Source organism: Micromonospora sp. NPDC003241, from assembly GCF_053589795.1.
The window spans coordinates 1-57,402 of the sequence record NZ_JBSFSO010000006.1 but is presented as its reverse complement, the minus strand read 5'-3'; the positions used below and the strand labels follow the sequence as shown (position 1 = coordinate 57,402).

Below are 57,402 nucleotides of genomic sequence, written 5' to 3'. Positions count from 1 at the left end.
GGTACCGATCAGCCGTCCCCGGCGGGGTCCCGCTCGCGACGTCGGCGGGTTTGCCGGGCGGGCGGTGCGGAGAAGGTTCCCGGGCATGTCTGACAGGTGGTACTCGGAGGCGGTCGTGTACTGCCTCGACATCGACACGTACGCGGACTCCGACGCCGACGGGGTCGGTGACATCCGGGGTCTGATCGGCCGGCTGGACTACCTGGCCCGGCTGGGCGTGACCTGCCTCTGGCTGCACCCCATCCACCCGTCGCCCAACGGTGACGACGGGTACGACGTGACCGACTTCTACAACGTCGACCCGCGCTTCGGCACCCTCGGCGACTTCGCCGAGTTGCTGCACCAGGCCGGCAACCGGGGCATCCGCGTGATCATCGACCTGGTGGTGAACCACACCTCGGACCAGCACCCGTGGTTCGTCTCCGCCCGCTCGTCGCCGGACTCGCCGTACCGCGACTGGTACGTCTGGTCCGACGAGGAGCCCGCGGACCGGCACCAGGGCATGGTCTTCCCCGGCGAGCAGCACGAGACCTGGACCTACGACCGGACCGCGAAGTCCTGGTACTACCACCGCTTCTACAAGTTCCAGCCGGACCTCAACACCACGAATCCCCAGGTACGCGCCGAGATCAAGAAGATCATGTCGTTCTGGCTCCAGCTCGGGGTGGCCGGGTTCCGGATGGACGCGGTGCCGTTCATCATCGAGCGCACCGAGCCCGGCGACCCGAACCCGGAGCTGGACTTCGAGTTCCTCACCGAGCTGCGCCAGCACGTGCAGTGGCGTCGGGGCGACGCGGTGCTGCTCGCCGAGGCGAACGTCGAGCCGGACCAGCTGCCCGCCTTCTTCGGCGACAGCGGCGGCTCGGCCAACCGGGTGCACATGCTCTTCGACTTCATGCTGAACGGGCGGCTGATGCTGGCCATGGCCCGGCAGGACCCGGAGCCGGTGATCGAGGCGCTGCGGGACACCCCGGCCCTGCCGGAGGGCGGCCAGTGGGCCACCTTCCTGCGTAACCACGACGAGATCGACCTGTCCCGGCTCACCGCCGAACAACGCAACCAGGTGTACGCGCAGTTCGGCCCGGACGAGGACATGCGGCTCTACGACCGGGGCATCCGTCGTCGGCTCGCGCCGATGCTCGGCAACGACCGGCGGCGCATCGAGTTGGCGTACTCGCTCCAGTTCTCGCTGCGCGGCACGCCGGTGCTGCGCTACGGCGAGGAGATCGGCATGGGCGAGGACCTGGCGCTGCCGGGGCGGGAGGCGATCCGTACCCCCATGCAGTGGTCCTACGAGGCCAATGCCGGCTTCTCCCGGGCGGAGTCGGAGAAGCTGGTGCGCCCGGTCATCGACAAGGGTGAGTTCGGGTACGAGAAGGTCAACGTCACCCTGCAACGACGGGACCGCAACTCGTTGCTCGGCTGGTTCGAGCGGATGATCCGTACGCTGCGCGAGGCCCCGGAGATCGGGTCCGGCTCGACCACCCACATCGACGTACCGATGCCTGCGGGGGTGTTGGCGCACCGGGCCGACGGGCCGACCGGCACGATGGTCTTCCTGCACAACCTGGGCACCGACGACGCCGAGGTCGACCTGAGCCTGCTGGAGTCGGAGGCGGAGCTGCCGATCGACGTGCTGGCCGACCGCAACTACGACGACGTGGGCAAGCTGGACAAGCTCAAGATCGCCGGCCACGGGTACCGGTGGATCCGGCTCTGTCGATCCTGGTCCTCCTAGCTTCCACGCAGGCGCGTCCCCGGCCGTCGCAGACCGGCCGGGGACTGCGGTGGGCCGGAGGCGGGCGGGAGGTGGGTTAGGCTCCTGCCGTCGAGCGAGGTTACCGGGAGGTAGGCATGTCGGAGGGGCAGCGGGTCGCGATCGTGACCGGGGCGGCGCGCGGGATCGGCGCGGCCACCGCCAGGCGGTTGGCCGCCGACGGGCTGGCCGTCGCGGTGGTCGACATCGAGGAGTCGGCGACCGCCGAGACGGTCGAGGCGATCACGTCGGCCGGTGGCCGGGCGCTCGGCGTCGGCGCGGACGTGTCGGACCGGGCGCAGGTGGAGGCCGCCGTCGAACGGGTCGCCACCGAGCTGGGCGCACCGACCGTGCTGGTCAACAATGCCGGGGTGCTGCGGGACAACCTGCTGTTCAAGATGACCGACGCCGACTGGGACACCGTCCTGGGCGTACACCTGCGGGGTGCGTTCCTGGTCAGCCAGGCGGCGCAGAAGCACATGGTCGAGGCCAAGTGGGGTCGGATCGTCAACCTCTCCAGCACGTCCGCGCTCGGTAACCGGGGGCAGGCCAACTACGCCGCCGCGAAGGCCGGGATGCAGGGGTTCACCAAGACCCTCGCCATCGAGCTGGGGCCGTTCGGGGTGACCGTCAACGCGGTGGCGCCGGGCTTCATCGTCACCGACATGACCGCCGCGACCGCCGCCCGGATGAAAATCGACTTCGAGGCCATGCAGAAGCACGCCGAGGGGGAGATCCCGGTACGCCGGGTCGGGCGGCCCGAGGACGTGGCGCACACCATCTCGTTCCTGGCCAGCGAGGGGGCGTCCTTCGTCTCCGGTCAGGTGATCTACGTCGCGGGTGGTCCGCGCGACTGACCCGCTCCTGTCGGTGGTGGGTGTTGGGTGGTGGGTGTTGGGTGTTAGCAGGGGTCCCCTCCTATGCACGAGGCGTTAGTAGGGGACCCTTCCTTACACCCGGGGGCGGGTGAACCAGAGCCAGGCCAGGCCGAGGACGGGCAGCACCAGCGGGATGTAGCCGTACCCGCTGCCGAAGCCGGACCAGACCGTCTCGTCCGGGAACAGGTCGGGGCGGGCCAGGCTGAACGCGCCCACCCCGACCACACCGACCAGCTCGACGAGGCAGCAGGCCAGGGCCAGCCGGCGGCCCGCGTGCCCGGCTCGGGCCAGCCCCACCGCCGCCACGATGTAGACCAGCGCGGCCAGCGCCGAGAGCAGGTACGCCAGCGGCGCCTCGTCGAACCGGGTGATGATCTGGAGGCCGGCTCGGCTGGTGGCGGCGATCGCGAAGAGCAGGTACACCGCGATCAGCAGGCGGCCGGGGCCGGCATTGGTCCGGGTCGTCCCGGCGGTCCGCGACTCAGCCACCGAGCACCTCCCAGGTCTGTTGGAGCCGCACCACGACCACCGGCGTCACCAGGCAGACCGCGCAGACGATCGCCGAACCCCAGCGGGTCGGCTCCATCCGGGCCAGCACCGCGGCCAGCGGCGGCAGGCAGACCAGCGTCACCAGGTAGCCGAAGAACGCCCCCGGCTCGCCGGGCTGCTCGCCACCGGCGAGGGCCACCCCGGCCAGCACCGCCAGCCCGAGCAACGCCAGCTCCAGCACGGCCAGGCCGATCATCTGCACCCGGTCCGGCGCCCGGTGGCGCAGCGTGGCCACCAGCGCCCACACGGCGACCAGCAGCGACAGCACGATGGCGACGGTCGCCGGGACGCCGTCGACCGGGGACCCGGCGGCGGGCGCGGCGGTCACCGGGTCCGTCCGGTGCTCGTTCCGATCACCGGCCCACTCTACTAACCCCCGTAGTACAGGCGGCGGGGCGGCGGGCCGGACCCGCCGGGGGACTAGCGTGGACCGTGCCGCGGGTCGGCCGTGGCGATCAACGACGGGGAGGTACCGGTTATGCGGTTCGGGTTGTTCGGCACCGGCCACTGGGCGGCACAGACGCATGCGGCGGCGCTGGACGCGCACCCGAGAGCGGAACTGGTCGGCGTCTGGGGACGCAACCCGGATCGCGCCGCCGCGCTGGCCACCCGATACGGCGTACCGGCCTTCACCGAGGTCGAGGCGCTGATCGAGGCGTGCGAGGCAGTAGCCGTGGCGCTGCCTCCGGACGTGCAGGCCGACATCGCCGTCCGGGCCGCCACCGCCGGCCGTCACCTGCTGCTGGACAAGCCGCTGGCGTTGACCGTCGCCGACGCCGACCGGGTGGTCGAGGCCGCCACCGCCTCCGGCGTGGCCTCGGTGGTCTTCTTCACCGGCCGCTACCAGCCGGAGGTCGCCGGTTTCATCACGGCCGTCGCGGCGGCCGGTGGCTGGCACACCGCGAGCGTGGTCCGGTTCGCGTCGATCTTCCAGCCCAGCAGCCCGTACGCCCAGTCGCCCTGGCGGCGCGAGCGCGGCGCGCTCTGGGACATCGGCCCGCACGCGCTGTCCGTCCTGCTGCCGGTGCTGGGCCGGGTGAACCGGGTGACGGCCGTGGACGGCCCCGGTGATCTGGTGCACCTGCTGCTCACCCACGACGGCGGGGCCACCAGCACGGTGTCGCTGACGTTGGACGCCCCGCCCGAGGCGGTGGCGGCGGAGTTCACCCTCTATGGCGAGAACGGCGTCGAGCGGCTGCCGAACCCGGACGGTTCCTCGGCGACCGCCTTCGCCGTGGCGATCGACCAGTTGCTGGCCGAAGTGGACGGCGGCACCCGGGACCACCGCTGCGACGTGCGCTTCGGCCGCGAGGTGGTCGCCGTACTGGCCGCCGCCGAGACCGCCCGGACCCGCTCCGCCACCGTCGACCTGCCCGCCTGACCCGCGTCCGACGTGGGTCGGCTGCGTCCGTGCCCGGTAATTCGATGGCCGGGTCAGGGCGCGCTGCGGTCGGCGACCCTGATGACCCAGTGGGAGTACGCCCGTCGCCGCGCCGGTGACTACGGCAGGTGGACCCGACTGACGGTGCTGACCTGGCCGGAGTTCGAGTGGCGGCTCGCCGGCCGGGTGCCGCGTGCCGCGTTCCGTCCGGTGCCCCGGGTCGACGCGGGGATCCTGCGGGTGGACCGTCGGGCACGTCCGTTGCTGGCCCCGCAGACGCTGCCCGCGTACCGGCGGATGGTGGAGCTGGGCTTCGGCGGTGCCGGCGGCTCGGTCGCGGCCTCGCTGGCCCGGCAGTACCTGCGGGCCCGCCTGGCCGCGGCGCTGCGCGCCGGGCGGCTCGCGCCGGACACCCCGGTCGGGCACGTCTGGCCGGAGCAGTGGTTGGCCCTGCACCGGCTCCTGCACGCGCGCTGACCTCGGATCAGGTCGCCGCGCGCAGCGCCTCACCGAGCTCGGCCGGGGAGCCGAAGTGCTCCACCGGCAGCGCCCGGACCGCCTCCAACTGCTCGGTGCTGGCGCCGTTCTCCTGGCACCAGCGGATCAGGTCCTCGCGGGAGACGGGAAAGTCCAGCCCCGCGATCTGGTCCGGCAGGAAGGCACCGCTGTCGGTCATGGTGTCCGATCTACCCGCCCGAGGCGCCCGGCACACCCCCGGGTTTGCTCCCAGGGGTGCCGGGTAGCCGCAGGCATGCTGGTACAGCGGCTCGGCGCGCCGAGCGACCTCGACCCGTTGCTGGAGCGAGTCCGGGACGTCCGGGTGGTGATGATCGGCGAGGCGACGCACGGTACCCACGACTACTACCGCATCCGGGAACAGCTCACCCGGCGGTTGATCGCCGAGTGCGGGTTCAGTTTCGTCGCGGTGGAGGGTGACTGGCCGGACTGCGACCGGGTGAACCGTTCGGTGACCGCTGCGGCGGGTGGTGCGACGGAGCCGCAGACCGCGCTGGAGCGTTTCGAGCGCTGGCCGACCTGGATGTGGTCCAACGCCGAGGTGGCCCGGTTCTGCCGCTGGCTGCGGGCGTGGAACCTGGAACGACCCGAGTCGTCCCGGGCCGGGTTCCACGGTCTGGACGTGTACAGCCTGTGGGAGTCGATGCAGGCCATCTTCGACTACCTCGGCGAGGAGGACCCGGCGTCGCTGGAGGCCGCCCAGGACGCGTACCGGTGCTTCGAGCCGTACGGCAAGCAGGTGGAGGAGTACGGCCTGGCCAGCCGCTTCGTCTCCGCCCGCTGCGAGGAGGAGGTGGTACGGCTGCTGGCGCGTACCCGCGAACACGCCGCCACGGCCGGACCGGGCGCCTTCTCGGCCTGGCAGAACGCGGAGGTGGTGGCCGGCGCGGAGCGGTACTACCGGGAGATGGTGGCCGGTGGGCCGGGATCGTGGAACATCCGCGACGGCCACATGGCCGACACCCTGGACCGGTTGCTGGACCACTACGGGCCGGGCTCCCGGGGTGTGGTCTGGGCGCACAACACGCACGTCGGTGACGCGCGGGCCACCGACATGGCCGCCGACGGCATGCTCAACATCGGCCAGCTCGCCCGGGACCGCTACGGGCCGGACGGGGTGGCCCTGATCGGCTTCGGCAGCTATCGCGGCACGGTGACGGCAGCACCGCGCTGGGGCTCCCCGGCCGAGGCGATGGTGGTGCCGCCGGCCCGCCCCGGCTCACTGGAGCACCGGCTGCACGAGCTGATGCCGGACCGGGCGGTGCTGGTCTTCGGCGGCCCGGACCAGCCGGGCTGGGTCACCGACACACTCGACCACCGGGCGGTCGGCGTGGTCTACGACCCGTCGTTCGAGTCGTGGGGCAACTACGTGCCGACCCGGCTCGGGGACCGGTACGACGCCTTCGTCTGGTGCGACGAGACCACCGCCCTGCACCCACTGCCCGCGCTGACCACACCGGGCGAGATGGAAACCTATCCCGCAGGCGTCTGAACGCGCGCTTGCGGTGTGGTGCGTGCGCTCGTCGCGGGCGGGCGCTGATGTTAGGAAGGGTCCCCTGCTATGCACGAGGCGTTAGCAGGGGACCCCTCCTTACACGCAACCCGTCAGGTGCCGGCGTGCACCTTGTCGTCGAGCTTGGCGCGTAGCTTCTCGCCCTCGATGTCGACGTTGGGCAGGAACCGGTCCAGCCAGCGCGGCAGCCACCACGCCGCCTTGCCGAGCAGCGACATCACCGCCGGGACGATGGTCATCCGGACCACGAAGGCGTCGATGGCGACACCGACCGCCAGCGCGAAGCCCATCGACTTGATGACCGGGTCGTCGAGGAAGACGAACCCGCCGAAGACCGAGGTCATGATGAGCGCGGCGGCGGTGACCACCCGGGCACCGTGCCCCATCCCGTTGATCGTGGCCTGCTGGGCGGTGTCGCCGTGGACGAAGTCCTCCCGCATCCGGGAGACCAGGAAGACCTCGTAGTCCATGGCCAGGCCGAACAGGATGCCGATCAGCAGGATCGGCAGGAAGCTGATCAGCGGGCCCGGGGTGTCCAGGCCGAACAGGTCCGCCAGGTGACCCTGCTGGAACACCGCGACCGTGAGACCGAAGGTGGCCGCCACGGTGAGCAGGAAGCCCAGCGCCGCCTTGATCGGCACCAGCACCGACCGGAACACCAGCATCAGCAGCAGGATCGACAGGCCGACCACCAGGCCCAGATAGACCGGCATCGCGTCGGAGAGCTTCTCCGAGATGTCGATGCCGATCGCGGTCACGCCGGTCAGCAGCACGTCGGCGCCCTGGACGCCGTCGACCGCCGTACGGATGTCGTGCACCATCGTCTCGGTGGCCGGGTCGGTCGGGCCGGTCAGCGGGATCACGCCGAGCAGCGCGGTCCGGCCGTCCGGGCTGAGCTGCGGCGGGGCCACCGCCAGCACGTTCTCGGTGTTCTGCACCAGGTTGGCCACCTGCGGCACGGCGGCGGCGGTGGCCTGCGCGTCGTCGCCGGCCACGACCACCGCGAGTCGGCCGGTGAAGCCCGGCCCGAAGCCCTCGGTGATCAGGTCGTTGGCGACCCGGGGAGCCGAGCCGGCCGGCGCGGTGCCGGCGTCGGGCAGGGCCAGACGCATGTCCGGGGCGGGTAGCGCGAGCAGGCCGAGACCGATCACTCCGGCCAGGATCACCGGGATCCGGAAGCGGGTGAGGAATCCCGCCCAGCGGAACCCGAACGTGGACCGGTCCTCGCCGGTGATGGTGGCCGCGTCGGGGCCGACGCCGCTCTCGGTCGTCTCCGGCGTGCCCTGGTCGCCGTCGGCGGCCTGCGGTGCGGCCGTACGCAGCTTGCGGGGCAGCACCCGGCGGCCGGCGAAACCGAGCAGGGCCGGTTGCAGGGTGATCGCCACCAGCACCGCCACGGTCACCGTGCCGGCTGCGGCCAGACCCATCACGGTCAGGAACGGGATGTTCACCACCGACAGCCCGGCGAGGGCGATGACCACGGTGGCTCCGGCGAAGACCACCGCCGATCCGGCGGTGCCCACCGCTCGACCGATCGCCTCGTCGGCGGGCAGCCCTTCGAGGAGGTTCTGCCGGTAGCGGGAGGTGATGAACAGCGAATAGTCGATGCCGACGGCGAGGCCGAGCATCAGCGCGAGGATCGGCGCGGTGCTGGTCAGCTCGACCACGCTGCTGAGCGCGAACAGGCCGGCCATGCCGACGCCGACACCGATCAGCGCGTTGAGCATGGTCATCCCGGCCGCCACCAGCGAACCGAAGGTGATCACCAGGACGATCAGGGCGACCGCGACACCGATCGCCTCGGTCGAGCCCACCTCGGGCTCGGCGTTGAGCACCTCACCGCCGGGGGCGACCTGCCAGCCCTGGGCTGCGGCCTGGGTGCCGACCTCCTCGTACGCCTCCCGCTGCTCCTCGGTGATCGCGTCGGAGCCACCGCCGAACTGCACCTGGATCAGGGCGTACCGGCCGTCCGGCGACACGGCGCCGACCTGGAACGGGTCGACGGCGGCGAGTACGCCGGGGACCGCCGTGGCCTCCTGGGTGATCGACTGGACCACCGCCTGGCCTTCGGGTGTGCCGAGTTGTCCCTCGGCGGGCGCCTTGACGGCGATCGTGCCGGTCGCGCCGGACGCCGCCGGGAACTGCTCGGCGAGCAGGTCGAGAGCGCGCTGCGACTCGGTCCCGGGCATGGTGAAGTTGCTGGCCGTCGGGCCGCGCAGGGTCGCTGCGGCCAGGCCGAGCCCGACGAGTACGACGAGCCAGATCGCGGCCACGAGCCGCCGTCGGCGCATCGAACCCCGGCCAAGCCGGTAGAGCAGGGTCGCCATGAGGTCCTTTCCCTCGGTCAGTGAATGGTGGAACGGGTCAGTGAACGGGCTCCAACGCCCGTCGCAGCAGGGCGAGCAGGGCGGCCCGCAGGTCCTCGTCGGACACCTCGGCGAACTGTCCGCAGGTCTCGGCGATGCCGGCGAGCAGCACCAGTGCGCAGATCCGGGCCGAGTCGCGGGACGACCGTCCGGCCAGGGCGGCGATGAGCCGCTCGGAGATCTCGTGGATGTGCGCGAAGTCGGGTTGTTGCAGCAGTTCCGGGAACTCGCCACGGAGCAGGGCGATCTCGCCGCGGAACCGGACCGCCAGGTCGACGAAGCCCTCGGTGGCGACCTGCTGGGCGCGGGCCGGGTCGTCCTGCGCCGCGATCCGGTCGTCCAGCGCCTGCAACACCTCGACCGCGGGCGCCATCAACTCGGTGAGGATCGCCTCCTTGTTGGCGAAGTGGTAGAGCACCGCCGCCTTGGAGCAGCCGACCTCGCGCGCGATGTCCTGCAACGAGGTGCCCCGGTAGCCGGTGGCGGCGAACCGCCGGGTGGCGGCGGCCAGGATCTCGTCGTGGGTCTGCTGGGTCGGGCGGGCCATGGCAGCCAGCATGCCTGACCGATCGGTCAGAGGCTGACCGATCGGTCAGATCAGTGGTCTTCGCCACAACCACCCGGGTTCGATTGGCTCTCGGGCCCCGCCCGTCCGATGCCCAGAATCGCGGTATGACCTCTACTGTGATCGATCGGGCGAATGCGCTGCGCGCGCTGCATCGCCCCGGTGACCCACTCGTCCTGCCCAACACCTGGGACGCCGGCTCGGCCCGAGCCGTGGCCGACGCCGGCTTCCCCGCCGTCGCCACCGGCAGCGCCGCCGTCGCGGAGTCGCTCGGCTACGCCGACGGCGAGCGCACCCCACCGGCCGAGATGTTCGCGGCGGTGGCCAGGATCGCCCGTGCGGTCACCGTGCCGGTCACCGCCGACCTGGAGCGGGGGTACGGCCTGCCTCCGGCGGAGCTGGTCGAGCGCCTGCTCGACGCCGGAGCGGTCGGGCTCAACCTGGAGGACTCCGAACCCGGCGGCGGCGCGATGGTGGACACCGAGAAGCAGGCCGACCTGCTGGCCGAGGTCCGGGCGGTGGCCGACGCGGCCGGCGTACCCGTGGTGCTCAACGCCCGGGTGGACGTCTTCCTCCAGCAGGCCGGCGACCCGGAACGGCGACTCGCCGAAGCCATCCGCCGGGCCCACAGCTATGTGGCGGCCGGCGCGGACTGCGTCTATCCGATCGTGCTCGCCGACGCCGCCGACCTGCGGACCTTCGTGGCGGAGGTGCCCGGCCCGGTGAACGTGCTGGCCCGCTCGGCGGCCCCGACGCTCGCCGACCTCGCCACGCTCGGCGTCGCCCGGGTCAGCTACGGCTCCGGCGTGTACGCGGCGACCCGCGCGCACACCGCCCGCCTGCTCGCCGCGATCGCCGCCGGCGAACGGCTGGGCTGAGCGGGTGCCCTGGGCTGTTCGGGTGCCCTGGGCCGAGCAGGTGAGCTGGGCTGAGGGGTTGCGCCGGGGCCGAGCGGGTGCGCCGGGTCGACTGCCGTGCGGAGGCGGCAGTGCCGAGCGTCACCTGCCGGTGGCGGAGCCGGGTGCCGCGTCACGGCGAGTGAGTCGAGCCGACCGTCCATGCCCCAGCACGCCTGTCGAGCTGATGGCGTGGACGGATCGGCGCGGCTCCGTCACCCTCCAGCGCGCCCTGTCGAGCTGAGAGCGGGGACGGATCGGCGTGGTTCCGCGCGGTCGAGGGCGCCGGAGGTGGTTCCAGCCGGTGGCTTCGAGGTCGACCCGCTCCGGCATGCCTGTCGAGCTGACGGCGTGGACGGATCGGGGCGGCTCCGCCACCCCCCAGCGCGCCCTGTCGAGCTGATGGCGTGGACGGATCGGGGTCGTTCCGTCCCCGCTCCGGCACGCCGGTCGAGCTGACGGCGTGGACGCCATCGGCGCGTTCCGGTTGACCGCGTGTCGCGGCGGCGGGATGGTGAGCGGATGAGTCGGGCGGACGAGACCCGGGACGGCGTGGCGCTGACCAACCTCGATCAGGCGCTCTTCGACGGGTCCGGAGCGATCAAGCGGGACCTGGTCGACTACCTGGACGCGGTCGCCGACCGGCTCGTCCCGCACCTGCGCGGCCGACCGTTGTCGGTGGTCCGGGTACGCCCCGGCCAGCCGCCGTTCATGCAGAAGAACCTTCCCCGCTACACCCCCGAGTGGGTACGCCGGGTGCCGGTCTGGGCCGAGGCGTCCCACCGGGAGATCGCGTACGCGCTCTGCGACGACCGCCGTACCCTGCTGTGGTTCGCCAACCAGCGCGCGGTGGAGTACCACCCGACGCTGGCGGTGGCCGACGACCTGAGCCGGCCCACCCACCTGGTGCTCGACCTCGATCCGCCGTCGGACGGCGGTTTCGGTGCCGGGGTGGCCGCCGCGCTGCTGGTCCGACAGGCCCTCGCCGATGCCGGGCTGGCCGGCGGGGTGAAGACCAGCGGGGCCAAGGGGGTGCACGTCTTCGTACCGATCGCGGCCGGTCCGGACGCCGAGGAACTGGCCGCCGCCACCCGGGCTCTCGCGGCCCGCGCGGAACGGCTCGACCCGGCGCTGGCCACCACCGCGTTCATCCGGGAGGACCGGGCGGGCAAGGTCTTCGTGGACCCGACCCGGTCCGGCGGGGCCACCGTCGTGTCCGTCTACAGCCCCCGGCTGCGCCCCGGTGTGCCGGTCTCCTTCCCGGTGCCCTGGGCCGACCTGGAGTCGGTGAGCCCGGCCGACTTCACCATCCGGACGGTGCCCGGCCTGCTGGCGGACCGGGACCCGTGGGCCGAGGAGATGCCGCCGCCGCAGCGACTCCCGGCCGACCTGGTCGAGGAGGGCCGGACCATCCCGATCCCCCGGGTGCAGGCCATGCACGAGGGTCGCCGCCGGGCCCGCGCCCGGCGCGCCGAGGGCGGCTGAGGAACGGGCCCGTCAGCCCTTGATGGTCCAGCGCTGCTTGGTGACCCATTCGGCGCCCGGTGCCACGGCCAGTTCGCGCCACTCGATGACCAGGAAGTCGGCGCCCGGCATCCGCACCGGTTGGGCCAGCTCCAGGACGGCGAAGTGGTTCGGCTGGTTGTGCTCCAGCTCGTGCTGGCTGACCCCGGTGCTGCCGCAGCCGGAGACGATCAGCGGGCGGGGCGTGACGCTGGAGTCGTTCTGCGGGATCCGCACCAGCGTCTCGCGCAACTGCGGCTTGTGCTTGTGCCCGTGCAGCAGCAGTGAGAAGCCGAGCCGTTCCAGGCGCTGCTCGACCAACCCGGCGTCGCGGACAGTGGACAGGTCGAGCACGACCGCGTCACCCCGTCGCGGCTCCAGCGGTTCGGGGAAGGGGTGCAGGTGGTGGTGCATCACCGCGACCCGTACGTTCTCCGGTGGCTCCTGCTCCAGCAGTTCCTTGACGATGTCGAGCTGGCGTTTGCCGATGTAGCCGTAGTGGTTCTGGTCGTCCTCGAAGATGCAGGAGTTCAACCCGACGATGGTCATCGTCCGGTCGGTACGCCGATAGACGATCTCCCTCGCCTCCGGCCGGGTGCCCGAGGTCCGCAGGTCCCACTCGATGCGCGGATAGACCTCGTGGAACAGCTCCTCGCCATAGAACTGGTGCGCGAAGGTGAGGTAGTTGTCGAAGCGGTTGGCCCGGTTCGACTTGGTCTGGAGCCAGTCGATGTCGTGGTTGCCGGGGACCAGCACCACCTGGCTGCGGTCCATCCCGGTGTTCTCGCACAACTCCGTGAGGAACTGCCGGACCAGGTCGAACTCGTCCTGCCGACCGGTGTAGGTGGAGTCGCCGGAGACCACCAGGACGGCGTCCGATGCGGCGCAGCCGGACCGCTTGAGGGCGGCGTGGAACTCCCGGGTCAGCTCGACGCTGAGTCGGTCGGAGTTCTCGGTGTCGGCGAACCGGTGCAGGTCGATGCGACTGCCGCCCTCGGTGATCGACCCGAAGTGGACGTCGGAGATGTGGAAGATCATCCGGCGGGGGAAGTCCGGGTCGTTCGTCGGTGCGCCCCGCTCGTCCACGGTCGTCGACGCCGCGTCCTTGGCCCCCTCGACCAGCCAGCGCGCGAAACCGTCCGCGTCGCGCAGCGGCAGGCCGTTGGCGTGCAGCATGAGGATCTGGTCGGCGGTCGACTCCAGGTGGAGCCGTTCGGCGCCGTACCGGACCGCCGCCCGCCCGAAGCGGCGGGCCGCCTCCACGTCGCCCAGCACGAAGTGCGCCTCGGCGCGGACCAGGTTCGCCCAGGAGTCGGTCTCCTGACCGGGGCGGGAGTCGATCTCGTCGAGCAACTGCCGATACCGCGCGAGCGCCGGCTCGGGGTTGCCCGGATCGGCGATGGCCAACATGCCGGCGCAGGCCACGGCCAGGTACAACGAGGTGGGGGAGAGGGTGGCACCCTGCTGGTAGAGGCGCAGCGCCTCGGCGTACCGGCCCTGGCGTTTGAGGGCGCCGCCGAGCATGCCGAGCGTCTCCGGGTCCGACGGGTTCAGCTCGTACGCCCGGTTCAGCGCCACCTCGGCCGCGTCGAGCCGGGTCAGCTTGCGCAGGTAGAAGCCGCGCTGCCGGTGTACCTCCCAGTCGCCGTCGGCCTCCGGGAAGGCGGCGTCGAGCACCTGCACCGCGCTGGCGTAGTCGCCCTCGGCGGCCAGCCGGTAGCTGAGCGACAACAGCGCCCCGGTCGGCAGGTCACCCGACTGCCGCGCCCAGTGCCAGACGGCGAGCAACTGCTCGATGTTCCGGCTCCGCTCGATCTTGTGGTGCAGTTCCTGCTCGAAGGCGACCCGGTCGGTACGGGGATGGAAGTTCAACCCCAGGTCGCTCAACGCGTCCCGGACCGGATTGTGCACGTGCGGGCTGTCCGAGATGAGCGCCTCGCGATAGGCGAACCGGAACCGCGGGTCCTGGTCGAACTGTGGACTGTAGAACAACACCCGCTGGCTCTTCAGGTCGAACGGCAACTCGGTGCCGTGCACCGCGACGAGAATCGTCTTGCCCGGCGAGATCGCCTGCCGTACGCCCAACTCGTAGTAGACGCTGCCGTTGGGCGAACTGATGTCGGCGACCACCACGTCGGCGGCCTGGAGGTGCCGGAACGCCTGGTTGACGATGGTGCCCGGCTCGGTGATCTCGTCCGCGCGGAACACCGACCAGCCGGCGTCCTGGGCCACCGGGCGCAGGATCCCGTGATAGAAGCGGTCGAAGTCGTGCATCAGGCCGGAGGGCAGCCGTTTCAGACCGAACGGCATGATGACGAAGAGCTTCTTGGCACCCGAGATGTTCGACATCGACGTTCCGATCGTGCTGGTCAGGTGTGGCTCTCGAAAAGGCCCTTGCCGTTGACCCGGACCAGGGTCGCCAACTCGCTGAAATCAGCGTATTCGTAGACCCGGATCCGGGGTATGTCCGGATGATTGGAGTTGGCCGCTCCACGGAGGAGGAACGGCAGCACAGCCGACGTGTGTCTGAAGTAGATGGACGGTTTCCCCAGGGCGATCGCCACCCCGGCCTCGACCAGCGCGCTCGACGGATTCGACAGCGGCAGCACCAGCAGGAAGTGCCGGCTGCGCGCCAGCGCCCGCAACTCGTCCCGGAAACCGAGGTCGACGGCGGGGAAGTCGACGATCTCGGGACGGTCCCGACCCGCGTAGTAGCAACTCAGCCCGGAGCGCTGCTCGATCTCCCGGACCAGCGTCATGATCTGCTGACGGTGGACCGGGTACTCCGACTCGGGCAGCGAGGCCATCGGCGTCGAGACGAACACGTCGAACTCCGGCCCGGCACCGGCCAGGGACCGGCGGCGTACCGTGGCGATCACCGCGACCGTCGCCCCGGTGACGGCCACCCCGGCGAGGAACGACACCAGCGCGACCGCGACCGTGCCGCCCTGCCCGAGCAGCGGCACCACACCCTGCACGACCGCCACCACCACCGTGGCCGAGGCCGCGATCACCGCACCGCCGTAGGACGCCTTCTCGGTGGCCGAGATCCGCGACCACCGTACGTTCACCCGGGGCACCGGCAGCCCTTCCGCAGAGTGGCGAGGTGCTCACAGCATAGTGTCGGCGCGCACCCCCGTACTGACCGCCGATCGGGGGTCGTAGCGACCCGGAACAGCCGGTCCGACCCCGGTCGGTCCGCGCCCGGCGGCGCCGTCGTCCGTGCACACGACGAAGGCCGCCGACCGTGTTCCTGGTCAGCGGCCTTGCGTGTTGGTCGATTCTGGTGCCCCCGGCAGGATTCGAACCTGCGCCCCCGCCTCCGCAGGGGTGCGCCTTCTCCTGCCGCACCCTGCTCTTGAACTGGGCAAATGCTGCCCAATGATGGTTAGGGCGGTCAACTTCGGGACGCATTCGGCACAGACGCGCGGTTCGCGCGTCGAACCGGCCGTGGCCATGCGTCGGTAGGATGCCCGGCAAGCTCGGTTCCGTCTACAACGGAGGCTCTGGTGGGGAAAGAGCTTGCGAAGCTCGGACCCCTCTTCGGGGTCATGTTGGCCGTGACGAGCGCAGCCGGCTGTGGTGGCGGTGAGCCTGCCAACGTCGACGTGCAGCTCTGGGTGAATGTCTGTGTGGAGGGCGACGCTGGTTGTTTTTTCCTCGGGATTCCGGAAGCGGAAGTGTCGTTGGTTGACGTCGGTGGTCAGGTTTTTGCGACGGGGAAGTCGGACGCCGCCGGAAAGGTGCTGCTGCCGATAAATGACGCTGCGGGCGAGGTGAGCGTCGTCGTGGTCTCGCCATTGATTGAGGGAGGGCGCAAGGAGTCGCCGTTGGTGCTGCCGGACGAGGGTGGGGCGAACATTACGATTGCGGCCCGTCGCGGAAGCTTCTCCCCGGAAGGCGGCTGAGAGGCCGTTGCGGGAAGCCGCAGGTTTGTGACCGCGCGTTCATGTCTCACCCGGGCCGCCGCCACTGCGAAGAAACTACATTCGTTGCTAGCCTGCTGAGTTCACCCGGCGCTGAAAGAGTGCTCCCGATCCTCTATGTGCGCTCAGGATCTACGCCAAGTGCCTTGACGGCGGAGACGCGGTGCTGCGGCAGCGCATCGAACGGGCGCTAGGCCACGGCTGACCCCCGCCAAACTTGGGCACGTATATGGCGCAGACGACCGCCACGGGCCGGTGACGGCCGGACACAGCCGGACATACGAGTAAGGCCGTTGACCGGGTTTGCCCTGGTCAACGGCCTTTTCGTGCTGCTCTGCTCTGGTGCCCCCGGCAGGATTCGAACCTGCGCCCCCGCCTCCGGAGGGCGGTGCTCTATCCCCTGAGCTACGGGGGCTCAGCGACTGGTGAAGACTAGCAAACCCACCCCCCGATCGCCGAACCGGCACCCCGACACCACCCCGACCCACCCCGTCACCCCACCATCCCCTCCCTCACCCACTCCCACCCCACCCAGCCCCGTTGATCAAGAAGTTTTGGTGCTCGAAGGGGCGCTCCGGAGGCCAAAACTTCTTGATCAACGCGTGGATCGGGTGGGGAGGGTGGGTGGGTGGTAGGTAGGGGTGGGGGTGGGTTAGGCGGCTTGGGGGCGGCCGCAGCTGGGGAGGGGGTGCGGCACGATGCGGCGGGGGAGGCGGCGGGGCCATTCGTTGCGGGCCCAGGAGCCGTCCACGATCAGGTGCACGGTGCGCTGTTCGGTGCCGCTGAGGCGGAGCACGAAGTCCCGGGGGAGTGCCGGGTCCACCGACGGGGTGGTGACCATGAACCGCACCCGCCCGCGCGAGGAGACCGCCGAGATCACGTCGGCTGCCGGCATGGTGCCGACGAGCCGCACCCGGCCGAGCCAGTAGACCTCGGCGAGGTGCTCCTGGGCGGCTCGGGTGATGGCCGGGTACTCGCCGCGTACCCATCGCTCGACCGCGCCGACGCAGAGCCCGCAGGCGCGCTCGCGCGGCTCGCGCGGGCCCAACCCCCAGGCCCGCAGGTACGCCCCGACGACCCCGGCGTCCAGGGTCAGCCCGAAGTGCTTCTCGATCAGGGTGTGCAGACTCTGGCGAGTCCACAGTTCCTCGTCCAGACCGAACTCGTCGGGGTGGACGCCCCGGAGTGTGTCGATCAGTTCCAGCTCCTGCTCGCGGCTGAGCGCTCCCGACTCGCTCTGCCGCTGTCCGCGACGGACGGCTGCCACCGCCCCGTCACCGCCGATGGTGTGGCGTCGGCACCAGCTGGTGACCGAACGCCGTGCGTCTCTGAGTGCAACCCCCACGTCCTGCGCAACGAGCCCGAATCCCAACTGGTCACGATATGTGGGGAGAAAGGTTGTCAAGCTCAGTAATTGGCTCAGAAAGTACTAAAGGTGTGTATCGGACAAGAGGGAGTGTGGGTGGTCCGCGCACGGGCGAGGGGCCCGACCGGTGATTCCGGCGGGCCCCTCGGGGTGGAACGAGGTTGTCGCGGCGGTCGCGGACCGCCCTGGTCTCAGCTCAGCCGGCGGCCTGCTGGAGCTTCCGGAGCTCGTTGATCTCCTTCTGCTGCGCCAGCTTCATGGCCTCGGCCATCCGGACCACCTCGGCCCGGTCGGACGTCTTGAGCAGCCCGTCGACCATGTGGATCCCGCCGAGATGGTGCTTGATGATCAGATCCATGAAGAGGCGGTCGACCTCGGCGCCCTGGGCCTCGTGGAGCTGGGCGATCTGCTCCCGGGTGGCCATGCCGGGCATCAGCCCGTCCGCGTCCACCCGTACGCCGTCCGGCATCCACTCCATCGCCGGCCGGGTGCCGGTGGGCAGCAGGTCCCACTCCTGCAACCAACGCTGCATGTGACCGATCTGCGCCTGCTGGGTCAGCGCCATGTCGTACCCCATCTGCCGGATCGCCGGATCCTGCCCGTTGGCGTACGCGACCATGGCCATCTCCACCGCCTGCGCGTGGTGCCGGGACATGTCCCGGGCGAAGCCGGCCTCGGCCGAGTCCTCACCCGGCGTACGCCCGGCGGCCAGCGTCGCGGCCGTCCAGCCGACGGCGAGCAGCATCAGCGCCGTCAGGGCCAGCGTCAGGTAGCGCAGCGTCCGGGAGGCCGGACGGGGTGCCGCCCCGCCCGTCTGCTCGGTCACCGGTGGGTCCTGCACGGCGGTCGGCATGTCAGCCGCCCTGCGAGGGCTGCATCTCGCGCGGCTCGGTGCCGGTGCCGGTGGTGTAGTTGCCGGAGGAGCACGGCACACCCGGCTCCATCGAGGCGTTCTGCGCCAGCACGGTGGCGAAGTCCTTCAGCCGCGAGTCGCCGGCGTCGTCGACCTTGAGCTGGTAGCCCCACGCCTGGATCGAGACGGGCTTGTCGAGGCCCTCGTAGGGGCTCATGAACATGAAGTCGTTGCCGCGGACGATGTCGGCCAGCTTCTCCACGTCCGCCTCGGGCAGGTCGGGGCGGTAGGTGAGCCAGACCGCGCCGTGCTCCAGGCTGTGCAGCGCGTGCTCGTTGGCGATCGGCGCCGCGTAGACGTCACCGAGGCAGCGCTGCCAGGTGTTGTTGTGCGGGCCGCCGACCGGCGGGCTGTGCGGGTACTCGATCGGGCCGGCCCGGTGCTCCTGGTTGGAGATGCTCTCCGGGTCGCTCTCCCGGAAGTTGACGATGCCGTCGATCGCCGCGGCCTTGTCCTGCCACGACTGGCTGCCCTTGAAGGTCGCCCAGGCGCCGAAGCCGATGATCGAGACGGCGAGCACACCCACGGCGACGAAGAGAGCGATCGGCCCCCAGGGGCGGCTCTGGCTGACCTTGACCGGGGTGACCGGCTTGCGGGGACCCTTGCCACCGCCGGAGCGGGGGGTCGCCGGCTTCTTGTCGCTGGTCGGCTTGGCGCCGGCGGCCGGCCGACCTGCCGCCGGCTTCTTGCCGGTGCTGACCACGGTCGGGCGGCGCTGCGGGCCGCCCGGGGTGCTGATGCTCATCGTGCCTCGTCAGGTCGGTCGGTCAGAGGAGTTCAGCGGCCCAGCCCCCGATGCCGGGTCGCCGCCGCGGGGACCGAGTCTACCCCCGATAACATGGTTCGGTGACTCCCGCTGAACTCGCCGAAGCCGTCCTGGCCGCCGCTCACGCCGTCTTCGCCGACCGAGGGCTGGACCGCTCCGCGCTGCCGGAGCACACGACGGTCGAGCGTCCCCGCAATCCCGAGCACGGCGACTACGCTGCCACGCTGGCGCTCCAGCTCAGCAAGAAGGTGGGCGTACCGCCCCGCGAGCTGGCCACCGCGCTCGCCACGGAGCTGGGCAGTACGGCGGGGATCAAGTCGGTGGAGATCGCCGGCCCGGGCTTCCTCAACATCCGGCTCGACGCCGCCGCCGCCGGCCAACTCGCCCGGACCATCGTCGAGGCGGGCGAGGAGTACGGCCGTGGTGACCGGCTCGCCGGCCTGAAGATCAACCTTGAGTTCGTCTCGGCCAACCCGACCGGACCGGTGCACATCGGCGGGGTGCGGTGGGCGGCGGTCGGCGACGCGCTGAGCCGCCTGCTGCGGGCCACCGGCGCCGAGGTCGGTACGGAGTACTACTTCAACGACGCCGGCTCGCAGATCGACCGGTTCGCCCGCTCGCTGCTCGCCGCCGCCCGGGGCGAGGCGGCCCCGGAGGACGGCTACGGCGGGGCGTACATCGCCGAGATCGCCGCCGAGGTCACCAGCCGGCGGCCGGAGGTGGTGTCGCTGGACGAGGCCGCCGCTCAGGAGGTGTTCCGGGTGGAGGGCGTCGCGCTGATGTTCGAGGAGATCAAGTCCTCGCTGCGCGACTTCGGGGTGGAGTTCGACACCTACTTCAACGAGAAGGACCTGCACGACCGGGGTGAGCTGGAGCACGCCCTCACCCGGCTGCGGGAGCAGGGACACGTCTTCGACGCCGACGGCGCGACCTGGCTGCGCACCACCGACTTCGGTGACGACAAGGACCGGGTGCTGCGCAAGTCCAACGGCGAGTGGACGTACTTCGCTGCGGACTGCGCCTACTACCTGGACAAGCGGGAGCGCGGCTTCGACCGGGTCGTGATCATGCTGGGCGCGGACCACCACGGCTACATCGGCCGGATGAAGGCGATGGCCGCCTGCTTCGGCGACGAGCCGGAGCAGACCCTGGAGATCCTCATCGGCCAGCTGGTCAACCTGGTCCGCGACGGCGCGCCGGTGCGGATGAGCAAGCGCGCCGGCACCGTGGTCACCCTGGAGGACCTGGTCGACGCGATCGGGGTGGACGCCTCCCGGTACGCGCTGGCCCGCTACTCCAGCGACTCGCCGATCGACATCGACATCGAGCTGTGGACCCGGGCCACCCGCGACAATCCGGTCTACTACGTGCAGTACGTGGCGGCCCGGACGGCCAACGTCGCGCGCAACGCCGCCGAGGTCGGGCTGCCCCGGGGCGACGCCGACTCGTTCCGGCCCGAGCTGCTCGACCACGACAAGGAGAACGAGCTGCTCAAGGCGCTCGCCGAGTTCCCCGCCGTGGTGGCCGCCGCCGCCGAGCTGCGCGAACCGCACCGGGTGGCCCGCTACCTGGAGGACCTGGCCGGCGCCTACCACCGGTTCTACGACAACTGCCGGATCCTGCCCCGGGGTGACGAGGAGGTCACCGACCTGCACCGGGCCCGGCTCTGGCTGAACGACGCCACCCGGGTGGTCATCGCCAACGGCCTGCGCCTGCTCGGCGTCTCGGCCCCCGAGAGGATGTGACCGGTGCGCGCTCACGAGGCCGGTGCGCTGCACGGTGACATCGGCAACCGGGGGCCGGCGTGGCTGCGTACCCCGGGCGACGTCAACGCCCTGGTGCCGCGGCTCTGGCCGCGCAACACCCGGCGCGGCGACGAGGGCGCGCTGGTCGTCGCGGGGCTGGACGTCCGTGACGTGGCCGCCCGGTTCGGCACTCCGGTCTACGTCCTCGACGAGGACGACCTGCGGTCGCGCTGCCGCGACTTCCGGGCCGCCTTCCCGGACGAGGACGTCTACTACGCGGGCAAGGCGTTCCTCTGCCGCGCGGTGGTCCGGATGATCGCCGAGGAGGGGCTGTTCCTCGACGTGTGCAGCGGTGGAGAGCTGGCCGTCGCACTGGCCGCCGGAATGGAGCCCGCGCGGATCGGCTTCCACGGCAACAACAAGTCCGTGGCCGAGCTGACCCGAGCGTTGGACGCCGGGGTGGGCCGGATCATCGTCGACTCGTCCGCCGAGATCGACCGGCTCACCGCGCTGGCCCGCGAGCGGGGGGTCCGGCCCCGGGTGATGATCCGGGTCACCGTCGGCGTGGAGGCGCACACCCACGAGTTCATCGCCACCGCGCACGAGGACCAGAAGTTCGGCTTCTCGCTGGCCGGGGGCGCGGCGAGCGCGGCGGCGCTGCGGATCCTCGACGAGGACGTGCTGGAGCTGCGCGGCCTGCACTCGCACATCGGCTCGCAGATCTTCGACACCAGCGGCTTCGAGGTGTCCGCCCGCCGGGTGCTCTCGCTCCAGGCGCAGATCCGCGACGCCCGTGGGGTGGAGCTGCCGGAGCTGGACCTCGGCGGCGGCTTCGGCATCGCGTACACCACCCAGGACGACCCCTCGACCCCGCACGAGCTGGCCAAGCGGTTGCGCCGGATCGTGGACGCGGAGTGCGCGGCGGAGCGCCTGACGGTGCCGCGCATCTCGATCGAGCCGGGTCGGGCGATCGTCGGCCCGGCCGTGTTCACCCTCTATGAGGTGGGCACCGTGAAGTCCGTGCTGGTCGGCGCCGGTGGTGACGCGGCCGACGGGCACCGGGCCTACGTCAGCGTCGACGGGGGGATGAGCGACAACATCCGGACCGCGCTCTACGACGCCGCGTACTCGGCGACGCTGGCCTCCCGGGCCACCTCCGCCGGGTCGATGCTCGCCCGCGTGGTGGGAAAGCATTGTGAGTCCGGGGACATCCTGGTGAAGGATGAATTCCTGCCCGCCGACGTGCAGCCCGGAGATCTTGTCGCGGTACCGGGCACCGGTGCCTACTGCCGCAGCATGGCCAGCAACTACAACCACGTACCGCGCCCCCCGGTGGTCGCGGTGCGGGACGGCCAGGCCCGGCTGATCGTTCGACGGGAGACCGAAGAGGACCTGCTCGCCTTGGATGTGGGATGAATCAACCTGTGCGCCTGGCCCTGCTCGGTTGCGGCACCGTCGGTGCCGAGGTGGTGCGGCTGCTGCACGTGCAGTCGGCCGACCTCGCCGCCCGGATCGGTGCCCCGCTGGAGATCGCCGGCATCGCGGTACGCCGGCTCGGGCGTGACCGTGGTGACCTGCCGGTCGATCCGGCCCTGTTCACCACGGACGCGCTCGGGCTGATCAAGCGCGACGACGTGGACGTGGTCGTCGAGGTGGTCGGCGGCATCGAGCCGGCGCGTGGGTGGCTGGTGGAGGCGCTGCGGGCCGGCAAGAGCGTGGTCACCGCCAACAAGGCGCTGCTCGCCGAGGACGGCGGCACGCTGCACGACGCGGCGGCCGAGGGCGGCGCCGACCTCTACTACGAGGCCTCGGTGGCCGGGGCGATCCCGCTGCTGCGCCCGCTGCGCGAGTCGCTGCACGGCGACCGGATCACCCGGGTCACCGGCATCGTCAACGGCACCACCAACTTCATCCTCTCCGCCATGCACGCCACCGGCGCCGGCTTCGCCGAGGCGCTGGAGGAGGCCACCGAGCTGGGGTACGCGGAGGCCGACCCGACCGCCGACGTGGAGGGCTTCGACGCGGCGGCCAAGGCGGCGATCCTCGCCTCGTTGGCGTTCCACACCCGGGTCGGTGCCGACGACGTACACCGGGAGGGCATCACCGAGGTGACCGCCGCCGACGTGGCCAGCGCGAAGGCGATGGGCTGCACGATCAAGCTGCTCTGCATCGCCGCGCGCGGTGCCGACGGGCAGGGCGGCGAGACGGTCAGCGTCCGGGTGCACCCGGCGATGATCCCGCTGAGCCACCCGCTGGCCGGGGTCGGCGACGCCTTCAACGCGGTCTTCGTCGAGGCCGACGCGGCCGGACAGTTGATGTTCTACGGCCGGGGCGCGGGCGGGTCGCCGACCGCCAGCGCGGTGCTCGGCGACGTGGTCGCGGTGGCCCGCAACCGGCTGGCCGGGGTCCGCGCGGCCAGCGAGTCCGCCTACGCCGACCTGCCGGTGCGGCCGATGGGCGAGGCGCTCACCCGCTACCACATCAGTCTCGACGTGGCCGACCGTCCGGGTGTGCTGGAGGCGGTGGCCGGGGTGTTCGCCCGCCACGACGTCTCGATCGCCACCGTGCGGCAGGGGCCGGCCGGTGGTGGCGCCGGGGGAGCGGGCGAGGCGATCCTGGTCATCGTGACCCATGTCGCACCGGACGCGGCGCTCGCGGCGACCGTCGGCGAACTGCGCGGGCTCGATATCGTCCGTTCGGTGGCGAGCGTGTTGCGGGTCGAGGGGGGCTCGTGAGCGGGCGGCCCGGATACGGACGGCTCCCGGCCGGTGGTGACCGGTGACGGGTACGAGAGGCGAGGAGAGCGGCATGTGGCGGGGTCTGATCGAGGCGTACCGGGACCGGTTGCCGGTCACCGACGCCACGCCGGTCGTCACGCTGCACGAGGGGAACACGCCGCTGCTGCCCGCGCCGGTGCTCTCCGCGCGGCTCGGCTGCGACGTCTACCTCAAGGTGGAGGGCGCCAACCCGACCGGGTCGTTCAAGGACCGGGGCATGACGATGGCCGTCTCCAAGGCGGTCGAGGCGGGTAACAAGGCGATCATCTGCGCCTCCACCGGCAACACCAGCGCCTCCGCCGCCGCGTACGCGGCCCGCGCCGGGGTGACCTGCGCGGTGCTGGTGCCGCAGGGCAAGATCGCCCTCGGCAAGCTGGCCCAGGCCCTGGTGCACGGCGCGAAGCTGCTCCAGGTCAACGGCAACTTCGACGACTGCCTGGCGCTGGCCGCCAAGCTCGCCCAAGACTACCCGGTGGCGTTGGTCAACTCGGTCAACATCGACCGGCTGCACGGCCAGAAGACGGCCGCGTTCGAGATCGTGGAGGCACTCGGCGACGCGCCGGACATCCACTGCCTGCCGGTCGGCAACGCCGGCAACATCTCCGCGTACTGGATGGGCTACGTCGAGGACCGCGACGCCGGCAACGCCACCCGCACCCCGAAGATGTACGGCTTCCAGGCCGCCGGTGCCGCACCGATCGTGACCGGGCAGGTGGTGCCCGAGCCGTCCACGATCGCCACCGCCATCCGGATCGGCAACCCGGCGAGCTGGACGAAGGCGTTGGACGCCCGGGAGGCCAGCGGCGGTCTGATCGAGGCGGTGACCGACCGGGAGATCCTGACCGCGTACCGCCTGCTGGCCCGGGAGGTCGGCGTCTTCGTGGAGCTGGGCAGCGCGGCCAGCGTGGCGGGTCTGTTGCAGCAGGCCGCCGCCGGTCGGGTGCCGGCCGGGTCCACCGTGGTCTGCACCGTCACCGGGCACGGCCTCAAGGATCCGGAGTGGGCGATCACCACGGCGCCCGCGCCGGTCACCATCGCCAACGACCCGCTCGCCGCGGCCCGTTCGCTCGACCTCGCCTGAGGCCGCAAAACCGCCCTCTTTCTCCTTTATGGGCGTTTTGGTAGCAAAAGCGGCTTCTGGCGGTACAACTGTGGGGTGGCTACCGACCCGGTGGCTGCCGACACTCGGCGGGTGCCCGGCGCGACAGGCGTCACGCCCGTTGTCGCCGCGCAGCCACGGACCTCCTACCTGGACCTGCTGCGCGCCGCGGCACTGGCCCGGGTGCTGCTGTACCACGCCACCGGGTGGCTGTGGCTGAGCCTGCTGGTCCCGGCGATGGGCGTCATGTTCGGCGTCGCCGGTGCGTTGCTGGCCGCGTCGCTGGACCGGTACGGCACCCGGGCCGTCGCCCGCCGGATGCGGCGGCTGCTGGTGCCGTTCTGGGCCTTCGGCGCGACGGTGCTGGTGCTGGTCGTCGTCGCCGGTCGCGTGACCGGTACGCCGAGCGGGTTCGGGTTCGGCGACGTCCTCTGGTGGCTGCTGCCGCTGCGGGTGCCGTCGGCGGGCGGGATGTCCTGGGGATGGGCGTTCACCGTCGGGCTCTGGTACGTCTCGACGTACCTGTGGCTGACCCTGCTCTCACCGCTGTTCCTGCCGCTGTACCGCCGCTGGCCGTGGCCGGTGCTCGCGGCGGCCACCATCCTGCCGGTGTGCACGTATCTCGCCGGGGTCACCCAGTTCTATTTCGTCGTGTCGTACCTGCCCTGCTGGCTGTTGGGTTTCGCATACCAGGACGGACTGCTGCGGCGGGTGCCGGCGCGCCTCTATCGCGGCCTGGTCCTGGTGCTGGCCACCGTCGGCGGCACCTGGGTGCTGCTCGCCGCCACCACGGGTACGCCGAGCGAGCTCAACCACATCCCGGCCGGCTCCACCATCTGGTCGGTGGCCTGGGTCGCGGCGCTGCTGCGGCTGGCTCCCCGCTCGTCCGGCGGACCCCGCTCGTCGGAGGCGGCCCGGCCGGCGCGGGGTGGCGGGCTGCTGCGCCTGGTCAACGCCCGGGCGCTCACCGTCTATCTGTGGCACATCCCGGCCAGCGCGGCGATCACGGCTCTGCTCATGCCGTGGCTCTCCTTCGACTCCGTCGCCCATGTGGGGCTGCGCCTGGTCGGGATGGTCCTGCTGACCGTCGTCGCGGCGCTGGCCGTCGGGTGGATCGAGGATCTCGCCGCCCGGAGGCGGCCACGGCTGCTGAGGGTGGGCGCCCCGGCGGTGCCACGGTCGACACGCCGTGGTGGTGTGGGCGTGCCGCGTCGGCGGGCCGCCACCGACGGGCTGGTCGAGCCCGTGCCGATCGCCGGGCCGGGGTCGTCGGTCGGGCCGGGGTCGCAGGTCGGGCCCGTGCCGTCGGCTGCGCCGGGGGAGTCGGGCGGGTGACGGCGGTCGGATCCGAAGTGGCGCCGCCGGTCAGGCCCGGGGCGCGACCGCGCCGGCGATGGTGCGGATGACCAGGCCGAGGGCCTCGTGCCGGGAGACCTCGTGTGCGGCCAGGTAGCTCCAGCCGGCGTACAACTGGGACCAGAGCACGGACTGCACCCACGGCGCGGGCAGCGCCGGGTCGATGCTGCCGTCGGTGTGGCCCCGCGCGATCATGGCGTAGAAGTCGTCGTCGCAGACCTCGGTGCCCCAGACCGGGTCCTCGATGATCGCCGGCTCCGCGAAGACGAGCGAGAGCAGGTCGCCCAGGTCGAAGTACTCCGCGCAGAGGCGGAGCAGCGCCTCGGCGCCGGTGCCGTCGGCCAGGCGGGCGCGTCCGGTGGCCTCGTTCAGCCGGGTCGCACCTTCGGCCGCCACGGCGGCCAGCAGGTCGGAGCGTTCGGCGAAGTAGCGGTGCAGGGTGGTCCGACCGACCTGAGCGGCGGTGGCGATCTCGCCGAGGCTGGCGGCCTGGTGGTGACTGAGCACCTCGATCGCGGCTTGCAGGATGGCCTGCCGGGTCCGCGCCCGGCTGCCGCTCTCGTCGGTGGTCGTCACGCCGGACAGGTTACCAACGTACGGATTCGGAATATTGCTTGCCCGTAGTGGAACAGTGGTGTTCCATTTCGGGGTGACTGTGACCGGCGTACCCATCGCGACCGAACCGGAGTCGACCGCCCCGCGAGCCCGCACCAGGCTGCTGCTGACCTATCTCCGACCGCACTGGCCGGCCATGCTGGTCGGGTTGCTGCTCGGCCTGGTCGCCAACGCGGCCGGGCTGGCCACCCCGCTGGTGACCAAGTGGGTGCTGGACACCCTCGGTGCCGGTGAGTCGCTGGCCCGACCGGTCGCCGTGCTGCTGGTGCTCGTGGTGGTCGGTGCCGCCATCTCGCTGTGGCAGTGGATCCTGATGGGCCGCATCGCCGAGCGGGTGGTGCTCGACGCCCGCACCGGCGTGATCCGTCGCTACTTCGCCGCCCGGATCGACCAGCTCACCCACCGCTCCGGCGGTGAACTGGTCACCCGGGCCACCTCCGACCCCGCGTTGCTGCACCAGGCGTCCGGCAGCCTGGTCGGCCTGACCAACGGTGCGTTGGCGCTGGTCGGGACGCTGGTGCTGATGGGCGCGCTCGACCTGGTGCTGCTCGGCGCCACCATGGTCGCGGTGGTCGTGGTGGCGGTGCTGATGGGACTGCTGCTGCCCTCCATCGGCCGTGCCCAGGAGGCGGCCCAGGAATCGGTCGGGCGGTTCGGCGGGTCCCTGGAAGGCTCACTGCGCGCCATCCGGACGGTCAAGGCCAGCCGCGCCGAACAGCGTCAGACGTCGGCGCTCACCACGCACGCCCGCGACGCCGCCGAGCACGGACTTCGCGCCGCACGCCGTAGCGCCCTGGTGTGGACCATCTCCTGGACCGGCATCCAGCTCGCCGTCATCGTCATCCTGGGCGTCGGTGCGGCCCGGGCCGAACAGGGCCTGATCGAGGTGTCCACCCTGATCGCGTTCCTGCTCTACGCCTTCGGGCTGATGGGGCCGATCGGTGAGCTGACCCAGAACCTCACCGCCATGCAGGCCGGGATCGCGGCGGCCGGTCGGCTCCGCGAGATCGAGGCGGTGGAGGTCGAACCCGGCTCGTCGCCGACCACCACCACGGCCGCGCCGGAGCCCGTACCGCCGGTCGGCACCGCCGGACACCGCGACCCCGCCGGGCCGGTGCTGACGCTGCGGGGCGTCACCGCCCGGTACGCGCCCTCGGCGCCACCCGCCGTACGGGACATCGACCTGGAGATTCCCCGCGTCGGCCACACCGCGCTGGTCGGGCCCTCGGGGGCCGGCAAGACCACCCTGTTCTCCCTACTGCTGCGCTTCGTCGAACCGGAGCACGGGGAACTGCTGCTCGACGGCGGCCGGTACGCCGACCACACCCCGGCGCAGATCCGTGGCCGACTGGCCTACGTGGAGCAGGAGGCGCCGGTGGTGCCCGGCACCATCGGGGACAACCTGCGCTTCACCCATCCGGACGCGAGCGACGACGAACTCTGGACCGCACTGCGGGCGGTGAACCTGCACGAGAAGGTGAGCGGGCTGGCGCTCGGGTTGGACACGCCGTTGGCGGCGACCACCGTCTCCGGCGGCGAACGGCAGCGCATCGCGCTGGCGCGGGCGGTGCTGCGTACGCCGGACGTGCTGTTGCTCGACGAGGCCACCTCGCAGGTCGACGGCCTGACCGAGGCGGTGGTGAGCCGCTGCGTCCGGCAGCGGGCCCAGGAAGGGGCGGTGGTGACGATCGCGCACCGACTCTCCACCGTGCTCGACGCCGACCAGATCGTGGTGATGGAGCGGGGACGGATCCGCGCCGTCGGGGGACCACGCCACCCTGCTGCGCACCGACGAGCTGTACCGGGACCTGGTGGCGTCGCTGCGGATCGGCACCGCCGAGCCGGTGCCCGCCGGGCCCGCCCCGGACACCGACGGGCGGACCGGGTCGGGCACACTGCTCGTGCCCTTCGAACGCCTTCCCCAGGAGTGAGCCACGCCGATGTCGCTGCTCGCCAGATTCAGCCTCGCCAACCGAGGGCTGGTCGCCCTCATCGCGGTGGTGACCACGGCGTTCGGTGCGTACGCCGTGCCGTCGCTGAAGCAGCAACTCCTGCCCTCGTTGGAGTTCCCCGCCGCGTTCATCGTGGCGTCCTACCCCGGTGCCGGACCCGAGGTCGTCGAGTCCCAGGTGACCGTGCCGATCGAGAACAGCCTGCAAGGCATTCCCGCGCTGGACAGCGTCACCTCCACCTCCCGCGAGGGACTGAGCACCATCCAGGTGCAGTACGAGTTCGGCACCGACCTGGACGACGTGGTCAACCGGATGCAGACCGCGCTCAACCGCACCCGGCTGCCCGACGAGGTCGAGCCGCAGGTGATCGCCGGCAGCACGGACGACCTGCCGGCCGTGGTGCTCGCCGCCAGCGGCGGTGACGACGAGCGTGCCCTCGCGGCCACACTGCGGGACACGGTGGTGCCCGAGCTGGCGGCCATCGAGGGCGTACGCGGCGTCGAGCTGACCGGCGTCCGCGACGACCTGGTGGTCATCACCCCGGACCCGGCCAAGCTGACCCGGGCCAACGTGCCGCCGACCGCGATCGGCACCGCGTTGCAGGCCAACGGGGTGTCGGTGCCCGCCGGAGCGGTCCTGGACGGCAACCGGGCGCTGCCGGTGCAGGTGGGCTCGCCACTGACCACGCTGGACGACCTGCGGGCCGTCATCGTCGCGCCGGCGAGGGGCAAGACCGGTCCGGTCCGCCTGGGCGACGTCGCCACCGTCTCCGAGCAGCTCGCCCCGGCCACCGCGATCACGCGTACCAACGGTCGGGAGAGCCTGGGTATCGCGGTCACCGCCGACCCGGACGGCAACGCCGTGCAGATCTCGCACGCGGTCGCCGACCGGCTCGACGGCCTGCGGGCCGCCACCGGCGCCGAGCTGACCGTCGTGCTCGACCAGGCCCCGTTCGTGGAAAAGTCGATCAAGACGCTGAGCACCGAGGGTCTGCTGGGCCTGATCATGGCCGTGGTGGTCATCCTGGTGTTCCTGCTGTCGATCCGCTCCACCGTGGTCACCGCGGTCTCCATCCCGCTGTCCGTGGTGGTCGCGCTGCTCGCCCTCTGGATCGGCGACTACTCGCTCAACCTGCTCACCCTCGGCGCGTTGACGGTCGCTGTCGGGCGGGTGGTGGACGACTCGATCGTGGTGCTGGAGAACATCAAACGGCACCTCACGTACGGCGGACCGAAGCGGGAGGCGATCCTCACCGCCGTCCGCGAGGTGGCCGGAGCGGTCACCGCCTCCACGCTCACCACGGTCGCCGTCTTCGCGCCGATCGCCCTGGTCGGCGGCTTCGTCGGCCAGCTCTTCGCACCGTTCGCGATCACGGTCACGGTGGCGCTGCTGGCCTCGCTGCTGGTCTCGCTGACGGTGGTGCCGGTGCTCGCGTACTGGTTCCTCAAGCCGGTCACCGGCGCCGACGGGGCAGCCGTGCGCCGCGCCGCCGAGGAGCGGGAACTGCGCAGCCCGTTGCAGCGGGCATACCTGCCGGTGATCCGGTTCGCCACCGGGCGGCGGGCGTTCCGCCTGGCCACCCTGGGGGCCGGGCTGGTGGTGCTGCTCGGCACGTTCGGCCTGGCCCGGCAGTTGGAGACCAACTTCCTGGACGACTCCGGCCAGGACACCCTGAACATCCGGCAGGAGCTGCCGGTGGGCACCGGGCTGGTCGGCACCGACGCGGCGGCCCGGAGGGTCGAGGCGGTGCTGGCGGAGACGCCGGGGGTGCGGTCGTACCAGGTCACCGCCGGTGGCGGCGACTCGCCGTGGGGCGGTGGCGCGGGCAACAACGTGGCCAGCTACGCGCTGCTACTCGGCGAGGAGACCGACGCCAAGGAGATGCGCGGCATCCTGCGGGACCGCATCGGGGCGCTCGGCGCCGAGGCGGGCGAGATCACCTTCCCGGCGGGCCAGGGCGGGGCGTCCGCCAACGAGCTGGCCGTGGTGGTGCGCGCCGCCGACCCCGAGGCGCTGACCCGGGCCGCCGAGCAGGCCGAGGCGGTGTTGGCCCGCCTCGGGGGCGTCGAGGACGTCTCGTCCACCCTGACCGAGCAGGTGCCACGGGTGGAGGTGACCGTCGACCGGACGGCCGCCAGCCGGGCCGGGCTCACCGAGGCCGCGGTCGGCCAACTCGTCGCGCAGGCGTTCCGGGGTACGCCGCTGGGCCAGGTGAGCCTGGACGACGGTGCGCGCGACGTGGTGCTGCGGCTGTCCGCGCAGCCGCCGACGACCGTGACCGAGCTGCGCGAGATGCGGGTCGGCGCGGTGAAGCTGGACGACATCGCCGAGGTCACCGAGACCACCGGACCACAGCAGGTGCGGCGGATCGACGGTGAGCGCAGCGTCTCGGTGACCGGCACGGTCACCGGCTCCGACCTGGGCGCGATCAGCAGCGAGCTGCAACGCGAGCTGGACGCGATCGACGTACCCGGAGCGACCCTGACCATCGGCGGGGTCAGCGCCGAGCAGCGGGACACCTTCGCCGATCTCGGTCTGGCCGTGCTGGCCGCGATCGCGATCGTGTTCCTGATCATGATGGCGACCTTCCGCAGCGTCGTACAGGCGCTGATCCTGCTGGTCTCGATTCCGTTCGCGGCCACCGGCGCGGTCGCCCTGCTGCTGGCCACCGGCACCGCGTTGAGCGTGCCGGCGCTGATCGGCGTGCTCATGCTCGTCGGCATCGTGGTGACCAACGCGATCGTGCTGCTGGACCTGGTCAACCAGTACCGGGCCCAGGGGATGGGCGTCCGGGAGGCGGTGGTCGAGGGTGGACGCCACCGGCTCCGCCCGATCCTGATGACCGCCATCGCGACCATCTTCGCGTTGACGCCGATGGCCTTCGGGCTCACCGGCGAGGGCGGGTTCATCTCCCGACCGCTGGCGATCGTGGTGATCGGCGGCCTGCTCAGCTCCACCCTGCTCACGCTGATCCTGGTACCCACGCTGTACGCCATGGTGGAGGACACCAAGGCGTCGGTGCGGGGCCGGCGTCGGGGCCCGTCCGGCTCGACGCCCGAGGACGAGTCGCGTGAGGTCGAGCCCGCCGAGGCGACCGGCGACGAGCCGGCCGGCGGGGAGGCGGATCCGGCCGCGCCGGCCGCCGAGGAGCGCAGACCGGAGAGCCGGCCGGTGCCGGCGGCGCCCTCCGGCGCGCTGATCGAGAGCACCGACCAGTTCGAGGTGCTCCGGCTGCCGAAGACCCGCAACTCGCCGTTCCCGCCCACCGAGTGAAAGGAGGGGTCCCCTACTAACGCCTCGTGCATAGCAGGGGACCCCTCCTTACATCCGGGTGTCCGCGCCCCGACTCACCGGGGGAGGGCGGCCGGGTAGGGTCCGGCTCGTGGCGTCCACCGTCGGGGTCATCACCCGCAACCGGAACTTCCGCAGCCTCTTCCTGGCGCAACTGGTGGTCTTCGGCGCCGACTGGTTCGTGATGGTGCCGCTGCTGGTCCTGTTGCCGCAGCTCACCGGCAGCGGCGTGTGGGGCGCGCTGGTGCTGGCCGTGGACACCGGCATCGTGGCGTTGCTGCTGCCGTACACCGGGACCATCGCCGACCGGTTCGACCGTCGCAAGATCATGATCGCCGCGAACGCGGCCGCGCTGGTCGGCGCCCTGCTCCTGCTCGGCGTACGGGACGCCGGCACGGCCTGGCTGGCGATGCTCGGCATCGGCGTCATCGCGGTGGCCAAGGCGTTCTACTCCCCGGCCGCGCAGGCGGCCCTGCCGAACGTGCTCGACCCGGAGGAGTTGGCCGCGGGCAACGCGGTGGCCGGGTCGGCCTGGGGCACCATGACCGTCGTCGGCGCCTCCCTCGGCGGCGTCCTCAGCGCGGCCGCCGGGCCGTACGTCTGCTTCTGGGTCGCCGCCGTCGCGTTGGTGCTCGCCGCGGTGCTGGCCACCCGGATCCGCCGGCCCCTCCAGGCGCCGCGCGAGCGGGACGAGGCGCCGCCGCAGACCTGGGCGGCGATCCGCGAGGCGTTGGGCTACATCGCGCACCGCCCCCGGGTGCTGGCCCTGGTGACGGTGAAGTCGGCGGTCGGCCTGGGCAACGGCGTGCTGACCGTCTTCCCGCTGCTGGCCGGGGTGTACGGGGTCGGCGCGCTCGGCACCGGCCTGCTGTTCGCGGTACGCGGCGCGGGCGCGCTGGTCGGCCCGATCCTGATGCGTCGGGTGCTGACCAACCGGGCCTGGTTGCTGCCCGGACTGGCACTGTCCATGTCGGCGTACGGGCTCGCCTATCTGGGCACCTCGGTGGTGCCCTGGTTCCCGCTGGTGCTGGTGCTGGTGTTCGTGGCGCACTTCGCCGGTGGCAGCAACTGGGTGATGTCGAACTTCGCGTTGCAGGGTGAGGTGCCGGACCGGTTGCGGGGCCGGGTGTTCGCCACCGACATGATGCTGGCGACGCTGGCGATCTCGGTCAGCCAGCTCGCGGTCGCCTCGGTGGTGGACGTGGTGGACGAACGGATCGTGCTGGCCAGTTGCGGCCTGGTCACGTTGACGTACGCGATCGGCTGGCGGGTGGCCACCCGACGACTCTCGCTCGCCGCCGTGGCGCCGACCGTCGCCGAGACGACGACCCGGTAGAACCGCCCCGCTAGCGGGTGACGGTGGGCGGTCGGTACGGGTCCGCCGAAGGTCCGTACGGGTCGGCCGGCGGCTGGTACGCGTCCACCGGAGGTGGGTACGCGTCGGCCGGCGACGCATCCCAGGCTGCGGGGGCGCCCGGTCCGGTCGGGCCCGGTGCCGGGCCGCTCCGCCGGCCGGCCAACGCGGCCGCGATCAGCAGCCCGACCCCGGCCGGGAGGAGCAGCGCGTGGATCACTCCGACCACCAGGGACAGCGCGCCGAAGCGGGCGGGACCCTCGGTGGCCACCCAGGGCAGGGCGACCGACCACGCGGTGCTGAACAGCGTGAGGACCAGGAGGACGGCGAGCCCGGCCAGCAGCAGGCGGCGGACCGGCTCCGGCAGCCGCCCCCGGGCGGAGGCCGCCAGTACGCCGCCGGTGATCAGCACCGCCAGCGTCGGCAGCTCCATCGCCACCTGCACCAGCAGATACCTGAAGTCGTACATGCAGTCCTCCCGAAGCCGTCGGTCTGAGCAGACTAGGACCTGTCGGCAAGCGTGCTCAGGCGGAAGCTGCGTCCCAGGGGACGGGCGGCGTGCCGGACGTCGCCGCTGGGGCCCTAGCATGGGCGGCGTGCCGACCACATTCGCCGCCGGCCCGGTCCGGGTCCGGGTCCCCGCCACCAGTGCGAACCTGGGTCCCGGCTTCGACGCCCTGGGCCTCGCCCTCGCGCTCTACGACGACGTCGCCGCCGAGGTGACGGCGGGTGGCGTGACCGTCTCGGTGGCCGGTGAGGGCGCCGACGACCTGCCGGCCGACGACGGGCACCTGGTGGTACGCGCCATGCGGGCGACCTTCGACGAACTCGGCGGCCAGCCGTCCGGGTTGGCGTTGGAGTGTGTCAACCGGATCCCGCAGGCACGTGGGCTCGGTTCCTCCTCGGCGGCGATCGTGGCCGGCGTGCTGCTGGCCCGGGCCCTGGTGGTCGACGGGGAACAGCGGCTCGACGACGCCGCCGCGCTGCGGCTGGCCGCCCGGATCGAGGGACATCCGGACAACGTCGCGCCCTGTCTGCTCGGCGGGTTCACGCTGGCCTGGACGGAGTCCGCCGGTGCGCGGGCGGTGTCGTTGCCGGTGGCCGAGGGCGTACGCCCGACGGTGCTGGTGCCGACCGAGCGCGGGCTGACCGCCTCCGCGCGGGCGGCGCTGCCGGCGACCGTGCCGCACGCTGACGCCGCGCTCAACGCCGGGCGGGCGGCGCTGCTGGTGCACGCGTTGACCACCGCGCCGGATCTGTTGCTGCCGGCCACCGTCGACCGACTGCACCAGGGTTATCGCGCACCGTCGATGCCGGGTACGGCCGCAGTGGTCGACGAGTTGCGTGCGGCCGGTGTGGCCGCCGTGGTCAGTGGGGCCGGACCGACCGTGCTCGCTCTGTCTGAGCTGCCGGAAGGCTTCGACGCGGGAACAGAATGGCAGGTTCTGCAGTTGCCGATAGACGTGCCCGGCGCGCAGGTCGAGCAGGGTAGACTCGGACACGCGGAGCGGGACCCTGTTGCCGCAGGTCGGAAGAGTTGATTACGCTCTAGACTTAGCACAGCCGCGAAGCATGCGATCTCCTGCGGGTCGGCGCACCCCCGAAGCTTTCGGCGGTAAGCCCGTCACCCCTGCTTAGGCATACGCCGCACCGCAGTCTTCACTGGTCGCCGCAGACGGCGAAACCCGCTCTCCGGCTTCCTGGAGGGTCGGGCGACCGACCGGCTGCTGTGTCACAGACTCCCGCGAAGCGTCATGCGAGGCGGGTGCACCGAGGCCGCCCGGCCACCTGTTAGTCGATTCCGGGCAGTCCCGGCCTTATCGAGGGAAGGAATCCATTGAGCGACACCACCGACGTGACGTCGGATGTTTCCAACGTCGCTGGCGATGCCACCACCGCTGCCCCTGCCCGGCGTCGGCGCAGCGGCACCGGCCTGTCGGCGATGCTGCTGCCGGAGCTGCAGAGCCTGGCCGCGTCGCTCGGCATCTCGGGTACGGCTCGTATGCGCAAGGGCGAGCTGATCAGCGCGATCTCCGAGCGCCAGGGCAGCGCCGCCGGGGCCCCTCGACCACGGGCCGAGGTCGCGGCGGCCGCCGCACCGGTCCGCGAGGAGGTTCACGCGGAGGTTCGCGACGCGGGTGAGCGGCCGGAGGCCGAGCGCCGCGCCGAGCAACCGGCGGCGAGCGTCGAGACCGAGGGCCGTAGCCGGACCCGGCGCAGCCGGACCGCCGCTGCGGAGCCCCGGACCGAGGAGCCCCGCACCGAGGAGCCCGCCGCCGAGACCGGCGAGCGCACCGAGGGCCGGTCCGGCCGCGAGCGCGGTGCCGAGCGTGCGGAGCGGGGCGACCGCGCCGAGCGTGGCGACCGTGCCGAGCGCACCGAGCGTGCGGAGCGGGGCGAGCGCACCGAGCGCGGCACCGACCGTGCGGAGAAGACCGACCGCGCCGAGCGTGGCGAGCGTGGCACCGACCGCGCCGAGCGTGCGGAGCGGGGCGACCGTGGCGAGCGCACCGAGCGGGGCGAGCGCACCGAGCGCACCGAGCGGGGTGACCGTGGTGACCGCAACGACCGTGGTGACCGCAACGACCGTGGTGACCGCAGTGACCGGGGCGAGCGCGGGCAACGGGTCGATCGGGACAACGACGGTGACGACGACGAGGGCGGCGGTCGGCGTAGCCGGCGCAGCCGTTTCCGGGACCGTCGACGCGGTCGTGGCGACCGTAACGAGGGCGGTGGCGGCGACAGCGGCGGTCGCGAGCCGCAGGTCGGCGAGGACGACGTGCTCGTCCCGGTGGCCGGCATCGTCGACGTGCTCGACAACTACGCCTTCGTCCGGACCACCGGCTACCTGGCCGGCGCGAACGACGTGTACGTGTCGATGTCCCAGATCAAGAAGTACGGGCTGCGGCGCGGTGACGCGATCACCGGTGCGGTCCGCGCGGCACGCGACGGCGAGCAGCGGCGGGACAAGTACAACCCGCTGGTCCGGCTGGACACCATCAACGGGATGGAGCCGGACGAGGCCAAGCGTCGGCCGGAGTTCTACAAGCTCACCCCGCTGTACCCGCAGGAGCGGCTGCGGCTGGAGACCGAGCCGCACATCCTCACCACCCGGGTGATCGACCTGGTCATGCCGATCGGCAAGGGCCAGCGGGCGCTGATCGTCTCGCCGCCGAAGGCGGGTAAGACGATGGTGCTCCAGGCGATCGCGAACGCGATCACGCACAACAACCCGGAGTGCCACCTGATGGTGGTGCTGGTGGACGAGCGGCCCGAAGAGGTCACCGACATGCAGCGGTCGGTGAAGGGCGAGGTCATCGCGGCCACGTTCGACCGTCCGCCGCAGGACCACACCACCGTCGCCGAGCTGGCGATCGAGCGGGCCAAGCGCCTGGTCGAGCTGGGTCACGACGTGGTCGTCCTGCTCGACTCGGTGACCCGGCTCGGCCGGTCGTACAACCTGGCGGCGCCGGCCAGCGGCCGGATCATGTCGGGTGGTATCGACTCCACCGCGCTGTACCCGCCGAAGCGGTTCCTCGGCGCGGCCCGGAACATCGAGAACGGCGGCTCGCTGACCATCCTCGCCACCGCGCTGGTGGAGACCGGGTCGATGGCGGACACGGTCATCTTCGAGGAGTTCAAGGGCACCGGTAACGCGGAGCTGAAGCTGGACCGGAAGATCGCCGACAAGCGGACCTTCCCGGCCATCGACATCCACCCGTCCGGTACGCGCAAGGAGGAGATCCTGCTCGCGCCGGAGGAGCTGGCCATCGTGCACAAGCTCCGCAAGGTGCTGCACTCGCTGGACTCGCAGGCGGCACTCGACCTCCTGCTGGACCGGCTCAAGCAGTCCCGCACCAACATCGAGTTCCTGATGCAGATCGCCAAGTCGACGCCGGGGGAGTGACCTCCACCGGGTGAGACCTCCGTCGAAGGGGCGCGGCCGATCCGGTCGCGCCCCTTCGACGTACCGCCGGGGGTCTCTCTGCCGCCACGCCGGCCCCACGTGCCTCTCCTGTGCCGCCGGCATGTCGGCGGGTCGGAATGCGTCAGCCCGTGCGGGGAATGCGGAGAGCGGGTCCGGCGTTGACCTGGCCGACCAGCCGGTACGGCCCGCTTCGCGGGTCGGCTGGGCCCCATGGCAGACTGGTCAATCGGCCACCGGTTCCGGTTCACGCCCCGATCGCGCGCACTGGCGCGCGAGGGCGACCCGGCGACCTAGACGAGAGGACCGAGGCGAGATGAAGTCCAACATCCACCCGGAGTACGTGACCACGAACGTCACCTGCTCCTGCGGCAACAGCTTCACCACCCGCAGCACCGCGAAGGGCGGCTCGATCCACGTCGAGACGTGCAGCGCCTGCCACCCGTTCTACACGGGCAAGCAGCGCGTCCTGGACACCGCGGGCCGGGTCGCGAAGTTCCAGCAGAAGTACGCCAAGGTTCAGGCCAAGAAGGCCAAGTAGCTCCTGGTCCGACGCCCGCGTCCGGTTTCGCCCGGACGCGGGCGTCGTCCGTCTGTCGTCCGGTCTCCCCGCCGTCCAAGGAGCGATCCGCAGCATGAGCAGCGAGCGCCTGGCCGCCCTCCTCGACGAGTACGCCGAGCTGGAGAAGCGTCTGGCCGACCCCGCCATCCACGCCGACCAGGGCACCGCCCGTCGGGTCGGCCGCCGGTACGCCGAGCTGGTGCCACTGCACAAGGCCGCCGGGGAGTTGGAGCAGGCCCGGGCCGACCTCACCGCGGCACGGGAGCTGGCCGCCGAGGACGCGTCGTTCGCGGCCGAGGCGGAGACGATCGCGTCGACGCTGCCGGCCCTGGAGGAACGCCTGGCCGAGCTGCTCATCCCGCGCGACCCGCACGACGCCAAGGACGTCATCGTCGAGATCAAGGCCGGCGAGGGCGGCGAGGAGTCCGCGCTGTTCGCCGGTGACCTGCTGCGGATGTACACCCGGTACGCGGAGCGGCGGGGCTGGCTCACCGAGGTGATCGACGCGCAGGACTCCGACCTCGGCGGGGTCAAGGACGTCTCGCTGGCGATCAAGACCAAGGGTGTGCCCGACGGAGGCCACGGCGTCTGGTCCCGGCTCAAGTGGGAGGGCGGCGTGCACCGGGTGCAGCGGGTGCCGGTGACCGAGTCGCAGGGGCGGATCCACACCAGCGCGGCCGGCGTCCTGGTGCTGCCGGAGGCCGAGGAGGTCGACGTCACCATCGACCCGAACGAGCTGCGGATCGACGTGTTCCGGTCGTCCGGTCCCGGTGGCCAGTCGGTCAACACCACCGACTCGGCGGTGCGGATCACCCACCTGCCGACCGGGATCGTGGTCTCCTGCCAGAACGAGAAGTCCCAGTTGCAGAACCGGGAGCAGGCCCTGCGGATCCTGCGCGCCCGGCTGCTGGCCGCCGCGCAGGAGCAGGCCGACGCCGCCGCCTCGGACGCGCGCAAGGCGCAGGTGCGTACGGTGGACCGCTCGGAGCGGATCCGCACCTACAACTTCCCGCAGAACCGGATCACCGACCACCGGATCGGCTACACGGCGTACAACCTGGATCTGGCGTTGGCCGGCGACCTGGACGGTGTGCTCGACGCGCTCAGCGAGGCGGACCGCGCCGCCCGCCTGGCCGGCGACCCGGAGCTGATCCGCCGCTGACGCCGCTCAGGCGGAACGCGGCCGGGCCTTGGCCTGCAACATCTCGCGGTCGGCGGCCTCGAAGGCGGCGCCGAGCGCGTCCCGTTGCCCCGGCCCGGCAGCGCCGACCTCGGCGAAGCCGATGCTGACGCCGACCGGTGTGCCGGGCACCAGCGACTCCCAGTCCTCGGTCCGGATCGCGGCGTCGATCCGACGCGCCACCTCGGCGGCCTCGGACATCCCGGCACCGGCCAGCACCACCACGAACTCGTCGCCGCCGTAGCGGGCGACGAAGTCGCCCCGGCGCATCACCCGGTTGATCACCCCGGCGACGCGCTGGAGGACCAGGTCGCCCGAGTGGTGGCCGTGCCGGGTGTTGACCGCCTTGAAGCCGTCCAGGTCGCAGACGCCGATCACCACGCGCTCGCCCCGGGCGACCACCGAGGCGATGTACCGCTCCAGTCGGCGCCGGTTCGGCAGCCCGGTCAGCGGGTCGGTCAGCGCCTCGCCCTCGAACCGCGCGGCCTCGCGGCGCATCTCCTCGTGGTCGATCCGGGCGGCGATGCCGTCGATGTAGACGTCGCGGAGCCGGTCGTGCCGTTGCGCGGCGAGCCGGAAGGCCAGCCGGTCGGCGCGGTGCGCCGCCGCGTGGTCACCGGCGCGGGCCAGCGCGATGCTGCGCAGGCGGGCCGGTTCGGCCGCGCCGAGCGTCTCGGCGGAGACCTGGACGGCGTCGAGTCGGGTGACCGCCTCGATCGGCCGGCCGGCCGCCACGGCGAGGCAGGCCTGGCCGAGCTGGCGCATGTCGCGGGCCCGGGCGCTGTCCGCGCCGTGGCCGAGTAGACGGGCCGGGTCGGCGCCGGTGGGGGAGTCGATCTCGTCGCCGAGGGCGGCCCGACGGGCCGCCGCGTAGCCGTACGCGGCCAGGCTGCTCGGCCGCAGCCGGTCGGCGCGGCCGGCGGTGACGAACCGGTCGAGGTCGGTGGCGACGTCCCGCAGGACCCGCAGGCAGCCGTCGCTGTCGCCGGTGTGGTCCAGGGCGACCGCGTTGCGCAGTCGGATCCCGGGGGCGGCGAACGTCTCCTCCGGGATGCCGGCGGCGGTGCCGAGCTGGCGGGCCCGTTCGATCGCCCCGAGCGCGTAGCCGTGGAAGCTGAGGTAGGAGTACGCCATCGCCAGGTCGTGCCAGCCCCAGGCGGTGTCGCGGTCCGGGTCGTCGACCGCGCCCAGCGCCCGGGCGGCCTTCACCAGGTGCGTCACGCAGCGGTCCAGCGCGCCCTGGTGGTGGGCGGCCAGCGCGGCCAGCGCGTTGAGGTGACCGTGCAGGTACGGCTCGGCGAGGTCGCGTACGGCGGCGGACGCCTCCTCGATCGCCCGGGTGTACTCCGCCGTGCGACCGAGATTGATCAACGCGGAGAGCCGCTGGACGAGCGCGTCGGCGCGGACCCGGGAGTCGCTGCTGGTGCACAGCACCCGGTCCAGGATCGCGGACGCCTCGGCCGAGCGACTCACCTCCTGCAACGCCCGCGCCTTCGTCAGGGCGTCAACCTGGTCATCGACCCGGTCGAGCCAGCCCACCCCTCGACCTCCCGTCGGTGTGTCGCCGGATGCACCCGCTTATGCACGTGCACCGCGACGACTCATGATTATGGCGTGACCTCCGTGCCGCAACACCCGTCCGAAGGGACGAGACGAGATCGCCCCGCCGTCGTGCTGGCGCGGGCCGCCCGGATCCTGGCCGACGCCGGGCTGCCCTCGGCCCGCGCCGAGGCGGAACTCCTGGCCGCGTACGTGCTGGCGGTGCCCCGGGGGCGGCTGGCGCTCGCGGACGGCTTCACCGACGAGCAACGGGCCCGCTTCGAGGCGTTGGTGACCCGGCGTTCCCGGCGGGAGCCACTGCAACACCTCACCGGCAGCACCGGGTTCCGGCATCTGGAGCTGGCCGTCGGGCCGGGTGTCTTCGTGCCCCGTCCGGAGACCGAACTGCTCGCCGGCTGGGGCGTCGAGCGGGCCGCCGAGCGGGTGGCCGACGGGGAGACCCCGGTGGTGGTGGACCTGTGCAGCGGATCGGGTGCGATCGCGTTGTCGGTGGCGCAGGAGGTGCCGGACGCCCGCGTGGTGGCGGTCGAGCGCGCGCCCGCCGCGATGACCTGGCTGCGTCGCAACGCGGCGACCCGGGAGGCGGCGGGGGACCGGCCGATCGAGGTGGTTACGGCCGACGTGACCGCACCGGACCTGCTGGCGGAGCTGGTCGGTCGGGTGGACGTGCTGCTCTGCAACCCGCCCTACGTGCCGCTCGCGGTGGCCGTACCGCCGGAGGTGGCCGGGCACGACCCGGCCGAGGCGGTGTTCGGCGGGGACGACGGCCTGACCGTGATCCGTCCGGTGGTGCGGCGGGCGGCGGACCTGCTGCGTCCCGGCGGCGCCGTCGGCGTGGAGCACGACGACACCCACGGCACCTCGGTGCCCGAGCTGCTCGCCGCCGACGGTCGGTACACCGCGATCACCGCCCACCACGACCTCGCCGGCCGGTCCCGTTTCGCCACCGCGTCCCGTCGCACGGACCACCGGCGACCCGCGACGGGCGACACGTGGCAGACTGGCTCCTCGTGATGCTCTACGACTGCCGGTCCCTCGCCGACCGGGACCGCGGCATCGCTGCGGCCATCGAGGCGGTGCGCAACGGCGAACTGGTCGTCCTGCCGACCGACACCGTGTACGGGGTCGGTGCCGACGCGTTCACGCCGTACGCGGTGAAGGCTCTGGTGGACGCCAAGGGTGGGACGCAGGCGTCGCCACCGGTGCTGATCGGCTCCCGGCACACCCTCGACGGCCTGGTCTACACGCTGCCGCCCGCCGCCCGCGACCTGGTGGAGGCGTTCTGGCCGGGGGCGCTGACCATCCTGGTGAAGCACTCGGCGAGCCTGCGGTGGGACCTGGGCGACGACAGCGGGGTGGTGGCGGTCCGCATGCCACTGCACCCGGTGGCGCTGGAGGTGCTGCGGGAGACCGGCCCGATGGCGGTCGCCTCGGCCAACAAGATCGGCCGCCCGGCGGCGCAGACCGCCGACGAGGCGCGGGAGCAACTGGCGTACTCGGTGCGGGCGTACCTGGAGGCCGGACCGGCCGTCGACCCGGTGCCCAGCACGATCGTGGACCTGACCGGCGAGGTGCCGACGGTGGTCCGGGAGGGCGCCATCGACCTGGCCCGGCTGCGCGACGTGGTGCCGGAGCTGGTCGAGAGCCAGGTGGCGTAAATGCCTCCGTTCACCGTCCTGCACGTCTGCATGGGGAACATCTGCCGCTCGCCGATGGCGGAGCGGCTGCTCACCCTCGCGGTGGGTCAGCGGCTGGCCCGGCACGACCTCGACCCCGGCCGGGCCGAGGAACTGCTGCACAGCCACAGCGCGGGCACCGGTGGCTGGCACGCCGGCGAGGAGATGAACCCACCGGCGGCCCGCCAGGTGACCACCCGGGGCGGCGCGGTGACCGGCTTCGCCGCGCGGAAGCTGCGGTCCGACCACATCGACGCCGCGGACCTGGTCCTGACCGCCACCGCCGACCAGCAGGAGTACGTGGTGGCGCTGCGCCCCGACGCCGCCGCGCGCACCTTCGTGCTGGGCGAGTTCGGTCGGCTGCTGACCGCGCTGGACCGCGACGGGCTGCCTGCGGCCGAGGCCACCCCGGACGCGGTGTACGCCCGGGGCGTGGCGGTGGTGGAGGCTGCCCACCTCGCCCGCCAGGGCACGTCCCTGCTGCCCAGCGACGACCTCGACGATCCGTGGGGACGCGGCGACCAGTGCTTCAGCCGGGTGGCGGACGAGATCGAGGAGACGATCCACCCGCTCGCGGCGATCCTGTTGCCCTGATCGGTGAACTTCCTCCGGGTTTGAGGAAAACCGGGGTGCAAAGGGTGGTTAACGCCATTCTGGGAGGGTCCTGACGGCTCCTGCGGGGAGAGCTGATGACCCGGGCGTTCCTGCCGAAAGTGTTCACCGTCCTGCTGGCCGGCACGTTGGCCGGACTGGCCCTGGCGGTGGCGGCGCTGCCGGCCGCGCTGGTGTTCGGAATCGGCTTCTCGACGATGGCCGCGCCGTACACGGAGCTGCCCAACACGCTGCGGACACCACCGACGGCCCAGCGTTCCAACCTGTACGCCAAGGACGGCACCACCCTGATCACCTCCTTCTATCAGGAGGACCGGGTGGACGTGCCGCTGGACGAGGTGGCCCCGGTGATGCGCCAGGCCATCATCGCCGCCGAGGACATCCGGTTCCACGAGCACAGCGGGGTCGATCTGCGGGGCGTGGCGCGGGCCTTCGCCGCCAACCAGGGCGCCGGCGGCACCCGGCAGGGCGCCTCCACCCTGACCATGCAGTACGTCCGCAACGTGTTGAGCACGGACCCCCGGTTGACCGAGTCGCAACGGGCGGCGGCCACCGAGGTGAGCACCGCCCGCAAGATCCAGGAGATGCGGTACGCGCTGGCGCTGGAGCGGGAGCTGACCAAGGACCAGATCCTGACCCGGTACCTCAACATCGCGTACTTCGGTGCCGGGGCGTACGGGGTCGCCGCCGCCAGCAAGCGCTACTTCTCCACCTCGCCGGACCAGCTCACGCTGGCACAGTCGGCGATGCTGGCCGGGCTGGTCCGCTCCCCGCACACCGACGACCCGATCAACGGCGACGCGGACGCGGCCACCGCCCGCCGGGGGTACGTGCTGGACCAACTGGTCGGCACCGGTCAGGTCACCGCCGAGGCGGCGGACGCGGCGCGGGCCGAACCGCTGAGCCTGCGCCCCAGCGAGACGCCGAACGACTGCACGGCGGTGCCCTCGGGGCACAACGACTGGGGCTTCTTCTGCGACTGGTTCACCCGCTGGTGGAACGAGCAGAAGGCGTTCGGCGGCACGGTCGACGAGCGGCAGCGCACCCTGCGTCGGGGCGGTTTCACCATCGTCACCTCGCTCGACCCGAGCGTGCAGCGGGCCACGACCGAGCAGGTACGGCGGGTCTACTCGGTGGACGAGCCGTACGCCATGCCGACGGCGGTCGTCGAACCCGGCACCGGGCGGGTGCTCGCCATGTCGGTGAACCGCAACTACAGCGTCGAGGCCAACCCGCCCGGGCAGAAGAACTACCCGAACACGGTCAACCAACTCGTCGCCGGTGGCGGCACGATCGTGGGGTACCAGGCCGGTTCGACGTTCAAGCTGTTCACCATGCTGGCCGCGTTGGAGGCCGGGATGCCGCTGCGGACCGTCTACGACGCCCCGTCGCGCATCGTCACCGACTACCGCATCAGCGGCGAGACGAGCTGCGGCGGGTACTGGTGCCCGTCGAACGCCAACGTCTCGATGCGCGGTGAGCACGACATGTGGTCCGCGTTCGGCGAGTCGGTCAACACGTACTTCGTCTGGCTGACCGAGCGGGTCGGCGCCGACCGGGTGGTGGAGATGGCCGAGCGGCTCGGCATCGTGCTGCGGGCCGAGGACGACGTCCGGCTGGCCCGGCACGGCGCGCGCGAGTGGGGGCCGTTCACCCTGGGGGTGGCCGCCACCACCCCGCTGGACCTGGCCGGGGCGTACGCCACGCTGGCGGCCGAGGGGACGTGGTGCGCGCCCACCCCGGTCACCTCGATCGTCGACGGGACCGGCCGTCGGGTCACCACCGGCCAGCCGGACTGCCGCCAGGTGCTCGACGTCGACGTGGCCCGCGCGGCGGCGGACGCCGCCCGCTGCCCGGTCGGGGACCAGTCGATGTACCAGGGCTGCTACGGCGGCACCGCCTCCGCCCTGCGCGGTCAGCTCGGTCGGCCGGTGGCCGGCAAGACGGGCAGCTCCGAGCGGTACGCGACGGAGACCGTGGTGGCCTTCACCCCGCAGCTCGCGGCGGCGGCGATGGCGGCCAATCCCGACGAGCCGCAGGACGCGGTCGGTCGGGCGGTGCAGGGTCGGCTCGTGGAGGGAGTGGGGGAGATCCTCGCCTTCGCGCTGCGCGACGTGCCGCCCCGCGACTTCGTGCCGCCCAGCGAGACGACCGCGTGGCGGTACACCACCACCCGCAGCGGCGACTGAACGATCCCGCGTCGGTCAGCGCGCGGCCGGTGGCGCCTCGACGGCGGTCCGCTCGGCGTCGGCGGCGATGTTGCGGGCCATCCCGCCGAAGACCACCGCGTGGAACGGCGCCACCGCCGTCCAGTACGCGTGCCCGGCCAGTCCCCGGGGGAGGAACACGGCCCGCTGGCGGTACCGGACCTGTCCGTCGTCGTCGTGGCGTACCTGCATCTCCAGCCAGGCCCGGCCGGGCAGCCGCATCTCGGCCCGCAGCCGCAGCAGCTCACCGGGGACGATCTCCTCCACCCGCCAGAAGTCCAGCGCCTCGCCCACCCGCAGCCGGTGCGGATGCCGCCGACCCCGACGCCGCCCACCAGCCGGTCCAGCCAGCCGCGTACCGACCAGGCCAGCGGGAACGAGTACCAGCCGTGCTGGCCGCCGACCCCCTCGATGACCCGCCACAGCGCCTCCGGTGACGCCGTCACCGCCTGTTCCCGTACGTCGGTGTAGACGCTGCCGCCGCTCCAGTCCGGGTCGCTGGGCAGCGGCTCGGCCGGGGCGTCCCGGCCCGCCGCTGACGACCACCGGGTCTCCACCTCGGCGTCGCGGACCTTGGCCAGCGCCAGCTCGACCGCCCGGTCGAAGCCGGTCAACCCCTCCGGCGGGTCCGGCAGGTACGTCGCGATGTCGTGCTCGTGCGCCACCGCCTCGTGCACCAGGCTCTCCACCAGCGGACGGGCGAGCGCGTTCGGCACCGGCGTGACCAACCCGACCCAGTGCGAGGAGAGCCGGGGCGTCAGCGCGCGCACCGGCAGCAGGACCCGACGGCTCAGCCCGGCGACCCGGGCGTACCGCTGCATCATGTCGCCGAAGGTGAGCACGTCCGGGCCGGCGATGTCGAAGGCCCGGTTCACCTCCGGCGGCAGGGCCACACAGCCGACCAGGTAACGCAGCACGTCCCGGACGGCGATCGGCTGCACCCGGTTGGACACCCAGCGCGGGGTGACCATCACCGGCAGCCGTTCGGTCAGGTAGCGCAGCATCTCGAACGAGGCCGAGCCGGACCCGATGATCACCGCCGCGCGCAGCACCACCGTGGGCACGCCGCTGTCCAGCAGGATCCGGCCCACCTCGGTCCGCGAGCGCAGGTGCGCCGAGGAGGCGTCGCCGGCGGCCGGCTCCGGGCCCCCGAGGTAGACGATCCGGCGTACGCCCGCCGCGTGTGCCGCCTCCGCGAAGGCCGAGGCGGCGTGCCGGTCGGCGTCCTCGAAACCGGCCTGCCCGAGCGAGTGCACCAGGTAGTACGCGACGTCGACGTCGTCGAAGACCCCGGCCAGGCTCGCCGGCCGACTCAGGTCGCCCTCGGCGATCTCGACCTGCCCGGCCCACGGCACGTCCCGCAGCCGTCCGGCCCGCCGGGCCAGGCAGCGCACCGTGTGCCCCTCGGCCAGCAGGCGGGGCGCCAGCCGCCCGCCGATGTACCCCGTCGCACCGGTCACCAGGCATCTCACGGCCTCCAGTGTGCGGCCGAATAGACTCGGGCGCTGTGGAGACCGGTAAGGGCGCCTTCTGGGGGCCCGACTTCGAGCAGCTCAGCACCACCGACCCCGAGATCGCGGAGGTGGTGCTCGGCGAGCTGGACCGGCTGCGGGGCGGTCTGCAACTGATCGCCAGCGAGAACCTCACCTCCCCGGCGGTGCTGGCCGCGCTCGGCTCGACGCTGACGAACAAGTACGCCGAGGGCTACCCGGGTCGGCGCTACTACGGCGGGTGCGCCCAGGTGGACCGGGCCGAGGAACTGGGGATCGCCCGGGCCCGGGAGCTGTTCGGCGCCGAGCACGCCAACCTCCAGCCGCACTCGGGCGCGAGCGCCAACCTGGCCGCGTACGCCGCGCTGGTGCAGCCGGGTGACGCGGTGCTGGCGATGGAGTTGCCGCACGGCGGGCACCTGACCCACGGCAGCCGGGTGAACTTCTCCGGCACGTGGTTCGACACCGTCGGCTACACCGTCCGGCGGGACACCGAGCTGATCGACTACGACGAGGTCCGGGACCTGGCCCGGACGCACCGACCGAAGATGATCATCTGTGGTGCGACGGCGTACCCGAGGCTGATCGACTTCGCCCGGTTCCGGGAGATCGCCGACGAGGTGGGCGCGTACCTGATGGTGGACGCGGCGCACTTCATCGGACTGGTCGCCGGACAGGCCATCCCCTCCCCGGTCCCGTACGCCGACGTGGTCTGCGCGACCACGCACAAGGTGTTGCGCGGTCCGCGCGGCGGGATCATCCTCTGTCGCGAGTCGCTGGCCGAGCGGATCGACAAGGCGGTCTTCCCGTTCACCCAGGGCGGGCCGTTGATGCACGCGGTGGCGGCCAAGGCCGTCGCGTTGCGCGAGGCGGCGCAGCCGGAGTACCGCACATACGCCGCACAGGTGGTGGCCAACGCGCAGGCGCTCGCCGACGGGCTGGCGGCGGAGGGGATGCGGCCGGTCTCCGGCGGCACCGACACCCACCTGGCCCTGGTCGACCTGCGGGAGACCGGGGTGACCGGGGCGCAGGCCGAGGCCCGCTGCGACGCGGCGACCATCACGCTGAACAAGAACGCCATCCCGTACGACCCGCAGAAGCCGATGGTCGCCTCCGGCATCCGGGTGGGCACCCCGAGCGTCACCACGCAGGGCATGGGCGAGCCGCAGATGCGCCAGGTCGCCGAGCTGATCGCGCGGGCGGTACGCACCGACCCGGCGGCGCCGGGCGGCACCGACGAACTGGCCCGGGTGGCGTCCGACGTGACCGAGCTGGTCGCCGAGTTCCCGGCGTACCCCCGATGACCGAGCCTCGCGCGGGGGAGCCCGGCGCCATCCGGTCCCGCCTGCCGCACCTGCGCCTGCCGCTGCTGGCCTGCGCCGGGCTGGCCGTGGTCGGCGTACCGATCGCCGCGCTGCTGCGGGGCCCGACCGGCGCGGCCGGGGTGGCCGCCGGGATCGGCCTGGTGATGGTGAGCTACCTGGTCTCCGGGTTCTCGGTGGCCTGGGCGGACGCGGTCAGCCCGAAGATGGTCATGCCGGTCGGGCTGGTCACCTACGCCACCAAGATGGTGTTCCTGGGCATGGTGATGGCCGCCGTGGCGCGGACCGGCTGGCCCGGGCTGCCCGACATGGGGGTGGCGATCATCGCGGGCGTGCTGGTGTGGATCGTCGCGCACACCACCTGGGCCTGGCGCGCCCCGCTGCCCACCGTCGACCGGGCGTCGGGTCACTGACCGTACGGCCGGTGTTCGCCCGGCGTTTCGCCCCCCTTCCCGGCGGGCTCTGCAGGAGTAAGCTGAGCGCGGCTTGAGGCGCCGTATCGATCGCCCGCACGCTGCTCGGCAGTGTGGGGGGTGCCGCACACTCGCGAAACCCCCGGCTGATAAAGTTCGCCTCGTCATGGCCGACAACCCTCATCGCGGAAGCTCCGACGAGCACTCGTCGGAAGGCGTTGCCGGAGCCGTTCTTGGCTACCTGCTCGCCGGCATCCTGGTGTGGGGATTCCTCGGCTGGTTGGCGGGGACGCTCCTCGGCCTGCCGACCGGCATCGGGATCGGCGTGGGCATGATGCTCGGCGCAGCCGGAGCGATCTACCTGATCATGAAGAGGCTCGGTGCCTGAGTTTCGGCACGCGCGGGTCTGTCGAGTGCGGAGGATGACACGGTGAGCGCAGAGCTTGTCGCCGCTGAAGGGCTGCCCTGGCCCCCGGGGGTCTCGGACTTCTATCTGCCGGAAGTGGCCGGCCCATTCGTCACCAAGTTCACCCTCATGATCTGGCTGGCCGTCGGCCTGCTGATCATCTTTTTCATGGTCACCTATCGGAACCCGAAGCTGGTGCCGACCAAGGGCCAGTGGATGGCGGAGTCGATCTACGGCCTGGTCCGGGACAACATCGCCAAGGAACAGATGGGCAGCGCGGGCGTCAAGTTCGCGCCCTATTTCACGGTGCTGTTCTGCTACATCGCGCTGACCAACCTCTTCGGCATCATCCCGGGGTTGCAGATCTCGCCGAACTCGCACATCGCCTTTCCGATCGTGCTCGCGGCGATCACCTACGTGATGTACATCTACATGGGTATGCGTACGCACGGTGTGGGCGGCTACCTCAAGCAGAGCCTGATCCTGCCGGGCATCCCGTGGCCGATGCACATCCTGCTGATCCCGATCGAGTTCCTGCAGACCTTCATCAACCGGCCGGTCACGCTGGCGGTGCGTCTCTTCGCCAACATGTTCGCCGGTCACCTGATCCTGCTGGTCTTCACCATCGGTGGCTTCGTGCTGCTCGCCTCGGACAACATCTTCATCCAGGCGACCTCGATCTTCTCGTTCATCATGGCGATCGTGATGGCCTTCTTCGAGGTGCTGATCGCGCTGTTGCAGGCATACGTCTTCGTCACGCTGAGCGCCAACTACATGGGGTCGGCGCTCGCGACCGAACACTGATCCTTTTCGCGGGGCGCCCGCCCAAAGCTTCAGGTACGACCGGTACGCGTGAAACCTCACGTGTCAAACAGGAGGAATACCCGCAATGAGTGCTATTGCTGCGATCAGCGGTAACGTCAACACGATCGGCTACGGCCTCGCCGCTGTCGGCCCCGCGATCGGCGTGGCCCTGATCTTCGTGGCGTACATCAACTCCAGCGCCCGTCAGCCCGAGTCGGCCGGCTACAACCGGACCTGGCTGGTCCTGGGCTTCGCCCTGGTCGAGGCGCTCGCCCTGTTCGGCCTGGTGCTCGCCTTCGCCGTTAACTGACCGTCCGCTTCCCGACCCGGAGGTCTGAAATGTTTGTCGCCGCCGAAGGTGTGGAGCACCACCCGCTCGTGCCGCTGTGGCAGGAGCTGGTCATCGGGTCGATCGCCTTCGCCCTGCTCTGTTTCGTGCTGCTGAAGTTCGTCATGCCGCGCATCGAGGCGATGTACCAGGCGCGGGTCGAAGCGATCGAGGGTGGCCTCAAGCGCGCCGAGGCGGCGCAGGCTGAGGCCAACCAACTGCTCGAGCAGTACCGGGCCCAGCTCGCCGAGGTGCGTACCGAGGCGGCGCGGATCCGGGACGACGCCCGTGCCGACGCCGAGTCGATCCGCACCGACATCCTCGCCAAGGCTCGCGAGGAGTCCGACCGGATCATCGCCGCCGGCCGGGACTCGTTGGCTGTGGAGCGTGAGACCATCGTGCGCGAGCTGCGCGCGGAGGTCGGCGGTCTCGCGGTCGACCTGGCCGGTCGGATCGTGGGCGAGTCGCTCGCCGACGAGGCCCGCCGCAAGGGCACCGTCGAGCGGTTCCTCACCGACCTCGAGAGCGCGGGGGCCCGCTGATGCAGGCCGCCAGCCGGGAGTCCTACACCGCCGTGAGTCAGCGGCTGGAGGAGTACGTCCGGGGCGCCGATTCGACGGCTCTCGCCACCACCGGTGCCGAGCTGCTCGCCGTGGCGGACCTGCTGCGGCGGGAGGTCCGGCTGCGCCGGGCGCTCTCCGACCCGGCCCGTCCGGGTGCGGACCGCAGCGGCCTGCTCACCTCGGTGCTCTCCGGCAAGGTCGGCGCGGACACGCTCGACCTGCTCGGTGCACTGGTCGCCGGCCGGTGGTCGGCACCGTCGGAACTGCTCGACGGTGCCGAGCGTCTCGGTGTGCAGGCGCTGCTCGCCAGCGCCGACCGCGCCGACGACCTCGGTGAGGTGGAGGACGAGCTGTTCCGCTTCGGCCAGGTGGTCGCGGCGGACCGGCGGCTCTCCAACGCCCTGTCCGACCCGGCGGCACCGGTGGCCCAGCGGGCCGAGCTGATCGGGATGCTCCTGACGGGCAAGGCACGCCCGGTGACGGTGCGACTGGTGGAGGCGGCACTGGCCGGCTTCGGCGGTCGGTCGTTCTCCGCCGCGCTGTCCCGGCTGGTGGAGCTGGCGGCCGAGCGCCGTGACCGGCAGGTCGCGTACGTGACCGTCGCGGCCCCGCTGACCGCGGAGGAGGAGAGCCGGCTCACCAACCAGCTCTCGGCCATCTACGGCCGGGCGGTCGCGGTGAAGCTTACGGTTGACCCGACGATCCTCGGCGGAGCGAGCGTCCGGGTGGGTTCGGACCTGTACGACGGGACGATCCTGCGTCGCCTCAACGAGACCCGCAACGCGCTCGCGAAGCGCTGACCAGCACCCCGCGAAGCGCCCGGAATAACAGTCGACCCGAGGACCGGTCGGTACTAGGTATCCCGGGCCCCTGATACTTAAGGAAGCAGAGGATGGCCGAGCTGACCATCTCGACGGAGGAGATCCGCGGCGCCCTGGAGCGCTACGTCTCCTCCTATTCGCCCGACGTCTCCCGTGAGGAGGTCGGCACCGTCGCTGACACCGGCGACGGTATCGCCCACGTCGAGGGCCTGCCCTCGACCATGACCAACGAGCTGCTCGAGTTCGAGGACGGCACGCTCGGCGTGGCCCTGAACCTCGACGTCCGCGAGATCGGTGTCGTCGTCCTGGGCGACTACGCCGGCCTCGAAGAGGGCCAGCGGGTCAAGCGCACCGGCCGGGTGCTCTCCGTGCCGGTCGGTGACGCCTTCCTGGGGCGCGTGGTCAACGCGCTCGGCGCCCCGATCGACGGCCTCGGCGAGATCGCCGACGAGGGCTACCGCGAGCTGGAGCTCCAGGCCCCGAACGTGATGGCCCGGCAGTCCGTCTCCGAGCCGATGCAGACCGGCATCAAGGCCATCGACGCGATGACCCCGATCGGTCGTGGTCAGCGGCAGCTGATCATCGGTGACCGGAAGACCGGCAAGACCACGGTCGCCCTGGACGCCATCCTCAACCAGCGCGAGAACTGGGCCTCCGGCGACCCGACGAAGCAGGTCCGCTGCATCTACGTCGCCATCGGCCAGAAGGCCTCCACCATCGCCTCCATCAAGGGGCAGTTGGAGGAGGCGGGCGCGATGGAGTACACCACCATCGTCGCCTCCCCGGCCTCCGACCCGGCCGGCTTCAAGTACCTCTCCCCGTACACCGGCTCGGCCATCGGTCAGCACTGGATGTACGGCGGCAAGCACGTCCTGATCGTCTTCGACGACCTGAGCAAGCAGGCCGAGGCGTACCGGGCCGTGTCGCTGCTGCTGCGTCGCCCGCCGGGCCGTGAGGCGTACCCGGGTGACGTCTTCTACCTGCACTCCCGTCTGCTGGAGCGCTGCGCGAAGCTCTCCGACGAGATGGGCGGCGGGTCGATGACCGGTCTGCCGATCATCGAGACGAAGGCCAACGACATCTCGGCCTTCATCCCGACCAACGTCATCTCGATCACCGACGGCCAGATCTTCCTGGAGACCGACCTGTTCAACCAGGGCGTCCGGCCGGCGATCAACGTCGGTACCTCGGTCTCCCGGGTCGGTGGCGCGGCGCAGGTGAAGCCGATGAAGAAGGTCTCCGGTTCGCTGCGGCTGAACCTGGCCCAGTACCGCGAGCTGGAGGCGTTCGCCGCCTTCGCCTCCGACCTGGACAAGGCCTCCCGCGCCCAGCTGGACCGTGGTGCCCGCCTGGTCGAGCTGCTCAAGCAGCCGAACTACTCGCCGTACTCGGTGCAGGAGCAGGTCATCGCGGTCTGGTCCGGCACCGAGGGCAAGCTGGACGACGTCCCCGTCGGTGACGTGCGGCGCTTCGAGACCCAGTTCCTGGAGCACCTGCGGCGCAAGCACAACGCCACGCTGCTGGCGATCGCCGACAACAAGTGGGACGACGAGATCATCGCTACCCTCGACGCGGCCGTCACGGAGTTCAAGCAGGGCTTCCTCGGCCGGGAGGACGAGCGCACGATCAACGAGGCGCCGGCGGCGCCGCTGGAGGGCGAGGCCGAGCAGGAGACGGTCACCCGCTACAGCGCAGCGCCGGCCCAGAAGCGTTAGGGCCGGGCCATGGCGGCGCAGGTACGTGTTCTTCGTCAACGCATTCGCTCGGCGAAGGGGATGAAGAAGATCACCAAGGCGATGGAGCTCGTGGCGACGAGCCGGATCGCCAAGGCCCAGGCCCGGGTGGAGGCGTCCCTGCCGTACGCCCGGGCCATCACCGGCGTGCTCACGGCGCTGGCGTCCAACGCGTCGGTCGACCACCCGTTGCTGACCCCGCGCGAGCGGGTGCGGCGGGCGGGCGTGCTGCTGGTGACCGCCGACCGGGGTCTGGCTGGCGGTTACAGCTCCAACGCCATCAAGACGGCGGAGTCGCTGGTCGCGCGGCTCAAGGAGGACGGCAAGGAGCCGGTGCTCTACGTCGTCGGGCGCAAGGGCGTGTCGTTCTACCGGTTCCGTAACCGGCCGATCGAGGCGAGCTGGACGGGCTTCTCCGAGCAGCCGTCGTTCGCCGACGCCCGCGAGGTGGGCGAGACGCTGGTGAAGGCGTTCTCGGCCGGCGCGGACGACCTCGACGGCGGTCCGGGTGCGGACGGGGTGCTCGGGGTGGACGAGTTGCACATCGTCTTCACCGAGTTCAAGTCCCTGATGACCCAGACGCCGGTGACCCGGATCATCGGTCCGCTGCAGGTGGAGGAGCGGCCTCGGTCGGAGGCGGCCCCTGGGCTGCTGCCGGACTACGAGTTCGAGCCGAACCCGGAGGAACTGCTCGACGCGTTGCTGCCGAAGTACATCAACACGCGGATCTACGCGGCGTTGCTGGAGTCGGCGGCCAGCGAGTCGGCGGCTCGGCGGCGGGCGATGAAGAGCGCCACCGACAACGCCGAAGAGATGATCGACAAGTACACGCGTGAGATGAACTCGGCCCGCCAGGCCGGGATCACCCAGGAGATCAGTGAGATCGTCGGCGGCGCCAACGCGCTGGCCGCGTCGGGAAGTGAAGTGTGATGACTGTTTCCACTGCTGGAGGACCAGCCGAGACCACGACCGCCACCGGTCGCGTGGTCCGGGTCATCGGCCCGGTCGTCGACGCCGAGTTCCCGCGCGACGCCATGCCGGACCTTTACAACGCCCTGCACGTGAACGTGTCCCTCTCCGGGGGTGAGAAGACGCTGACCCTGGAGGTCGCCCAGCACCTGGGTGACAACCTGGTCCGCGCGATCTCGATGCAGCCGACCGACGGTCTGGTCCGGGGCGCCGAGGTGCGGGACACCGCCTTCCCGATCCGGGTGCCGGTCGGCGACGCGGTCAAGGGCCACGTCTTCAACGCGATCGGCGAGTGCCTCAACCTCACCGAGGGCGAGACCATCTCCGCCGACGACCACTGGGGCATCCACCGCAAGGCTCCGGCCTTCGCGGACCTGGAGCCGAAGACCGAGATGCTGGAGACCGGCATCAAGGTCATCGACCTGCTCGCCCCGTACGTCAAGGGCGGCAAGATCGGCCTGTTCGGCGGTGCCGGCGTGGGCAAGACGGTGCTCATCCAGGAGATGATCACCCGTGTCGCCCGGAACTTCGGTGGTACCTCCGTCTTCGCCGGTGTGGGGGAGCGGACCCGTGAGGGCAACGACCTCATCCACGAGATGACCGAGTCCGGCGTCATCGACAAGACCGCTCTGGTCTTCGGTCAGATGGACGAGCCGCCGGGCACCCGGCTGCGCGTCGCGCTCTCCGCGCTGACCATGGCGGAGTACTTCCGTGACGTGCAGAAGCAGGAGGTGCTGCTCTTCATCGACAACATCTTCCGTTTCACCCAGGCCGGTTCCGAGGTCTCCACCCTGCTGGGCCGGATGCCCAGCGCGGTGGGTTACCAGCCGACCCTGGCCGACGAGATGGGCGAGCTCCAGGAGCGGATCACGTCCGTCAAGGGCCAGGCCATCACCTCGATGCAGGCGATCTACGTGCCGGCGGACGACTACACCGACCCCGCTCCGGCCACCACCTTCGCCCACCTGGACGCCACCACCAACCTGGAGCGGTCCATCTCCGACAAGGGCATCTACCCGGCGGTGGACCCGCTGGCGTCCTCGTCGCGGATCCTCGCCCCGGAGTTCGTCGGCCAGGAGCACTTCCAGGTGGCCAGTGAGGTCAAGCGGATCCTCCAGCGCTACAAGGACCTGCAGGACATCATCGCCATCCTCGGTATCGAGGAACTCTCCGAGGAAGACAAGATCACGGTCCAGCGGGCCCGTCGGATCGAGCGCTTCCTGTCGCAGAACACCTACGCGGCGGAGCAGTTCACCGGTGTGCCGGGCTCGACGGTCCCGATCAAGGAGACCATCGAGGCGTTCCGGAAGATCAGCGAGGGCGAGTACGACCACTTCCCCGAGCAGGCGTTCTTCATGTGCGGTGGGCTCGACGACCTGGAGAAGAAGGCCGCCGAGCTGATGAAGGGCTGACCCTTCGGTTCGAACGGAGAAAGGCCGTCCCGGTTCACGCCGGGACGGTCTTTCGTTCATCTACGGGACGTACCATGCTCGCTGCCCGGTTTCCCGTGCTCGGCGATCACGCCGCGCCCGAGATACCGTCTAGTCCAGCTCAGGCGCGGATGAGCGGCGAACGACTTAAACCTTTCGGCTACGCGCACCCGTACCCTCCCGGGGGCGCGACGAACGGAGATGCTTGTGGGTAAGGCCGGCAGGGGCGGTACGCGCGGCACGCGTGGTGGCAAGAAGAGGTCGATCTGGCAGGGCGTACCGCTGTGGGCGAAGCTCTGCACCATCTTCGGGGTGGTGCTGATGATGGTCAGCGGCACGTCGCTGGTGGGCGCCGAGGCGCTGATGGCCCGCTACGAGGGGGCGATCGGCAAGGCCGACCTCTTCGGTGACCAGGCGGCGGGCGAGGCCAAGAGCGACATCGAGGGCCCGCTCAACATCCTGCTGGTCGGCATCGACCCGGTCCGGGACGACCGTCCGCCGCTGAGCGACGCCATCATGATCCTGCACGTGCCGAAGGAGATGGACCGGGCGTACCTCTTCTCCCTGCCGCGGGACCTGTACGTCGAGATCCCCGCGTTCCCCAAGGCGAACTTCAACGGCAGCACCACCAAGCTGAACGCGGCGATGTCCTTCGGCAGCCGGGTGCCCGACGGAAAGCCGGATGCGGCACGCGGCTTCGAGCTGCTCGCCCTCACCGCGCAGGAAGTCACCGGCATCGAGCGCTTCGACGCCGGCGCGATCATCAACTTCTCCGGCTTCCAGAAGATCGTCGACGCGATGGGCGGCGTCACGATGAACATCGAGCGGGAGGTCCGTTCCCGGCACCGCCAGCCGGACGGCAAGCACCGTGAGGGTCGGCCCGGCGGTGGGGGCTACATCGGGCCGCAGGCGATCTACCCGAAGGGCAAGCAGCACCTGCAGGGTTGGCAGGCGCTGGACTACGTCCGCCAGCGCTACCCGGAGAACGGCGTGCCGGACGGCGACTACGGCCGGCAGCGGCACCAGCAGCAGTTCGTCAAGGCGATGGCCGGTCAGGCGCTCAGCGCCGACGTGGTGACCAACCCGGTGAAGCTGGACCGGGTGCTGCGGGCGGCCGGCGAATCGCTGATCTTCAGCGGCCGGGGAAACAGCGTGATCGACTTCGGTCTCGCGCTCAAGGACATCCGGCCCGGCAACATCCAGATGATCAAGCTGCCGGGTGGCAGCATCATGCAGAACGGCAAGTACCTCGGCGAACGGTTCGAGCCCGAGGTGGACGACTTCTTCGTCGCCCTGGAACGGGAACTCCTGGACCCGTTCCTCCTCGAACATCCCAAGTTCGTCAACAAGAGCTGATCGGGGCGTGGCCCCCGGCACCCGCATGAAGCACAGGTCAGGGCCGCGACTAGACTTTCCCCAATCCGCCGCCTCAGCAAGGAGACAGCGTGGCACAGCACCTTAACGTCCAGCTCGTGGCCGTCGAGGAGAAGGTCTGGTCGGGCGAGGCCGAGATGGTCATGGCCCGCACGACCGAGGGTGAGTTGGGTGTGCTGCCGGGGCACGCGCCCCTGCTCGGCCAGCTCGCCGACTCCGGCCAGGTGCGCATCAAGCTGCCCGGCGGTGAGCAGGTCGTCTACGAGGTGGCCGGCGGCTTCCTCTCGGTGAACGAGCGGGGCGTGACCGTACTCGCCGAGACCGCGACCCCGGCCTCCGCCTCCCAGGGCAACTGAGCCGACCCGCCGATGGAGATCGTCGAAGGGATCGGAATCGGCGTCGCCGTGATCCTCGGCGCGATCCTGGTCCTCTTCGTCCGGCGGGCGCTGGTGACCCGCAGCGGCGGGATCATCCGACTCAGCGTCCGGACCTCCACCATGCTCGACGGCCGGGGCTGGGCACCCGGCTTCGGCCGTTTCGCCGGTGACGAGCTCCGCTGGTACCGGCTGGTGAGCTTCGCCGTACGCCCCAAGCGGGTGCTGTCCCGCGAGGGCCTGACCGTGGAACGACGACGGCTGCCCGAGGGGCAGGAGCGAATGTCCATGCCGTCGGACTGGATCATCCTCCGGTGTAACTGCGGACATGCTCCGGTCGAGATCGCCATGGCGCGATCCACCGTCACCGGATTCCTCTCCTGGCTCGAAGCCGCTCCCCCGGGGGCGGCTTCGCCGCGTCTGGCGTCTTCTCAGGATTGGCCTGCTGCCTGAATCTCGCCGTTGTCGGGGTGGGGGTTTCCGGGGCTCGGGTGGGGTTTCCGGGGGAGCCCACCCGCTCCGGGCGGTCAGGCTTGATCAGAGCGGACGAGCGTCGGGGGGGGAAAGAGT

47 protein-coding genes, 1 tRNA gene and 5 pseudogenes are annotated in these 57,402 nt (G+C 71.6%); 37 read left to right on the top strand and 16 right to left on the bottom strand.

Features of this window, described 5'->3' with window-relative positions:
• The first annotated feature begins 85 nt into the window (after positions 1-85).
• Both ACWDVW_RS07030 and fabG read left to right on the top strand, forming a co-directional pair.
• On the top strand, positions 86-1,738 hold the full coding sequence (locus ACWDVW_RS07030) for an alpha-amylase family protein (protein WP_449945666.1): 1,653 nt from the start codon (positions 86-88) through the stop codon (positions 1,736-1,738).
• Between the two features lie 116 nt (positions 1,739-1,854).
• Positions 1,855-2,613, top strand: a complete 759-nt coding sequence (fabG, locus tag ACWDVW_RS07025) for a 3-oxoacyl-ACP reductase FabG (protein ID WP_396744537.1) — start codon at positions 1,855-1,857, stop codon at positions 2,611-2,613.
• Between the two features lie 93 nt (positions 2,614-2,706).
• Here fabG and ACWDVW_RS07020 read toward each other — a convergent pair whose 3' ends face one another.
• Together ACWDVW_RS07020 and ACWDVW_RS07015 are read right to left on the bottom strand one after the other, a co-directional pair.
• Positions 2,707-3,123, bottom strand: a complete 417-nt coding sequence (locus ACWDVW_RS07020) for a hypothetical protein (RefSeq protein ID WP_449945663.1) — start codon at positions 3,121-3,123, stop codon at positions 2,707-2,709.
• Positions 3,116-3,511 (bottom strand): hypothetical protein, encoded by a 396-nt coding sequence (locus tag ACWDVW_RS07015; protein WP_350692488.1) that lies wholly within the window; start codon positions 3,509-3,511, stop codon positions 3,116-3,118. The genes ACWDVW_RS07020 and ACWDVW_RS07015 overlap by 8 nt, the downstream gene beginning before the upstream one ends.
• Positions 3,512-3,661: 150 nt before the next feature.
• On the opposite strand from ACWDVW_RS07015, the gene ACWDVW_RS07010 reads away from it, so the two are divergent.
• Positions 3,662-4,564 carry a Gfo/Idh/MocA family protein gene (locus ACWDVW_RS07010; RefSeq protein WP_449945661.1) on the top strand — a complete coding sequence of 301 codons (903 nt, stop codon included), beginning with the start codon at positions 3,662-3,664 and terminating at the stop codon, positions 4,562-4,564.
• Between the two features lie 63 nt (positions 4,565-4,627).
• Positions 4,628-5,041: pseudogene (locus ACWDVW_RS07005) on the top strand (rRNA adenine N-6-methyltransferase family protein); the annotation flags it as partial.
• A 7-nt stretch (positions 5,042-5,048) separates the two neighbouring features.
• Here the strand turns inward: ACWDVW_RS07005 and ACWDVW_RS07000 are convergent.
• The gene (locus ACWDVW_RS07000; protein ID WP_350692482.1) at positions 5,049-5,240 is read right to left on the bottom strand and encodes a DUF2795 domain-containing protein; all 192 of its coding nucleotides are present in this window, start codon (positions 5,238-5,240) and stop codon (positions 5,049-5,051) included.
• Between the two features lie 75 nt (positions 5,241-5,315).
• Between ACWDVW_RS07000 and ACWDVW_RS06995 the strand changes: the two genes are divergently transcribed.
• Positions 5,316-6,572 carry an erythromycin esterase family protein gene (locus ACWDVW_RS06995; RefSeq protein WP_449945660.1) on the top strand — a complete coding sequence of 419 codons (1,257 nt, stop codon included), beginning with the start codon at positions 5,316-5,318 and terminating at the stop codon, positions 6,570-6,572.
• 113 nt (positions 6,573-6,685) lie between these two features.
• On the opposite strand, the pseudogene ACWDVW_RS06990 reads toward ACWDVW_RS06995, so the two are convergent.
• From ACWDVW_RS06990 to ACWDVW_RS06980, 3 genes and pseudogenes are all read right to left on the bottom strand, one after another.
• A pseudogene (locus ACWDVW_RS06990) lies at positions 6,686-7,819 on the bottom strand (MMPL family transporter); the annotation flags it as partial.
• Positions 7,820-7,909: 90 nt separating this feature from the next.
• Positions 7,910-8,920: pseudogene (locus ACWDVW_RS06985) on the bottom strand (MMPL family transporter); the annotation flags it as partial.
• 37 nt (positions 8,921-8,957) lie between these two features.
• A complete protein-coding gene (locus tag ACWDVW_RS06980; RefSeq protein WP_396744559.1) occupies positions 8,958-9,506 on the bottom strand; it encodes a TetR/AcrR family transcriptional regulator in 549 nt (182 codons plus the stop codon).
• Between the two features lie 125 nt (positions 9,507-9,631).
• On the opposite strand from ACWDVW_RS06980, the gene ACWDVW_RS06975 reads away from it, so the two are divergent.
• Entirely contained in the window at positions 9,632-10,402 is a 771-nt protein-coding gene (locus ACWDVW_RS06975; RefSeq protein ID WP_449945658.1) for an isocitrate lyase/PEP mutase family protein, read from the top strand.
• Between the two features lie 540 nt (positions 10,403-10,942).
• Complete coding sequence (locus ACWDVW_RS06970; RefSeq protein WP_449945656.1) at positions 10,943-11,905, top strand: DNA polymerase domain-containing protein; 963 nt, start codon at positions 10,943-10,945, stop codon at positions 11,903-11,905.
• A 12-nt stretch (positions 11,906-11,917) separates the two neighbouring features.
• On the opposite strand, the gene ACWDVW_RS06965 is transcribed toward ACWDVW_RS06970, so the two are convergent.
• Entirely contained in the window at positions 11,918-14,272 is a 2,355-nt protein-coding gene (locus ACWDVW_RS06965) for a metallophosphoesterase (protein WP_449945654.1), read from the bottom strand.
• Between the two features lie 20 nt (positions 14,273-14,292).
• Positions 14,293-14,994, bottom strand: coding sequence for a hypothetical protein (locus ACWDVW_RS06960; RefSeq protein WP_449945653.1), 702 nt, complete (start codon positions 14,992-14,994; stop codon positions 14,293-14,295).
• 438 nt (positions 14,995-15,432) lie between these two features.
• Here ACWDVW_RS06960 and ACWDVW_RS06955 point away from each other — a divergent pair, with 438 nt between their 5' ends.
• Positions 15,433-15,831: a hypothetical protein gene (locus ACWDVW_RS06955; protein WP_449945651.1), complete on the top strand. Its 399-nt coding sequence runs from the start codon at positions 15,433-15,435 to the stop codon at positions 15,829-15,831.
• A 358-nt stretch (positions 15,832-16,189) separates the two neighbouring features.
• Here ACWDVW_RS06955 and ACWDVW_RS06950 read toward each other — a convergent pair.
• From ACWDVW_RS06950 to ACWDVW_RS06935, 4 genes are all read right to left on the bottom strand, one after another.
• A tRNA-Arg gene (locus ACWDVW_RS06950) sits at positions 16,190-16,264 on the bottom strand.
• Between the two features lie 237 nt (positions 16,265-16,501).
• Entirely contained in the window at positions 16,502-17,194 is a 693-nt protein-coding gene (locus tag ACWDVW_RS06945) for a winged helix-turn-helix domain-containing protein (protein ID WP_449945894.1), read from the bottom strand.
• Positions 17,195-17,411: 217 nt separating this feature from the next.
• A complete protein-coding gene (locus ACWDVW_RS06940) occupies positions 17,412-18,068 on the bottom strand; it encodes a DUF305 domain-containing protein (RefSeq protein ID WP_449945649.1) in 657 nt (218 codons plus the stop codon).
• Position 18,069: 1 nt separating this feature from the next.
• The gene (locus ACWDVW_RS06935) at positions 18,070-18,873 is read right to left on the bottom strand and encodes a DUF3105 domain-containing protein (protein WP_449945648.1); all 804 of its coding nucleotides are present in this window, start codon (positions 18,871-18,873) and stop codon (positions 18,070-18,072) included.
• A gap of 101 nt (positions 18,874-18,974) precedes the next feature.
• Here ACWDVW_RS06935 and argS point away from each other — a divergent pair, with 101 nt between their 5' ends.
• The 5 genes from argS (at position 18,975) to ACWDVW_RS06910 (ending at position 25,850) form a co-directional block, all read left to right on the top strand.
• Positions 18,975-20,639 carry an arginine--tRNA ligase gene (gene argS / locus ACWDVW_RS06930; RefSeq protein ID WP_449945646.1) on the top strand — a complete coding sequence of 555 codons (1,665 nt, stop codon included), beginning with the start codon at positions 18,975-18,977 and terminating at the stop codon, positions 20,637-20,639.
• 3 nt (positions 20,640-20,642) lie between these two features.
• Entirely contained in the window at positions 20,643-22,055 is a 1,413-nt protein-coding gene (lysA, locus tag ACWDVW_RS06925; RefSeq protein WP_449945645.1) for a diaminopimelate decarboxylase, read from the top strand.
• An 8-nt stretch (positions 22,056-22,063) separates the two neighbouring features.
• Positions 22,064-23,374, top strand: coding sequence for a homoserine dehydrogenase (locus ACWDVW_RS06920; protein WP_449945893.1), 1,311 nt, complete (start codon positions 22,064-22,066; stop codon positions 23,372-23,374).
• 73 nt (positions 23,375-23,447) lie between these two features.
• A complete protein-coding gene (gene thrC / locus ACWDVW_RS06915) occupies positions 23,448-24,497 on the top strand; it encodes a threonine synthase (RefSeq protein WP_449945891.1) in 1,050 nt (349 codons plus the stop codon).
• Between the two features lie 111 nt (positions 24,498-24,608).
• Positions 24,609-25,850 (top strand): acyltransferase family protein, encoded by a 1,242-nt coding sequence (locus tag ACWDVW_RS06910; protein ID WP_449945643.1) that lies wholly within the window; start codon positions 24,609-24,611, stop codon positions 25,848-25,850.
• A gap of 30 nt (positions 25,851-25,880) precedes the next feature.
• On the opposite strand, the gene ACWDVW_RS06905 is transcribed toward ACWDVW_RS06910, so the two are convergent.
• Positions 25,881-26,447: a TetR/AcrR family transcriptional regulator gene (locus ACWDVW_RS06905; RefSeq protein WP_449945642.1), complete on the bottom strand. Its 567-nt coding sequence runs from the start codon at positions 26,445-26,447 to the stop codon at positions 25,881-25,883.
• On the opposite strand from ACWDVW_RS06905, the pseudogene ACWDVW_RS06900 reads away from it, so the two are divergent.
• From ACWDVW_RS06900 to ACWDVW_RS06890, 3 genes and pseudogenes are all read left to right on the top strand, one after another.
• Positions 26,398-28,038, top strand: a pseudogene (locus ACWDVW_RS06900) (ABC transporter ATP-binding protein); the annotation flags it as partial. The gene ACWDVW_RS06905 and the pseudogene ACWDVW_RS06900 sit on opposite strands and share 50 nt — an antisense overlap.
• Before the next feature lie 388 nt (positions 28,039-28,426).
• Positions 28,427-31,711 carry an efflux RND transporter permease subunit gene (locus ACWDVW_RS06895; RefSeq protein WP_449945640.1) on the top strand — a complete coding sequence of 1,095 codons (3,285 nt, stop codon included), beginning with the start codon at positions 28,427-28,429 and terminating at the stop codon, positions 31,709-31,711.
• A 109-nt stretch (positions 31,712-31,820) separates the two neighbouring features.
• Positions 31,821-33,065, top strand: a complete 1,245-nt coding sequence (locus ACWDVW_RS06890; protein WP_449945639.1) for an MFS transporter — start codon at positions 31,821-31,823, stop codon at positions 33,063-33,065.
• Between the two features lie 10 nt (positions 33,066-33,075).
• Here ACWDVW_RS06890 and ACWDVW_RS06885 read toward each other — a convergent pair whose 3' ends face one another.
• Complete coding sequence (locus ACWDVW_RS06885; RefSeq protein WP_449945637.1) at positions 33,076-33,552, bottom strand: hypothetical protein; 477 nt, start codon at positions 33,550-33,552, stop codon at positions 33,076-33,078.
• Positions 33,553-33,670: 118 nt separating this feature from the next.
• Between ACWDVW_RS06885 and thrB the strand changes: the two genes are divergently transcribed.
• From thrB to prfA, 4 genes are all read left to right on the top strand, one after another.
• Positions 33,671-34,624, top strand: a complete 954-nt coding sequence (gene thrB, locus ACWDVW_RS06880) for a homoserine kinase (protein WP_449945635.1) — start codon at positions 33,671-33,673, stop codon at positions 34,622-34,624.
• Between the two features lie 296 nt (positions 34,625-34,920).
• On the top strand, positions 34,921-36,990 hold the full coding sequence (gene rho / locus ACWDVW_RS06875) for a transcription termination factor Rho (protein ID WP_449945633.1): 2,070 nt from the start codon (positions 34,921-34,923) through the stop codon (positions 36,988-36,990).
• A 334-nt stretch (positions 36,991-37,324) separates the two neighbouring features.
• On the top strand, positions 37,325-37,549 hold the full coding sequence (gene rpmE / locus ACWDVW_RS06870) for a 50S ribosomal protein L31 (RefSeq protein ID WP_350692447.1): 225 nt from the start codon (positions 37,325-37,327) through the stop codon (positions 37,547-37,549).
• A gap of 94 nt (positions 37,550-37,643) precedes the next feature.
• Positions 37,644-38,732 carry a peptide chain release factor 1 gene (gene prfA / locus ACWDVW_RS06865; RefSeq protein WP_449945631.1) on the top strand — a complete coding sequence of 363 codons (1,089 nt, stop codon included), beginning with the start codon at positions 37,644-37,646 and terminating at the stop codon, positions 38,730-38,732.
• Positions 38,733-38,738: 6 nt separating this feature from the next.
• Here prfA and ACWDVW_RS06860 read toward each other — a convergent pair whose 3' ends face one another.
• Positions 38,739-40,289: a diguanylate cyclase domain-containing protein gene (locus tag ACWDVW_RS06860; protein WP_449945629.1), complete on the bottom strand. Its 1,551-nt coding sequence runs from the start codon at positions 40,287-40,289 to the stop codon at positions 38,739-38,741.
• Positions 40,290-40,364: 75 nt separating this feature from the next.
• Here ACWDVW_RS06860 and prmC point away from each other — a divergent pair, with 75 nt between their 5' ends.
• The 4 genes from prmC (at position 40,365) to ACWDVW_RS06840 (ending at position 44,787) form a co-directional block, all read left to right on the top strand.
• Positions 40,365-41,324, top strand: a complete 960-nt coding sequence (prmC, locus tag ACWDVW_RS06855; protein ID WP_449945627.1) for a peptide chain release factor N(5)-glutamine methyltransferase — start codon at positions 40,365-40,367, stop codon at positions 41,322-41,324.
• Complete coding sequence (locus ACWDVW_RS06850; protein ID WP_350693141.1) at positions 41,324-41,968, top strand: L-threonylcarbamoyladenylate synthase; 645 nt, start codon at positions 41,324-41,326, stop codon at positions 41,966-41,968. The genes prmC and ACWDVW_RS06850 overlap by 1 nt, the downstream gene beginning before the upstream one ends.
• Positions 41,969-42,580: an arsenate reductase/protein-tyrosine-phosphatase family protein gene (locus tag ACWDVW_RS06845; RefSeq protein WP_449945625.1), complete on the top strand. Its 612-nt coding sequence runs from the start codon at positions 41,969-41,971 to the stop codon at positions 42,578-42,580.
• A gap of 95 nt (positions 42,581-42,675) precedes the next feature.
• Positions 42,676-44,787: a transglycosylase domain-containing protein gene (locus tag ACWDVW_RS06840; RefSeq protein ID WP_449945624.1), complete on the top strand. Its 2,112-nt coding sequence runs from the start codon at positions 42,676-42,678 to the stop codon at positions 44,785-44,787.
• A 15-nt stretch (positions 44,788-44,802) separates the two neighbouring features.
• Here ACWDVW_RS06840 and ACWDVW_RS06835 read toward each other — a convergent pair.
• A pseudogene (locus ACWDVW_RS06835) lies at positions 44,803-46,265 on the bottom strand (SDR family oxidoreductase).
• A gap of 47 nt (positions 46,266-46,312) precedes the next feature.
• On the opposite strand from ACWDVW_RS06835, the gene ACWDVW_RS06830 reads away from it, so the two are divergent.
• From ACWDVW_RS06830 to ACWDVW_RS06770, 13 genes are all read left to right on the top strand, one after another.
• Positions 46,313-47,599, top strand: coding sequence for a serine hydroxymethyltransferase (locus ACWDVW_RS06830; RefSeq protein ID WP_449945622.1), 1,287 nt, complete (start codon positions 46,313-46,315; stop codon positions 47,597-47,599).
• On the top strand, positions 47,596-48,030 hold the full coding sequence (locus tag ACWDVW_RS06825; protein ID WP_449945620.1) for a hypothetical protein: 435 nt from the start codon (positions 47,596-47,598) through the stop codon (positions 48,028-48,030). Before ACWDVW_RS06830 ends, ACWDVW_RS06825 begins: the two co-directional genes overlap by 4 nt.
• A 166-nt stretch (positions 48,031-48,196) precedes the next feature.
• On the top strand, positions 48,197-48,418 hold the full coding sequence (locus ACWDVW_RS06820; protein WP_131052266.1) for a hypothetical protein: 222 nt from the start codon (positions 48,197-48,199) through the stop codon (positions 48,416-48,418).
• A 42-nt stretch (positions 48,419-48,460) separates the two neighbouring features.
• On the top strand, positions 48,461-49,240 hold the full coding sequence (gene atpB / locus ACWDVW_RS06815) for a F0F1 ATP synthase subunit A (RefSeq protein ID WP_449945618.1): 780 nt from the start codon (positions 48,461-48,463) through the stop codon (positions 49,238-49,240).
• An 85-nt stretch (positions 49,241-49,325) separates the two neighbouring features.
• The gene (gene atpE / locus ACWDVW_RS06810; RefSeq protein WP_357210735.1) at positions 49,326-49,550 is read left to right on the top strand and encodes an ATP synthase F0 subunit C; all 225 of its coding nucleotides are present in this window, start codon (positions 49,326-49,328) and stop codon (positions 49,548-49,550) included.
• Positions 49,551-49,579: 29 nt separating this feature from the next.
• Positions 49,580-50,110 (top strand): F0F1 ATP synthase subunit B, encoded by a 531-nt coding sequence (locus ACWDVW_RS06805; protein WP_449945616.1) that lies wholly within the window; start codon positions 49,580-49,582, stop codon positions 50,108-50,110.
• Positions 50,110-50,931, top strand: coding sequence for a F0F1 ATP synthase subunit delta (locus ACWDVW_RS06800; RefSeq protein WP_449945614.1), 822 nt, complete (start codon positions 50,110-50,112; stop codon positions 50,929-50,931). The genes ACWDVW_RS06805 and ACWDVW_RS06800 overlap by 1 nt, the downstream gene beginning before the upstream one ends.
• A gap of 92 nt (positions 50,932-51,023) precedes the next feature.
• Entirely contained in the window at positions 51,024-52,667 is a 1,644-nt protein-coding gene (gene atpA / locus ACWDVW_RS06795) for a F0F1 ATP synthase subunit alpha (protein ID WP_449945612.1), read from the top strand.
• A gap of 9 nt (positions 52,668-52,676) precedes the next feature.
• Positions 52,677-53,615: a F0F1 ATP synthase subunit gamma gene (locus ACWDVW_RS06790; RefSeq protein WP_131052261.1), complete on the top strand. Its 939-nt coding sequence runs from the start codon at positions 52,677-52,679 to the stop codon at positions 53,613-53,615.
• The gene (atpD, locus tag ACWDVW_RS06785; protein WP_449945610.1) at positions 53,615-55,066 is read left to right on the top strand and encodes a F0F1 ATP synthase subunit beta; all 1,452 of its coding nucleotides are present in this window, start codon (positions 53,615-53,617) and stop codon (positions 55,064-55,066) included. The genes ACWDVW_RS06790 and atpD overlap by 1 nt, the downstream gene beginning before the upstream one ends.
• Positions 55,067-55,285: 219 nt before the next feature.
• Complete coding sequence (locus ACWDVW_RS06780; RefSeq protein WP_449945608.1) at positions 55,286-56,440, top strand: LCP family protein; 1,155 nt, start codon at positions 55,286-55,288, stop codon at positions 56,438-56,440.
• 89 nt (positions 56,441-56,529) lie between these two features.
• Complete coding sequence (locus tag ACWDVW_RS06775) at positions 56,530-56,814, top strand: F0F1 ATP synthase subunit epsilon (protein WP_350692420.1); 285 nt, start codon at positions 56,530-56,532, stop codon at positions 56,812-56,814.
• Between the two features lie 12 nt (positions 56,815-56,826).
• A complete protein-coding gene (locus tag ACWDVW_RS06770; RefSeq protein WP_350692419.1) occupies positions 56,827-57,285 on the top strand; it encodes a DUF2550 domain-containing protein in 459 nt (152 codons plus the stop codon).
• Positions 57,286-57,402: the final 117 nt, after the last annotated feature.

Bases quoted from the DNA above. Each gene is read 5' to 3' on its own strand.
- ACWDVW_RS07030 (WP_449945666.1), top strand. From the start codon at position 86: ATGTCTGACAGGTGGTACTCGGAGGCGGTCGTGTACTGCCTCGACATC.
- fabG (WP_396744537.1), top strand. From the start codon at position 1,855: ATGTCGGAGGGGCAGCGGGTCGCGATCGTGACCGGGGCGGCGCGCGGG.
- ACWDVW_RS07010 (WP_449945661.1), top strand. From the start codon at position 3,662: ATGCGGTTCGGGTTGTTCGGCACCGGCCACTGGGCGGCACAGACGCAT.
- ACWDVW_RS07000 (WP_350692482.1), bottom strand. From the start codon at position 5,240: ATGACCGACAGCGGTGCCTTCCTGCCGGACCAGATCGCGGGGCTGGAC.
- ACWDVW_RS06995 (WP_449945660.1), top strand. From the start codon at position 5,316: ATGCTGGTACAGCGGCTCGGCGCGCCGAGCGACCTCGACCCGTTGCTG.
- ACWDVW_RS06980 (WP_396744559.1), bottom strand. From the start codon at position 9,506: ATGGCCCGCCCGACCCAGCAGACCCACGACGAGATCCTGGCCGCCGCC.
- ACWDVW_RS06975 (WP_449945658.1), top strand. From the start codon at position 9,632: ATGACCTCTACTGTGATCGATCGGGCGAATGCGCTGCGCGCGCTGCAT.
- ACWDVW_RS06970 (WP_449945656.1), top strand. From the start codon at position 10,943: ATGAGTCGGGCGGACGAGACCCGGGACGGCGTGGCGCTGACCAACCTC.
- ACWDVW_RS06965 (WP_449945654.1), bottom strand. From the start codon at position 14,272: ATGTCGAACATCTCGGGTGCCAAGAAGCTCTTCGTCATCATGCCGTTC.
- ACWDVW_RS06940 (WP_449945649.1), bottom strand. From the start codon at position 18,068: ATGCCGACCGCCGTGCAGGACCCACCGGTGACCGAGCAGACGGGCGGG.
- ACWDVW_RS06935 (WP_449945648.1), bottom strand. From the start codon at position 18,873: ATGAGCATCAGCACCCCGGGCGGCCCGCAGCGCCGCCCGACCGTGGTC.
- thrC (WP_449945891.1), top strand. From the start codon at position 23,448: ATGTGGCGGGGTCTGATCGAGGCGTACCGGGACCGGTTGCCGGTCACC.
- ACWDVW_RS06895 (WP_449945640.1), top strand. From the start codon at position 28,427: ATGTCGCTGCTCGCCAGATTCAGCCTCGCCAACCGAGGGCTGGTCGCC.
- ACWDVW_RS06885 (WP_449945637.1), bottom strand. From the start codon at position 33,552: ATGTACGACTTCAGGTATCTGCTGGTGCAGGTGGCGATGGAGCTGCCG.
- thrB (WP_449945635.1), top strand. From the start codon at position 33,671: ATGGGCGGCGTGCCGACCACATTCGCCGCCGGCCCGGTCCGGGTCCGG.
- rpmE (WP_350692447.1), top strand. From the start codon at position 37,325: ATGAAGTCCAACATCCACCCGGAGTACGTGACCACGAACGTCACCTGC.
- prfA (WP_449945631.1), top strand. From the start codon at position 37,644: ATGAGCAGCGAGCGCCTGGCCGCCCTCCTCGACGAGTACGCCGAGCTG.
- ACWDVW_RS06850 (WP_350693141.1), top strand. From the start codon at position 41,324: ATGCTCTACGACTGCCGGTCCCTCGCCGACCGGGACCGCGGCATCGCT.
- ACWDVW_RS06845 (WP_449945625.1), top strand. From the start codon at position 41,969: ATGCCTCCGTTCACCGTCCTGCACGTCTGCATGGGGAACATCTGCCGC.
- ACWDVW_RS06840 (WP_449945624.1), top strand. From the start codon at position 42,676: ATGACCCGGGCGTTCCTGCCGAAAGTGTTCACCGTCCTGCTGGCCGGC.
- ACWDVW_RS06825 (WP_449945620.1), top strand. From the start codon at position 47,596: ATGACCGAGCCTCGCGCGGGGGAGCCCGGCGCCATCCGGTCCCGCCTG.
- ACWDVW_RS06820 (WP_131052266.1), top strand. From the start codon at position 48,197: ATGGCCGACAACCCTCATCGCGGAAGCTCCGACGAGCACTCGTCGGAA.
- atpE (WP_357210735.1), top strand. From the start codon at position 49,326: ATGAGTGCTATTGCTGCGATCAGCGGTAACGTCAACACGATCGGCTAC.
- ACWDVW_RS06805 (WP_449945616.1), top strand. From the start codon at position 49,580: ATGTTTGTCGCCGCCGAAGGTGTGGAGCACCACCCGCTCGTGCCGCTG.
- ACWDVW_RS06800 (WP_449945614.1), top strand. From the start codon at position 50,110: ATGCAGGCCGCCAGCCGGGAGTCCTACACCGCCGTGAGTCAGCGGCTG.
- atpA (WP_449945612.1), top strand. From the start codon at position 51,024: ATGGCCGAGCTGACCATCTCGACGGAGGAGATCCGCGGCGCCCTGGAG.
- ACWDVW_RS06790 (WP_131052261.1), top strand. From the start codon at position 52,677: ATGGCGGCGCAGGTACGTGTTCTTCGTCAACGCATTCGCTCGGCGAAG.
- atpD (WP_449945610.1), top strand. From the start codon at position 53,615: ATGACTGTTTCCACTGCTGGAGGACCAGCCGAGACCACGACCGCCACC.
- ACWDVW_RS06780 (WP_449945608.1), top strand. From the start codon at position 55,286: ATGCTTGTGGGTAAGGCCGGCAGGGGCGGTACGCGCGGCACGCGTGGT.
- ACWDVW_RS06770 (WP_350692419.1), top strand. From the start codon at position 56,827: ATGGAGATCGTCGAAGGGATCGGAATCGGCGTCGCCGTGATCCTCGGC.